We start from the raw sequence: 57,671 nt of genomic DNA, 5'->3' as shown, positions 1-57,671 counted from the left end.
CAAATCCTTTTGGTCGAAACTTAATATTTAAGAAAGCCCAAGAAAATGTAGAAAAGAAAACCGGCGGTCATTACCCTGCGCCTATCGCAATTATCAAAGCGGTGCGTGCAAGTGTAGAGATGGAAAAGTCAGCGGCATATTCTGTTGAAGCTGAAGGTTTTGCATCATTATGCATGAGCGAAGTATCTAAATCTTTACGTGGAATTTTCTTTGCTACGACAGAAATGAAAAAAGAATGGGCAGATGAGTCAGGCGAAAAAATTAATAGCATTGCTGTATTAGGCGGTGGATTAATGGGCGCAGGTATTGCGCATGTCAGTGCGTGTAAAGCGGGCAGTAAAGTTCGTATTAAAGATGTGGCAGAGCAAGGCATTTCAAATGCGTTAAATTACAGTTTTAAAATTTTAGATAAAAAGCAAAAACGTCGTTTTATATCCAAAACTGATTTACAGCAGCAAATGAACCGTATCACTGGCACAACTAATCACAGCGGTTTTAAAAATGTAGAGCTGGTAATTGAAGCTGTATTTGAAGATTTAAAGCTAAAACAAGATATGGTTGCAGCGATTGAAGAAAATTGTTCTGCAAAAACTATTTTTGCCAGTAATACGTCATCATTGCCTATTTCTCAAATAGCACAAACTGCACAAAGACCTGAAAATGTAGTGGGTTTACATTATTTTTCACCTGTTGAAAAAATGCCGTTAGTTGAAATTATTCCTCATGAAAACACCAGTGAAGAGACAATTTCAAAAGTAGTCAACTATTCACGTCGCCAAGGTAAAACGCCTATTGTAGTTAAAGACAAAGCAGGTTTTTATGTAAATCGTATTTTAGCACCTTATGTAAATGAGGCTGCAAATTTATTATTAGCAGGCGAACCAATTGATAAAATAGATGAAGCTTTAGTTGAGTTTGGTTTCCCTGTTGGACCTTTGGCTTTATTAGATGAAGTGGGTATCGATATAGGGTCTAAAATCGCGCCAATCTTAGAAAAAGAGCTAGGCGATCGATTTAAAGCACCTGATGCATTCTCTAAAATGATTGATTCAAAACGTTTAGGGCGTAAAACTGGCTCTGGCTTTTATACTTATGGCACAGGTAAGTCTAAAGGTAAAAAAGTTGATGAATCCGTTTATGAATTTTTAGGCATTACGCTTGAACCAAAATTAAATAAAGAAGAAATAGCACAACGCTGTGTGAGCCAAATGTTAAATGAAGCTGCACGCTGTTTAGATGAAGGCATTATCGCCAGTGCAAGAGATGGTGATATCGGTGCTATTTTTGGTATTGGTTTCCCGCCTTTCTTAGGTGGTCCATTTAGCTATATGGATAAGTTAGGTGCCAGTGAGCTTGCATCACGACTAACTTCTTTATCTCAGCTAAATCAAAACTTTGAACCTTGTCAGCCAATTGTAGATATGGCTGAAGGTAAACAAGCTTATTACTAACCTTTAGATAAGCTTTAAAAAGGCTTTAAAAAATAAACTTAAAGTTTATTTTTTAAAGCCTTTTTTTATACTTGTTTTTTGAGTATGATCCGCGCTCGTTTTTTGCTCTGTTTTAATTGAAGTAGCTGTAATTAGCAGTTTATGAGGCTTATTGTGATCGTTTTTCTAAGTATTTTTTTCGCCCTTTCATTATATATTCGAGCAATTAAAAAGGGCATGCCAACCAAGCGTTGGTTCATTATAGGGAGTTTATTAGGGCCGTTAGCTTTTATAATGTTTAATTTACATTACCGCAGAGCATTATTGCGCTGTATCCCTGAACATGCAATTTTATGGCGAACTTAGAACAACTATTCTTCAACAGGTAAATCAATAGTCGCTAAGCAACCGGTTTCATTGGGTTTATTTTTTAAACTGAGTTGACCACCATGTACTTCCAAAATCTGTCTACACAGTACTAACCCTATGCCAGAACCTTGTTTTTTTGTGGTGTAAAAGGGCACGAATAAGTTACTTTCATTAGTAATACCACACCCTTGGTCGCTTATAAAAAGTTGAAACTTTTTATGATCTAACTTCCAACTTACGTCTATTTTGCCATTGTTATTTGTGGCATTAACGGCTTCAACTGCATTTTTAATTAGGTTAATTATTACTTGTTCAATTTGTACCGGATCAATTAAGAGTGACACTTTTTCACTAGGACACACCGTTATCTTGTTATTTTGATACAGTGGAATAATTTTATTTATCAGCTCATGGATGTCGGTTTTTGTTTTTTTAGGTTCAGGCAAATGTGCTATTTGTTTATAACTGTTCACAAAGTTAGTTAAGTTATTAGCCCGTTGAGCAATAATCGAAAGCCCATCTACTAAATTCTCTTTATGTAGCTCAATGTTTTGTTGTTTAGACATCATACGCTTTAATGTTTCACTGATTGAAGCTATAGGCGCCAGAGAGTTATTTATTTCATGGCTGATCACTCTTACTAAACTTTGCCATGCATTACGTTCTTCAACTCTTAATAATTGGCTGACATCGGTTAGGAATAATAATTTATGTTGCTTACCTTCTTCTCTAAACTCTTCCATATACACATTAAACTTTCCTTGCTGTTTATCAAAAGAGAGGTTCATCACTTTAGTTTGTCCACGCTCAAAATCTTTTAATTGTTCAAGCTGGTTTAATGATGCTGTTTCTTTAGATTTGCTTGATAAGCCCAATAACTTCTCTGCTGCCGGATTAATGAAAGCAAGTTCGTTATTTTCATTCATTGCTATGGTAGCCACATCGATATGTTTAATTACTGTTTGCAACAAAAACTGACTTTCTACAGATTCAGTTCTTTGTTTTGTCAGCCTTTTTGCTAATAAGTTTACAGAATCGACTAATTCATTTAAAGCTGTATTCCCCTCACTTGTGCGAGCTCTTAAGCTGTAATTTCCTTGGATCATGGCATCGAGTAAGTTGCAAATGCTGCGAAATTGATAGGCTGAAATTTGATGGATTCTAGTATGACAAAAAATGATAATAATACTGAACAATAATATCGTTAATAATACCAGTGGCGTAGAGATATCAGCGTACACCATCATAACAATTAATAAAAAAAATACAGGTAAACATGCAATTAAAGATAATAGGGTTAATTGCTTTTCAAAAGAGGTTTTATTTTTCATTGTGATATTTGAAACCTACATTTTTTCTAATCGTCGGTAAAAAGCGCTTCTACTTAAACCAAGAGATTTAGCAGCTTTAATCACGTTACCATCAAAGAGTGATAGTCTTTTATCAATAATATTTAGCTCTAAAGTTTCAAGCGTTGCTAAATTATTAGGGTCTTCTTCAAATGAGTGAGTTGTATTAGGGGCTTTCTGTGAGCTTGGTAAACCTAAATCATCAACTGATATTTCATTTGTTTGGCAAAGAATATGCGCCCGTTCCATTACATGATTTAGCTCTCTAATATTACCAGGCCAATCATAATCCAATAAGGCCTGTTGTGCTGTTTTATGTATTATGAGTTTACGTGTATGATGCTTAAGCGCCATTTGAGATAAAAATGACTCAGCTAATAAAATGATGTCTTCTTTGCGTGCTCTTAAAGGGGGGATTTCTATGGCAATGGTATTTATTCTATAGAGTAAATCTTTTCTAAACGCGTTATTGTCTACAGCTTGGTTTAAATCCGCATTAGTGGCGCTGATAAGCCTAATATCTACAGATTGGGTTTTATTAGCGCCTACTTTTTCAAATTCACTATCTTCTAAAACTCTCAGTAATTTACCTTGCTGAGAATAGGGGGTATTAGCTATTTCATCTAAAAACAATGTGCCACTGTCTGCGAGTTCAAACCTGCCAATACGCGTTGTTTTGGCATCAGTGAAAGCGCCTTTGGTATGACCAAACATTTCACTTTCAAATAATGTTTCTGTCACTGCGCCCATATTAACGGAGATTTGGTTTGCATTTTTTCTATTTGAATGCGCATGAATATAACGTGCAAACATGCTTTTACCTGTGCCATTTTCACCCGTTAACAAAACACTAGCTTCACTTTTAGCAACTTGATTTATAATAGTGAGTGTTTTTTTCATTTCAGCTGATTGAGCGATAAGCTCACCACTAAATTCACTATCAACTTGTTGCTGTAATAACTGATTTTGTTGACTTAGTTTTTGAGAGGTCTTTTCACTGTTAGCGAGTTTAATTTGATTATTTATTATGGCAATCAGCCTATCAATATCCCAAGGTTTTTGAATAAAGTCATTTGCGCCATTTTGCATTGTGCTTACAGCGACTTCAATGGTTGCCCAACCAGTCATCACAACTATGGGCAGATGCTCGTCACACTTCCTAATAGAAGCAATGAGTTCTAAGCCTTCTTCACCTGAGGTTGTATCTAGAGAGTAATTTAAATCCATTAATACTAAATCAAAACTGTTAGTTTTAATTGCCTCTAATGCCGATTTTGGTGTTTCGGTAAGAATTACTTTAAAACCTTCAGACACTAACAGCATTTTTAAAGCGCTTAAAACATCTTTATCGTCATCTACCAGTAAAATATTTTGCATCATTTTTATGTTTATAATTCCTTTGATAAGCTTAGTATATACTGTCTTAATTCTAAGTAATTGAAAATAAATTAAAGTAACGTTATTTGATAAACGTTACTTTTAAGTTATTTATATGTCTATTGATTTACTCTTAATAAAGCATCATGCCCCCAACCAATTAACTGATTATTTTTAAAAATAAGCGGGGTAGTTTCATCTTTAGAAGTCACATCATCATGGTGCTGGCGCGATGTACGGTAGTAGTTTACACGGTACTCTTGATCATTTTTCATAAATGCTTCTGTGAAATTTGGTAGACCAAGTTGGTGCTCTATTTGTGTTCGTGTACTATTTAAACTCAGTTGGCTAATAACTTCTCTATTCTTCTTTTGAACATGTTGCCAATTTTTATTTGAATCTTCATTGCTGTGTATAAATACACAACCACTTAAAATACTAATAGAAAGTAAAGTGAGTGATAGTTTTATAAATGTATTCATTATTGTTTCCTATATTTAATTATTCGTGATGTAGTGCATCACTAGGTTCCATTTCTAACGCTTTTTGTGTTGGTAAATAAGTTGCTAACATAACAACACTGCCTATTATGCTAATAATCGTTACCGAGATAATGATTAAAGAGTCACTGCTATTACCAAATAGTTGTGACATGGCATATCCCATAGCACAGCCTGCAATAATGCCAGGTATCCCACCCCATAAAAGTTGCTTTGCACCTGCTTTTAAAAACTCCTTTGTTATGGTTTTTTCATCAGCGCCTAAGGCACGTTTTATACCTATTTCTTGGGTTCTTTGGTTAATGGTATTGGACATCACACCATAAATACCACTTGCAGCAAGTATCACAGCAGCAAGTGCAAACAATGCTGTTAATGAACTTATAAATTTAATCGGTGCTGTAAAACGTTCATTGCTCTGCTCATAAGTTTCTATTTTATATGAAGGTAATAGCGGATCTATTGATTGCAATGTTTTACGTAATGTTGAGGTTGCTACATTAATATTTGATTTCATACGCATTGCAATCGTAAGTTGTTGTCTAGGGGATTGTGTCAAAGGTCTAAACACAGATGGCTGCGCGCGACCTTCACGATTGCCTTGAATCGTGTTTTCGACGATACCGACTATTGTGATCCAAGTCATTTGTTCTGAATCAGTTTGTGCTACCCGAAAGCGTTGACCAATTGCATTCGAATCTTTGAAATGTTGATGCGCAAATTCTTGAGTCACTAATGCAGTATTTTTATCTAAACCATTGTCACTAGAATTAAAGTAACGACCGCTTTTTAAATCAACGCCAAGTTTTTGTAATGCATCTGGCATGATAGAAATATAGTTAGCTTTTGGATAACTGATATTGTTATCTTTACTGTATTCTTTGCTTTGTAAAATCAGCTTTTCTTCTGTGCTGAAGTCACCAGGTAAAGCTGTTGCAATCATAACCTCACCGATACCTGGACTGTTTTCTAAGCGAGATTCCAGTGTTTTAGCAAATTGTACTTGTTTGTTTTTATCATCATATTGTTTATCAGCTAACAGGACTCTTGCTGTAAGGATATTATCTGTATCAGCACCAATATCTAGGTTACTTTGCTGGTGGGCGGCATAAATCATCACACTTGCTGCAATTAAAATGGTCATTGATATAAAAATTTCACTGATCACTAAAAGTTTATTGAGTCTTCCTGCTTTTTTGCCAAGTGCACCTCGGGTGCCATCGCGTAATACACTGTTAAAGTCATTACCTGAGTTTTTCCATGCGGGTAATAAGCCAGTTACGACAATCGTGATGATTAAAATAATTAAAAATAGTTTGATTGTGTAGCCATCAATTGCAAATTTCCACCAAAAAGCTGTTGGGTTAATAAAAAATGTTTGTGTAATTGGGCCTGACACTTCTAGTCCCCAAGTAACGATTAATAATCCAATGACGCCACCTAAAGTACAAATAATGATGCTTTCCCATAACATTTGGCTGATCAGACGAAACCTTAGCGCACCTAAAGCAACACGAATGGCAGTTTCTTTTGAGCGTTCAACTGCACGTGACAGTAATAAGTTACCCACGTTTATCGAGGCTAATGCTAAAATTAAAACCGCAACAATATGCATGTTATAAATAACGGGTTGACCATCACCGGCGCCTGAGCCTGGTATTGTAGTAACATACGCTGAAGTTGCTGAGTTTGTTTGTGGGTACTTATTTTCAATACGTTTCATTATGACAGCTAATTGCTGATCAATTTCAGTTAGTGAGGTGTGAGTATCTATATGTGCTAAACCAAATAAACTAGGTGTATCTATTCGAGTTAATTTGGTTTTATCTTCAATCATAGGTAGCCACATTTGTGCTGTATTTGGGAATAAATAACCCTGTGGCATTACACCTATGATCTGATGATTATTGCCATTTATATTTAAAGATTGCTCAGTTACTTCAGGATCACCTGCAAACAGGTTTTGCCATAAATCGTAACCAATAACGACTACTTTATTGGCGCCAAACAGACTTTCATTGGCATTAAAACTTCGTCCTAAAACTGGTTGAGTACGTGTAATTTTAAAGAAATTAGGTAGTGTAAGAATTGCGCTATACCGTCTAGCACCATCACTTGCAGACACAGTGACGTTGGTATTGCTATAACCTGTAAACTCAGATAATCCTTTTATGCTTTTTTTAATTTCTTGATAATCTAAAAGGTTAAGTTTATCGGAGCTGATAGAACCATTATGTGATGCACTGAGCATTACCAGTGATTCACCATCTTTAAAGTCTAAATCTTTAAAAAGAATAGTATTAAAGAAAGAGAACATATAAAGGCTTAAACCGATACCTGCAGCCATCACTAAAGTTGTGAGCGCTGTAAATCCCGGTTTTTTTGCTAATAATCTTAATGCATATTTAAAATCTTGAAATATCATAATATATTCCTCTAAGCAGCTTTAGTGGTCTTAACTTGGTCTGATACCAAATGACCATCTAAAATTTCAATGTTTCTATTAGCCTGCTCTGCAGAACGGGGGTCATGGGTTACCATGCAAATTGTTGCGCCTTTAGCATGTAATTCATCTAATAATGCCATTACCGCTGCTGCATTTTTAGAGTCGAGGTTACCTGTTGGCTCATCTGCTAGAATAATAGAGGGATTTCCTGCGATAGCTCTTGCAACAGCAACCCTTTGTTGTTGACCACCAGATAATTGAGATGGGAAATGTTTTGCTCTATGCGCCATATCAACTTGAAGCAGAGCATTTTTGACCATCTCTTTACGCTGATTTTTATTTAAGTCATTACGATAAGTCAATGGTAACTCAACATTTTCTTCAACATCTAAATCACTGATCAGGTTAAATGATTGAAAGATAAATCCTACTTCAGTATTGCGAATTTTAGCTCTTTGTTGTTTTGAAATATTTGACACATCATGCTCTGCCAGTTGATATTTACCGCCTGTGTTGGTATCTAATAAGCCTAATAAAGATAATAAAGTTGACTTACCACACCCTGATGGGCCAGAGATAGAAACGTATTCTCCCTTATTGATTGTTAAGCTTATTTTACTTAATGCATGTGTTTCTACGTCTTCTGTATAAAATACTTTGTCAATATTTTCTAATTTGATTAATGGATTGCTCATAATAATGTCCCTTAATTTATTCTGATTTTTTTATGTGTGTCCCAATTACTTGGATCTGACACTATGATTCTTTCGCCTACTGCTAGGCCATTTAAAATTTCTATTTGATTAATAGAACCTTTACCTAACATCACAGTGATTTGCTCTGCGAATCTGCCATCACTGCTGACTTTGTATAGTGAAGAAGTACTTTGACTTTGAGCAAATAACGGCCTATCTATAAATAAAGTGTTGGCAATATAAGATATTTTAATTTCACCATCGACTGTAAGATCTGGTCTTGCATCACTTGGTAAATTATCAGTAAAAGAGACATCAACTTGTACGCTGCCGTTCACTACTGCGGGATCTACTCTTGAAACTGTGCCAAAGACCTTATTATTACGTGTATCTATAATAACTTTTTGACCTATTGCGACATCTCTAATTTGAATTTCAGGTATTTTCAGTTCGGCTATTAAATCATTTTTTCGGGCGAGTTTAGCTATATTACCGCCCATATTGACTCTTTGACCAGCTTCTACTGGCACTTCTTGAACGACACTATCTAATGTTGCCACTACCATTAAGCTATCAACTTGCTGTTGTGCACGTTCTAATGTTTTTTGCATTTTATTCAATCGTGCTTGTCGCGCATTACTTTGTACTATGATGTTCTGTTGAACTTTTTGTAGTCGAGCCGTTTGTAGATCTAACCTCTGACTTAATTGTATTGTTTCAAGTCGCGTTTTTTCGTAATCAATTTTAGAGATCACACCAGAACCACTTTGATATAATTGCTCTTGCGCATCTTGTTTTAATTTACTGCTTTCATAATTTAACTTGGCATCTAACATTAATGATTTTTGGTCTAATAATAAGGCTTCTTGTTCTACTTTAGCCGCTTTACTTTCAGCTATTTTAGCTTCAAGTTCCCATTTAGTTTCTTCAAGTAGCTGCTCAAGTTGTGGGTTACTCAGTTGAACTATTAATTCACCTTTTTTAACTGACTTACCTGCTTTGACTATCACTTTTTCAACTCTAGCTTCTACATTTGATGATAACCATTGAATATTTCTTGGCACTAAGATCCCTGAACCTCTCACTGATACTGAAAATTCACCACGCTTAACAGAACCTGTGACAATTTCATTGGCATCTACTGAAAAATCGGCCTGAGCTAAATACCATAAATAATACATTGCAGTAGCGACAACTGTACAAGCTAAGCCCCAAATTAATAATTGTGTGTATTTAGGTTTTTTTTGTTTTGCTATCGATATGTCCAAAATGCGGCTCCATTTTAAAATATATTCATTACTTTCATCTCATAGAGCAGGTAGCGTGCCACTTATTTAAGTTATTGTTACCTTTGTGTTTTATGGTGTTTATTGTTGGTTTTTATTTAGTTGTCCCATGTGTGGGATAGTGCTAATTTAGAATATCCCATGAATGGGATTTTTTATCTTTAAATAAACTAGATGATATTTAAATTACAATACACTGGTAATTTATACAGTTATAAGCCATTATCCCCAATATTATATGCATTAAAGATTTAGGATCCACTTGGCAATCATTTTAGCGATAGATCCAGGCTCCCGATTAACTGGATATGGTGTTATTGAACAAAAAGGTAGTCGGTTTACTTATTTAGGCAGTGGTTGTATTCGTCTAGGGGGAGGACCTATACCTGAACGTTTGAAAATGATCTACCAAGGTGTCACTCAACTGATAGAACAATTTAAACCTGATACCTTTGCAATAGAGCAAGTGTTTTTAGCGCATAACCCAGATTCAGCTTTAAAATTAGGCCAAGCAAGGGGGGCTGCGATTGTTGCTGCTACTATGGCTGACTTACCTGTGACTGATTATTCTGCTAGGCAGATAAAACAAGCTGTTGTGGGAACGGGTTCAGCAGATAAAAAACAAGTACAACATATGGTTAAAGCGATTTTAAAACTCCCTGCCATACCGCAAGCAGATGCAGCCGATGCATTAGCTATCGCTATGTGTCATGGTCATTCTCAGCAGAATTTAATTAAAATGTCAGGACAAGCAAAAAAAGTTGTTCGTGGACGACTTAGATAAAAAATATTAAAAAGGTAAAAAAATGATAGGACGATTGAGCGGAATATTAATAGAAAAACTACCGCCTGAAATTTTATTAGATGTAAATGGTATTGGTTATGAAATACAATTACCAATGACAAGTTTTTATAATTTACCGTCAGAAGGACAAAATGCAACTGTATATACGCATTTTGTGGTGAGAGAGGATGCTCAATTACTATATGGCTTTAATAATAAAATTGAGCGAGCATTATTTCGCGAGTTATTAAAAGCCAATGGCGTTGGTCCAAAACTGGGTTTAGCTATTTTATCTGGCATGTCAGCTGAGCAATTTGTAAGATGTGTACAAAATGAAGATGCGTCAACTTTAGTTAAAATTCCTGGTGTAGGTAAAAAAACAGCTGAGCGTTTAGTGCTTGAGATGAAAGATAGACTGAAAGATTGGGGCATGGATTTATTTACACCATTTACAGATGCAACAAACGAAGATGGCATTGTACTTGAAATGCAAGGTGCACCAATTGTTGACACTTCTGAAGATGATGCTATTGCTGCATTAATGACGTTAGGATACAAACAAACTCAAGCAGAAAAGTCAGTAAAAGCAGCCAAAGGCTCAAATTGTAAAGGTTTAAGTTCTGAAGAGCTGATAAAAGCCGCCTTAAAGTCAATGATTTAATACTTAATAAAATAGTTAACAGTAGAAGCAAATAAAATGATAGAAGCAGATAGGCTGATAGAACCTGAAATTCAAGGTAATGAGGATGTTGTTGATAGGGCGATTAGGCCTAAATTATTAACAGATTACACAGGTCAGCCTCATGTTAAAAAGCAGATGGAAATCTTTATTGCTGCGGCTAAAGCCAGATCTGAACCGCTTGATCACTTATTAATATTTGGTCCACCGGGGTTAGGTAAAACCACTTTAGCAAACATCGTTGCCAATGAGTTAAATGTAAATATAAAAACTACATCAGGCCCTGTGCTTGAAAAAGCAGGCGACTTAGCGGCACTTTTAACTAATTTAGAAGAAGATGATGTCCTTTTTATTGATGAAATTCACAGATTAAGCCCTCAAGTTGAAGAAATTCTATATCCTGCAATGGAAGATTACCAGCTAGATATTATGATAGGTGAAGGACCTGCTGCACGTTCAATTAAACTTGATTTACCGCCTTTTACATTAGTGGGTGCAACAACTCGTGCAGGTTCTCTTACATCACCTTTAAGAGATCGATTTGGCATAGTTCAAAGACTGGAATTTTATTCTGTTGAAGACTTATCAAAAATTGTTAATCGTTCCGCTGATTTTTTAGATTTACCTATGAATGAGCAAGGTGCGATGGAGATAGCGCAGAGATCTCGAGGCACGCCGCGTATTGCTAATCGTTTATTACGCCGAGTTAGAGACTATGCACAAGTAAAAGGTGATGGTGCAGTCACCTTAGAAATTGCGCAACAAGCTTTAGATATGGTAGATGTAGATAAATCAGGTTTTGATTTTATGGACCGAAAGTATTTATTAGCGATCATAGAAAAATTTATGGGTGGGCCTGTTGGTTTAGATAACTTAGCTGCGGCAATTAGTGAGGAAAAAGAAACCATTGAAGATGTCATCGAACCTTATTTAATTCAGCAAGGGTTTATTCAGCGTACGCCAAGAGGGCGTATAGTGAGCGACCGAGCTTATCTACATTTCGGTTTAACGGTAGCCAATAAAGAAAGTTAATGGCAAATTTTGCAACTCATCTAAAAGTGAGTATTTTTACAAGTGCAGCTTTAAGCTCAATTGTTCTTAATACTCATATCGCAACAGCATCTGAAAGTATTATATTATTTATGATAGGTGCACTTTCAGGTTTATTACCAGATTTAGATGCTGATAACTCAAATTCAATCGATTGGCTATTTAGCATATTAGGGGTCACTCTTACTGTTTGCTTTATCATATTGATACCACAATCATCGGTTGTTGTACTTTGGTTAATGGCGGGAGCTGTTTACCTGGCGACGCATTGGCTCATAAAACCTATATTTGAAAAGTTAACGGTTCACAGAGGGAGTTTACATTCTATTTTTGCTGTTTTAATGTTTAGCTTGATTGGGATCTGTGGCGCATTGTTATTATTACAATCTTTGAATATGGCATTATTGATTGGGTTATTTATTGCTTTAGGCTCTATTACACATTTAATATTGGATGAAGCTTATAGTGTAGATCTTGAAAATAACGAGATAAAAGCTTCTTTTGGTACTGCAATGAAGTTAATGGATTTTCGATTTCCTTTTACCAGCTTTTCTCAAGTTGTTTTGATAGGGTGTTCTCTTTTCTATTTATATCCCCACATGTCAGAAATTATTAAGCAAGTTTTAGTATGGCAAGAAAAGCTATTGCTTATAAACTTTATACCTCAATTCCTTCTAGATAGTTGATTATCTAAGGCTATAAGTAATTTAATTAATAGTATCACTTAAATTTTAGGCAAAAAAAAGCCCGCACAGTGTGCGGGCAAAACAACAAGTTGGAAGGGAATCCAGGGTTTATCTAAAGTTTCACTTTAAATGAGTTCATAATACGAATAAATCAATCATCATATTATTAAGTATCTGTGCTGTAGAGAAGTGCTCTACATGTCTTAGCAAGGTACGGGAAGAATAATATAGTTTAACTGGTCGGGCTTCAAACTAGAAAAATTAATTTTTCGGATTAGAAAAAATAATGTCGAATACTTATTTTGTGAGTATATACATGATTAATAATTTGTTAATTTATTGTATGTCACTGTTTTTTATGTTTTATTTAAATTTCGGTTTATTTTTAAACGATTAGTTTTCTTGTTTTTAACAACTTATTTATAAGTGGAATTACTTGTTATGCATTTTTTTTGCATAAAACCGATAACCGATTAATAAATAAATTTAATAAAATTTGTATTTAATTGAAATATGTTTGTTATTTAACTGAATATTTTGTAATTCACGGTAAATTGATTGTCACAGCTTTATTGACTGGTTACACTAGAGCGGTTGTTGTATAGGGCATGATAGAAATAATGAAAATAGAATGAACTATTTGAATTATATATCTCTAATAAGTAAATCTATCATTCGTAATCCCTATTTTTATAAAGTATTGAGGAAAATATATCGTGTCATCTGAATTGTCATTTTTCGATTTAATTCTTAAAGCAAGTCCATTAGTGCAACTAGTAATGCTTACATTAGTTGCAATGTCAGTTGTGTCTTGGACTATGATTTTCCAACGTCAAAAAGTACTTAAGCAAGCAAAAATCAGTTCTCAAAAATTTGAAGATAAATTTTGGTCAGGCAGTGATCTAAGTAAGTTATACAATGAACTGTCAGCACGTAGTAATTCTCTAGAAGGTCTTGAAAGCTTATTTTGTGCTGGTTTTAAAGAATTTGCTAGATTATCAAAAAATAACATGGCATCCGCAGGTACGATTATGGATGGTACACACAGATCTATGCGTGTCGCTTTATCGAGAGAAACTGAAAAGCTTGAAGCTAATTTATCATTCTTAGCAACGGTTGGTTCGATTAGTCCTTATATCGGTTTATTTGGTACTGTTTGGGGGATAATGAATGCATTTATCTCATTGGGTGCGGTTAAACAAGCCACTTTACAAATGGTCGCGCCTGGTATTGCAGAAGCTTTGATTGCAACTGCTATGGGTTTATTTGCAGCCATTCCTGCTGTTGTCTTTTATAATCGCTTTGCACATAAAGTAGAAATCCTTGATTCTAACTACGGTAACTTTATGGAAGAATTTTCTAATATTCTTCACCGTCAAGCTGTAGCAAAAAATGAGACTAATGCTTAATGTATCAAAGAAAAAAACGTCGTCCAGTTGCTGAGATAAACGTAGTACCTTACATAGATGTTATGTTGGTATTACTCATTATTTTTATGGCCACAGCTGCCACTATCACACAGGGTGTTGATGTAGATTTACCAAAAATGGAAGAGTCTGAATTAGTTGAAACAAAAGAAGCGCCCCCGATAATTGTTTCAATCAATGCTGATGGGAAATATTTCGCATCAATTGGCATAGATCCAGAAGCTGAAATGGAAGCCATAGATATCGCAGCGCAAGTTAAACTTGCTTTAGATAAAGATCCTAAAACGCCTGTAATGATAAAAGGTGACGGTAGAGTGTCATATCAAGAGGTCTTACTCTTAATGGATTTCTTAAAAAAAGCAGGCGTGCCATCTGTAGGATTAATGACTAAGACTTTTGAGAATTAATAGTGACATTTAACGAAATTTTACCTTCTTTATTAAAATCATCGGCATTACATTGTGTTTTGGCTATAGGCTTAGTTGTCAGCGTATCATTCCAAGATGATACGCCAGAAGTAATGCAAGTAAATTTAAATCAAGAGAATGCTATTGAAGCTATTTCAGTCGATCAAAGTGCTGTAGACAAACGCATAAAAGAATTAAAAAAAGATGATGCAAATAAAAAACGCCAAGAAGAGCAACGCATCAAGAATCTAGAAAAACGTGCCAATGAAGCAAAAAAACAACGTCAGTCAGAAGCCCGCAGAATCAAAAAATTAGAGCAACAAAGACAAGCAAAAGAAAGAGAAAAGAAAAAAGCAGAAGCCGCAGCTAAATCAGCAAAAGCAAAGCAAAAAGTTGAGCAAGATAAAGCAGCAAAAGCCAAAGCTAATAAAGAAAAAGCAGAAAAGGCAGCCAAAGCAGCGGCCAATAAACGCAAGAAAGAAGAAAAAGCACTTGCCGATGCGCAAAAGGCGCGAAAGCAAAAAGCAATTGAAGAAAAACGTAAAGCAGAAGCTGCTCGTCAAAAAGCACTTGCCGAACAAATGCTACAAGAGCAAATGGCACAAGAACAAGCTATTCGCGCAAAAGCGAAGCAGAAACAAGTATTAACAGAAGTAGAAAAGTATAAAGCCATGATTATGGGGCGTATACAGCAAAACTTCTTAAAAGATGAAAAAATGAAAGGAAAGCAGTGTCGATTGAACATTAGACTTGCTTTTAACGGTCTGGTAACCAAAGCAGTTTCACTTGGCGGTGATAAACTTGTATGTGAAGCTGCTTTACGTTCGATACGTATGGCTGATACATTACCGGTTTCAAAAGATAGAGCTGTATATGAACAGCTAAAAAATATTAATTTTACGTTTAAACCTGATTTTTAAGGGCTCCCATGTTAAATCGGCTTAAAAGCTTAGTTTTAGTTACATTTATGTTGTCAATTGGTGCAATAAGTACCAATAGTTATGCTGTACTTGAAATAGTGATCACCGATGGTATTAATGGTGCCCGGCCAATAGGCATAGTACCTTTTAAATATGAAGGTGTAGGTGAACTCCCCTCAAGAATATCGGATGTGATTGCCTCTGATTTACGTCGTAGCGGTAAATTCAACCCTATTGCAACGATTAATATGCCACAAAAACCTTCTCAAGATACTGAGGTTGATTACAGTGCTTGGGCTGCAGAAAAAGTTGAAGCGATTGTAGTTGGTAAAGTAACGCAACAAACCGGTGGTAGATATTTAATTAGCTATGAATTAATCGATATTTATCGTGGTCAAATAACTGGCGGTCAAACGCAAATGTTGGCAAATGGTAAGTTAATGAATAATCAGGATCATGTACTTGATGCCAGACAAACTGTGATAACTGAAGATAGATTTCGCCGTTACGGACATCGTATCAGTGACGTTGTTTATGAAGCGTTAACTGGTGAACGTGGTGCCTTTTTAACTAAAGTTGCATACGTTGTAGTACGTGATGAACAAGAGAGACCTTATCAATTAGTAGTTGCTGATTACGACGGTCAAAATGAGCAAGTTTTACTGCGCTCTAAAGAACCATTAATGTCGCCTACATGGTCACCAGATGCTACAAAACTTGCTTATGTGACATTTGAAAACCGTCAAAGCCAAATTTATATTCAAGATATCTATACTGGTAAGCGTGAACTTGTTACTTCTTACAAAGGCATAAATGGCGCACCAAGGTTTTCACCTGATGGCACTAAGCTTGCGATAGTATTATCAAAAGATAAAAAAGGTGCTACGGAAGTTTATGTTTTAGATTTAAAAACACGCACTGAACGTCGCATTACGCGCCATAGAAGTATTGATACAGAGCCAAGTTGGCATCCAAATGGTAATGAGATCATATTTACGTCTGAAAGGGGTGGTAATGCTCAGATTTATAGCGTAAATTTAACGACTGGAAAAACTCGTCGACTTACTTTTGACGGAAATATGAATCTGGCAGGCTCAATTTCACCAGATGGAAAAGAATTGGTTATGGTAAATCGTACCTTAGGTCGTTATCATATCGCAAAAAAAGAACTTAGTTCAGGCGACTTTCAAGTATTAACAAGAACGCGTTTGGATGAATCACCGAGCATAGCACCAAATGGCTCGATGATAATTTATAGTACGTTACATAATAATAAGCAGGTATTAGCTTTGGTATCGATGGACGGTCGCTTTAAAGCACGTCTTCCTGTCGCACAAGGACAGGTGAAAGCCCCAGCTTGGTCGCCATTTTTATAATTAACGAATTTTGATTTCACTTTTAGCAATAGGGATCTACTCGATGCAACTTAACAAAATATTTAAAGGCCTGCTTATTGCTGTGCCAGTAATGACATTAACAGCATGTAGCTCATCTTCAGATATAGATGAAGGTGCAGCAAATCAAAGCCAAACAAATCAACTTGAACAGCAAAAAAATGAAACTGTTCAAGTTGAGACTATTTCTCGTGAAAAGTCAGCTGAAGAAAAACTTCGTGAAAAGTATGATGCACTGCGTCAAGAGCAAGTTATTTATTTTGACTTCGATAAAGCGCGTGTAAGCGGTCAATATGCTGAGTTACTGCAAGCACATGCTGATTTCTTAGTTAATAATGGTTCAGTTAAAGTACTGATCGAAGGTCATGCTGATGAGCGTGGCACGCCAGAGTACAATATCGCGCTAGGTGAGCGTCGTGCTCAAGCTGTTTCTAAATACCTTCAAAGTTTAGGTGTTTCAGAAGGTCAAATCTCACTAGTAAGTTACGGTGAAGAAAAGCCGATGGTTAAAACTCGTGACGAAGCTGCTTTTGCTAAAAACCGTCGTGCAGTGCTTGTATACTAATTTAAAGTAGAAAAGAAATTATGAAGCCAAAATTAATTTTGGCAGCTATGATTCTGAGCGGGAGCACCCAGGTAATGGCTGCTCCCGCTCCTGTTTCAGATGTTGCTTTAAATAGTAGTTCTAGCAAAGTGGAGTCAAGACTATCTGCTTTAGAGAATATGATCAAAACGCGAAATTTGTTACAAGTAGAACTGCAACAACAAATCGAAGTTTTACAAGATGAAGTAAATCAACTTCGTGGTACGACTGAAGAGCAAGGTCATAAAATAGAAAAAATGCTACAGCGACAACGCGAGCTTTATCAAGAAATTGAAGACCGTGTCTCAGAAGCTTATGCACAACCTGCACCTGTAGTAGCTGAAAGTACAAATACTCCAGTTGTATCTATTAGTAATGATCTGTCTGAGAATGAAGCTTATGATCGTGCTGTTCAGCTTATTATGAAAGATAAACGTTATGATCAAGCTGTGCCAGAATTCCAAGCATTTTTAACGAGTTTTCCTGAGTCGGTTTATGTACCTAATGCACATTACTGGTTAGGGCAATTGTTGATGATGAAAAGTGAAACAACACAAGCGCAAACTCATTTTGAATCTGTTGTAACGGGTTATCCTGATTCAAATAAACGTGCTGATGCTATGCTTAAATTAGGTACGGTTTATCAAAAACAAAATTTAATTGTAAAAGCGAAACAAATTTTACAAGATTTAATATCTCAATATCCAGATTCGACAGCAGCTAAATTAGCAACAGATCGATTATCTAAATTTTAAATGTGAGAGAATGAATTGTTTTTAGACTGCTTTTTGCTAAAAGCGGTCTAAAATCAATCAAACAGATAAAAAACTTCATAAATATAGTTTTTTAAGTTGCACTCAGTGTGTAAATAAGTATTATAAGCGCCCGCAGCCAGAGAGGATTGTAAAAAACTTTCGAAATGCGAATTATAAAGTAGAGCGTAATCTTTATAATAGAACGGGTCATTAGCTCAGTTGGTAGAGCAGTGGACTTTTAATCCATTGGTCGATGGTTCAAGTCCATCATGACCCACCATTCTTATTTAATTTAAGAATGTAGGTGAGACTTCAGTCTTACAAACCGGCAGGTTAATGCAAATAGAGCGGGTCATTAGCTCAGTTGGTAGAGCAGTGGACTTTTAATCCATTGGTCGATGGTTCAAGTCCATCATGACCCACCATTCTTTTGAATGGCACACCGGCAGGTTAATGCAAATAGAGCGGGTCATTAGCTCAGTTGGTAGAGCAGTGGACTTTTAATCCATTGGTCGATGGTTCAAGTCCATCATGACCCACCATTCTTTTGAATGGCACACCGGCAGGTTAATGCAAAGAGAGCGGGTCATTAGCTCAGTTGGTAGAGCAGTGGACTTTTAATCCATTGGTCGATGGTTCAAGTCCATCATGACCCACCATTCTTATTTAATTTAAGAATGTAGGTGAGACTTCAGTCTTACAAACCGGCAGGTCAATGCAAATAGAGCGGGTCATTAGCTCAGTTGGTAGAGCAGTGGACTTTTAATCCATTGGTCGATGGTTCAAGTCCATCATGACCCACCATTCTTATTTAATTTAAGAATGTAGGTGAGACTTCAGTCTTACAAACCGGCAGGTCAATGCAAATAGAGCGGGTCATTAGCTCAGTTGGTAGAGCAGTGGACTTTTAATCCATTGGTCGATGGTTCAAGTCCATCATGACCCACCATTCTTATTTAATTTAAGAATGTAGGTGAGACTTCAGTCTTACAAACCGGCAGGTCAATGCAAATAGAGCGGGTCATTAGCTCAGTTGGTAGAGCAGTGGACTTTTAATCCATTGGTCGATGGTTCAAGTCCATCATGACCCACCATTCTTTTGAGTGGCACACCGGCAGGTTAATGCAAATAGAGCGGGTCATTAGCTCAGTTGGTAGAGCAGTGGACTTTTAATCCATTGGTCGATGGTTCAAGTCCATCATGACCCACCATTCTCTTGAATGGCACACCGGCAGGTCAATGCAAATATCTCCAGAATGGGTCATTAGCTCAGTTGGTAGAGCAGTGGACTTTTAATCCATTGGTCGATGGTTCAAGTCCATCATGACCCACCATTCTAAAACAACATCTTTAATATCAAATTCATATATCTTCTTATTTTATTTAATATCCTAGTACTGTCATTTCAGCTTAATATTTCGTATAATTCGGCACAATTTTAAATAGTATTATTTTCACTTTAATGTAGCCGTCATTACAACAATTTTAATAGTGAAGATAATTGGTCGAGAAAATGAATTTAGCTGAAAATTATATGCCTGAGGGATACATCTTTCCTCCAAAGCCAGCCCCTTTATCTGAAACAGAAAAGTCAGACTACAAAGCAAGAATTAAACAACTATTAATCGAAAAAAATGCGGTTTTAGTTGCGCATTATTATACCGACCCTGAAATTCAAGCATTAGCAGAAGAAACCGGTGGTTGTGTTGCTGACTCATTAGAGATGGCGCGTTTTGGTAAAACACATCCTGCTACAACAGTTGTTGTTGCCGGTGTACGTTTTATGGGTGAAACATCAAAGATTTTAACGCCACAAAAAACAGTTGTAATGCCAACATTAGCAGCAACCTGTTCTTTAGATGTCGGTTGTCCAATTGATGAGTTTTCAGCATTTTGTGATCAGCACCCTGATCGTAAAGTTGTTGTATACGCAAATACCTCTACAGCAGTTAAAGCGCGAGCTGATTGGATTGTTACCTCTTCTTGTGCACTTGAGATTGTTGAGCACCTTGATGAGCAAGGTGAAAAAATAATCTGGGGACCAGACAAACATTTAGGTTCATACATTCAAACAAAAACTGGCGCTGACATGATCATGTGGGATGGTGCTTGTATTGTTCATGATGAATTTAAAACAAAAGCACTAAAGGATATGAAAGCACTTTATCCTGAATCGGCTGTATTAGTTCACCCTGAGTCACCTGCTGAAATTGTTGAATTAGCCGATGCAGTTGGTTCAACTAGTCAATTAATTAAAGCAGCACAAACAATGGACAATAAAATGTTTATTGTAGCGACAGATCGCGGTATTTTTTATAAAATGCAGCAGCTATGTCCTGATAAGGAGTTCTTTGCAGCTCCTACAGCCGGTGAAGGCGCTACTTGTAAAAGTTGTGCTAATTGTCCTTGGATGGCAATGAATGGCTTAAAAGCGATTGAAGAAGCTTTAATCGAACCAGCTGATAAAGAAGTATTTGTAGATATGACATTAAGAGAAGGTGCACTTAAGTCACTTAATCGCATGTTAGATTTCTCTGCAAGCTTGAAAAAATAGCCTGTCAGATTTTTAAAAGTAGCTTTACTCAAATGGCTATGCTTTTTGAGTAAAGGTATTACCTACCGAAATAAACCCCTTTTTATCATAATCTCAATAACACTTAACGAAATATAATAAATTTCGCATACAAATACGCTTAATATATGTTCACTTAAACAAAACAGATCGTTTTTTTCTTGCGAAAGAACGTAATTTTCCCTACTATGCGTATCGATTAACCTGTTAAGCAAAAATAATGCGGTGAGATGTCCGAGTGGCCGAAGGAGCACGCCTGGAAAGCGTGTATACGGAAACGTATCGTGGGTTCGACTCCCACTCTCACCGCCACTTCTTTTAAAGATCCTGTCAAAAGTCCCAAATAAATCAGGCCACAAGGAGAGTTAGATTGTGTCCTGTTTACAAATGCCATCTAATGACTAAAGCTTACTTTTTATAAACGACAATATCTCGTCTTTTTCTTTGCTTTCTTCTTGCTTCAATAAATCAAAGATCTTACTTTCTTCTTGCTTTTTGATTGCATCAAAGTCAGGTTTAAAAGGTGTGCCATCATAGTATTTTGCACTCGTGCCTTCTCCTTCAGGTGAGCCATGATCTGCATTGATTGATTCGCGCCATACCCAAGCATGTCGTGCCCATTCATCTTGATCAACTAGTTGAGGGGCGGTAAACCATACATTCCACGAAAGGACATTTTCCTTTTGTAGCATATTGCCAGAGCCTAAATTAAAAACATCAATAATGAATTGGTTAAATCTATCAACTTCTGGGTAACCAGTTTTGATAATTGAGCCAATTTGAACTTTTAAGTGACCTACAGACCAAGCTTCGTCTTCATGCTTTGCAAAATCAGGAATATCAAAATCCTGGCTTTGTCCTTTGACCAGTGGAAATATAGGTTGCTCAGGTTCTTTAACTAAACTTGTTGTGATAGTAATAGCTTGCGATTTTTTAGATGGAAAGGGGCGACCGCTGCTTTCAAATATTCCCCATAGTTTTTTCACGATGAAGTTTTGTTTTACACTTGGGCTGAACCATACTTTACCAACTACACCCATTTCAGCTGTAATCTCGCGAGTGTCTTCGTTAACCTAGCCTCTCGTACCAGTAACGGTACTGAAAATTAGTAAAAATAATGACATTGGTGACAGTTAATCCACCAATGCCATTAAATATTTAAGGTAAAAAAGTTGTAATATCTGCATTTACCGCACTTTCATCTTCGAGTGCAATGATGTCAGCTGTGCTAAATACATTAGGTAAAATATTATTAATATAAAATTGTGCTGAAGTGATTTTACCTTGGTAGAACTCAGATTCACTTTGGCTAATATCAGCGAGCATGGCGTTGTGGGCAGTAATAGCGCCATCAAGTAATAACCAAGATACGGTGACTTCGGCCATCATTTGTAAAAAGCGGGTTGATACTGCAAAAATCAGTTCCATTTTTTGTACTTTGATCCAACTTCCCATTAATTTATGTGTATCAGTTAAACTGTACAGCGCTTTCTCTAACATGTTTATCGATTTTTCAAACTGTGGGATATATTTGTTTTGCTCGATAAATGCCATTACGTTTTGCTCAAATAAAGCTAATAGTTTTGAGTGACGACCCATAGCCAGTTTATCTCTAAATAAATCAGCTGATTGCACAAAATTAGTGCCCTCCCATAAAGAGAGCACTTTAATATCTCTGGCATATTGTTCAACAGGGTGATCTTTAATATAGCCATGACCGCCATAAACCTGAATAGCCAATTCGGTTATTCTAAATGCTTGATCTGAGGTATAGGCTTTAACTATAGGAGTCAGTAAGTTTACTAATGATTGGTGCTGATATAATTGGGTTTCACTTTGCTCAGTTGTTAACAAACCATTTTTCTGTTTAATTTCAATATTAGTTGTCATGCTTTGATGAAAGCATAGCTTAACGATTAAAGCGCGACAGCCTTCTACCTTACTTTTCATTTCAAGCAGCATACGTTTTACATCGACATGGGCGATAATTGGTACGCGTTTCGCTTTTGGATTAAATGACTGTTTAAAATCAGTCCCTTGAATACGTTCTTTTGCATATTCGGCTGCATTTAAATAAGCACTTGATGCCATTCCTAATGCATATATGCCCGTTGCGATGCGAGCGAGATTCATCATGGTCATTAACTGGCGTAGGCCAACGTTTTCTCTCTCTCCTAATAAATATCCATAACAGGGTGATTCGGCACCAAAAGTTAAGTGGCTGGTGGCACAGCCATTAAGGCCCATTTTATTTTCTAATCGTAAACATTTTACGCCATTACTTTGCTGTTCTAAATCTATTTTTGGTACAACAAAACAGGATAAACCAACAGTACCTGTTCGTGCGCCTTCAACTCGGGCAAGTACAATATATGCTATGTTTTTAGTTAATTGGTGCATGCCTGCAGAGATAAATATTTTTTCTCCGGTGATTTGGTAGCGACCGTCTGACTGTTTAATTGCTTTTGTTCTGCAATTACCAACATCGCTTCCAGCATCAGGTTCTGTCATGCATAAACAGGCTCCCCATTCATTAGCTGCAAGTTTGTCGCAAAATATGTCTTTAAGCTGTTGGTTGCCAAATTTATCAATTAAATATAATGCAGGACTACAAAACCCTGAATAAATCATAAACGCAGGGTTTGCACCCATAAATAGTTCATTTATTATTTGCGCTAGAATGTAAGGAGCACCTAAGCCGTTATATTCTTCAGGTGCGCCTAAACGGCCCCATTGCGCCGATATATAGTCATCCCATAGCGTTTCAAAACCTTTGGGGAGTTGTACTTTGCCATCTGACATTAATTTACAGCCATCTCTATCAGATGATTGATACAAAGGGCCCAACTTTTGATAACAAAATGTATGGGCGTGTTCTATTAAATAATTGCAGAAATCTTGATCGAATTCAGGGTATATATCTGAATCCAGAATGTGTTTTTGTACTTTAAATTGTTGCCACAGTAAAAACATGTGGTCGCGTAAATCAACGCGAAAAGCATTATTTGATGTCATGTTTAACTCTTATTATTGTTTTAAAATGCCCAGTTAAATACTAGTCGCATACTGTGCTGATTAGGGTTTAAACCATATTCACAATTCTTACAGCCATTGAATAATTCAAATTGCAATCGACTGGTAAGGTGATTGTTCCATGATTTGAGTAGCTCAAGGCGATGTAATTGGCTGTTATCATTAAGATTGAATTGCATACTTTGCCTATACTGCCAAAGCGCATTAGAAATTGGCGTAGCATACATTAAATACAGATAATTCTGCCTCAATTGCCCCTGACTTAAACTATTTAATGAGGTCGTTAAGTAATTATAATCTTGCGCACTCGCTTGGTTGTTAATCACATTTTGATAAGCCGTTGTACTTTTAGTTGATATTTCAGACCATTCGTCACGGGTAAATCCGTGTTTAGTATTTAAATATTCTAATCTGAAATTATGGCCTGAATCTAATGTATAGCCGGCACCTATCAAAAACTTTTGCCATTGTTTAGCATCATTTTGGACTAAGTTATTTTCACTCAGTAATATTTGTGTTTCTTGGTCTCTTTGATGCAACAAACTCCATTCAAATCGCATCGTCATATCGTCGGTTATTAATTTATTATAACTGGCAGCATAATTGAGATTTTGATTGGGTTGTTTATGTAATAATAACGAAAAGTCATGGCTACCTTGAAAGCCTAAACGGGCAATATATTGTTGCTTATGATTTTTAGCTTTAGTGATATAATCTGCGATGACTAATTGATAAAACCAGTTGTTTTGATTGAATTTTATAGTGGCCATATCCCAGCCTTTTTGCTGGTTTAGGTCATCTAAATCTATATAAGGGCGGTCTCTGTCAGGTTTTAATAAGTTGGTTAAATTCCAATTAAATCCTGTACTCCATTGGGTTTTTATTCGCCCTAATTGCCATTGCCATGCATAATCGTCGCTAGTCCAATTAATATAGGCTTCTAATACTGTGGTATCAGTTTCACTTTGATTATTAGTATGTTGATATTGCGCTATGGTACGGGCTCTGGCTTGAAAATTACTTTGCCATTGGGTTTTAACTTGCCAATCAATTACTGCAAGTTGTTTGTTTTGTTCAAAGTTAACTAAACCAGGGTTAAAACTTTGTTCTTCATTGATTTTGTTATTTTGAACATAAGTTTGTATTCGAGTCTTATGCTCATATTGCTTTGGTGTTACTTTCTTACTCTCTGTAAAAGGGTCATCAGGTATTGTATTTTTTGCCCATGATTGAAGGCTAAAAAAACTTAAGTAAACTAAGCTACAGCAAAGGTATAAATTATTCTTGCTCATAAGCTTACAATCGCTTCTTTATTAAATAGCGCATCAGGTAATTCACTGCTGCGGTAATTATCAAACAACATCCAAGTATAGCTACCGGCAATTAAAGGGTCTGATAACAACATTTTGTGTACTTTTAGCTCACCATTAAATTCTTTAAATGCTTTATATTGCGCAGTTTTAAGTAATTTACCTGAACGGGCATAATATTCACTTTTAATCGGTTTAAAAGGCGCTTGGTTTTGCAACCAGAATGTGACTTTTTGATAACTCATATTACTTTTTTTAGCTCTGAGCTCTAATTGTATTTGCTCGGGGTTATCTTGGGGTATGATTTCGCCAGTATAATCTCGGCTAAAATTACTGCCAGTGACATCGGCATTACTGGTTTCTCCTAGTAACCTTTGTGCTGGAGATATTCTAATAACCTTACGCGTACCTGGTATATATAACCACATGTCGCTGTGTTTTTTTAATAGTATACGACCTTGTTGTCTGGCAGGTGATTGAAACTTAACTAACGAACTATCCTGTTTCACATCTACTGATAGTTGATTAGTTCGGCTATCTCTATTTTCTTTATAGCTTACATTGGTGATGTCAAAGCTAAAACCTTCGCTATTTAGACCTCTATATGAGTCAATAATTTGTATTAATTGGCTTGCGCTATAATTTTTTTTGGGTGATAAATCATCATTTACTTGTTCGCTGTTAGCGTTATCAGCAGTTGCGGATAAAATAAAATATAGTGCAATTATGAGTAGGTGTTTATTCATGTTTATTCCTTTTAAGCTGAACGCATCGCTTGATTTATTTGTAAGCGAGATGCTTTAAAAGCGGGGTAAATACTGGCAAAAATAGCCACTAAAGTGCCTGTTATTGCTGTTTGCCAAAGTATTGGCCAAGAGATAAATATGCGAATAGGGTAGCTTTGACTACTACCCGGTGGTGTAGGCATAATAAATTGGGCTGATGTAATTCCATTAGCAAATAAAATAGCTAATAACAGGCCGATAACACTGCCTATTAACCCTAAATAACATGCCTCTGTAATAAATAGCATCATGACTTCATATTGTGTTGCTCCCAATGCACGAATAGAGCCTATTTCTGGTGTACGTTCCATTACTGCCATCATCATAGTATTTGCGATACTTAATGCGGCAATAAATAAAACGATCACTTTAATAAAGCCAAAAACACCATTAAATAAATTAATAACTTCATGGTAATAATCTGCAAGTTCAAACCAAGTCTTGGTTTCAACTATGAGCCCATTTTGTTCAAATAATTGTGTTAATTTATCTAGCATAAGTGGCGTTTGTTCAGTATCAGAAAGTAAAACGACTAATCGACTGACACCTTGGGTAAATTGAAGATCTTGTGCATGAGGTAAGTTGACACGGATTAATCGATTATCAACATCTCTTACGCCAGTATTAATCGCACCTATTACTTTTATATCTACGGCATTCACTGCGCCATCTGTTGTTGAGCCTAATAGGGTTAGATAATCACCTACTTGTGTATTAAGCGCATTAAATAATCCTTGGCCCAATAAAGCGCCATCAATATCTTGGCTAAATAAATCTTCACCTTGTGTGATGGTAATTGCTGAGCTTAACAAAGATTCTTTATCAGAATTGATGCCACTACCGACTACAGCGATAGACTGGTTTGAATTGGTTAATAAACCAGAAAAATTAAGCCTAGGGGTAATAAGCTCAACACCTGGTTGGGATTCAACTAATTTGCTGATCTTTTTCACATCATGTTGGGTTAATAAGTATTTTTCAGGCTCAATATGACCATATTGGTTAAAACCTTGTTTATATATTTGTATATGTCCAAGTTGCGAGCGGATCATATTTTCTCGCATACCGTCATACATAGAAGCAACAAAGCCACCAAACAGCACTAAACTTATTACCGCTACTTGGATTGACAATAAAGTAATAATACTTCTACGTCGGTTGCGTAACACATTAAGTAATGCAATTTTATATCTAAACCCCATTATTCAGCTTCCTCTAGACGCTCAGTTGCTTTAGATTGCCAATTAGGTGACGCATTACTTTTTAATGATTGCCAAAGTGCTTTAGCTTGTTGTGGTTGATCATTTTTAGCAAAAGCCATCGCTAAGTAATAATCAACAAAGGATAAAAACTCACTTGTTGGCTCTGACTGAGAATGCTGTTTAATAAGTGATAAATCGGCTACTGCAAATTTAGCCCGATTTAAAAAACTAGGCATATTGGCATAACTCACACCACGTAATAATCTGGCTCCTAAGTTATGGGGAGCTTGTTTAATTGCTCGGTCCATTAACCTCATGCCTTTACGTGAAACAAAGTTCATTTGTCCCAAGTTATGTTGAAGAAAAACAGCTTGATAACTTAGCGCGTTGCCATAGGCTGCCATAATTTCAAAATCGTTTGGCTGGGCTTTCGATAATGCTTCAAGTGAATGATTAATTGTTTCTAATTTAGCGAGTGATTGATTTTTATCACTCGAAAACAAGGCTAATTCAATTAACGTTTTTTGTCTCAGTTGCACATCTGATATCTGCGTTTGAGCTGTTAAATGAGCTAGCAATTCTTTTTGTTCATTTACATTACTACCAATAAATGTCGGTGGAATATATTGTGCTTGGCTATTGTTAACTTTTGCGAGATTTAAAATCGGTTGTTCTATGATTTCATTTACAGAATTTGATTCAGAGCAGCCCGTAATCATTAAGCTGAGTAAAATAATACCTAGTGTTGATTTCATGCTGCAGCCCTTTGTTTATCGTTAATAATTTCACCGTCTTTCAGTTCAATAATGCGAGATGCTTGAGAAAGGACGTAGTCATGGTGAGTAGCAAAAACAAAGGTGATCCCCTGTTTATTAAGTTGTTTCATTAGTTCCATAATGGAAGCTGCTGTATTTGAATCTAAATTTGCAGTTGGTTCATCGGCTAATATAATATCTGGCTCAGTGACTAAAGCGCGCGCAATCGCAACCCGTTGCATTTGACCACCAGATAGTTGATTAGGTTTGTGATGCATAAAATCAGCTAAACCAACTCGAGTTAATGCTGCAATAGCTTTATTTTTTGTATTTTTAACTCCTTGCAACGACAAAGGGTATTGCACATTTTCAAGTGCTGTTAATACAGGCAATAAATTAAATGACTGAAATATAAAACCAATATGTTGTTTTCTAATGTGAGACTTTTTATTATCAGATAGTTTATTTAAGCTTTTATTTGCGATGATCACGTCACCAGTATTGGCTTCATCCATTGCACCAATTATGTTTAATAATGTACTTTTACCGCTACCACTTGTGCCTTTTAATACTAAGAATTCGCCTTTGCTTATGGTTAAATTTATATTTTTTAATGCATGTACTTTGTTTTTTCCGAGCATAAAATGTCGACTAATATTTTCAAGCGCGACAACTACCATAACTCACCTCGATTTTGCTCTGTAAATTGTAATTCTAGGCTTTGATATTGGTTTAAATCGGATGGCATTTTAGTGTTTATTGCTTGATATAAATCTAGATAACTTTGTACTTTGTCAGCCGATAATGTATCGCCTTTGAAGAAATAAGCTTGTGCCATTGCGATGTAAAATTGCCCCTTTAGCTGCTCTGGGATTTCATTAGGTGTGCGTTTTAAAAGTGTTTTAAACCAGGTTTCGTCATTGAAGACTAAGTCAAAATTTGGATTTATTTGTCCAACATTAGCAAAAGTAGCTAAGCGGACTAATCTTATGGTTAGATCATTTGGTGCTAAATCAACGGCTTTACTTATGTTTCCTAATACTTTGTTCAAAGAATAAAGTTTATAAAAACCCATAGTGAAATCAAAAGATGCGCCTGATAACTTTGCAGCATTGGCATTATACCAAGCCATCACTAAAGCATTATTAGGCGACATATTATTTGCTTGCGATAAATATTCATCAGCTAATTCAATATCATTGTGCATAGAGTAAATAGCGCCTAATTCCACCAGTAATGAAATATCTCCAGCATTATCTACTAATTCTTGCTTTAGGGACTTGATACTTGAGCGTTGTTGCTCTGTATAAGCTTGATGTTTAAATTCAATCGGCCAAGACCCCATAGACCAAGAAATAATATTACCAATTACTAAGCTTGTGATTATAAAGCTGAAGATTTTTTTCATTTTAAATTCCTTTGGTAGTTATACGAAATTATCTGATGCTTCTAACAGCTGAGCATCCATATCACGTAAAGTGGTAAACTCATCAAAAATAAGTGCTTCAGGATCACTGACATCGGTATATATTTGCTCACAGATTAAAATAACTTCAACAACATTTAGTGAATCAACACCTAACTCACCTAAAGGGGTATCTGCATCAATTTGTTCTTTATTTAGCATTTGTGCTACTTCAGTTTGCAATGAAGTTAATTGTGATTTATCTGACATATTTACTCTCTATTATGTTGTTTTAAAATTAATCTACAGACCAATCAGCATGTCTTGCTAAGTGATCTAAGGTTAAGGATAAGCAGCAGAATTCTTCTACTTGAATTGGATTTTTCTTATGTTTTTTAAGTAATTTGGCGGAAATTGGCGGCACAACGTGAAATAGTTTGTTGGTAACCGGTTCAAAGCCGTGATGCATTAACCTTTGCATTGCATCAAAAATATTAATGATACTTTCATCATTAAAACTAAAAAACTGGCTTGTTTGAGGTTGAGTTGAGCTAATGTTTTCTGATAACAGCTGCTTTAATTTATTGCTATTACAATAATTAAATTGGATGTCTTTGTTATATGCTTTAGCAATTAACCTTTGTTGAGCCCATTTATTTGGTAACTCAAATGATAAATAGGTCCAAGTTGCAAAACTTGTTTTGTTCTCATCAGGTTCGCACGCTATTTCGGCTTTATATTGCGCCAAAAGTTGCTTTTTAAATTTGTTTAATGCGCTATTTTGCTCGTTTAAACGACTTCTGAATATATTGGTATTTAATGTATATTTTGACTTTTGTTCTACTTGATTAAGCCGCGGTTTGTGAGCACATACTAATTGTTTTTCGTGGCTGATTTGTACTAATAACAAAAATTCAATTTGCCATAATGCTGATACTGGATGCGTTATTATTTGGCTTAGGTGTGGTAATTGATTAAATATATTGAAAAAGCTCAGTTCGTCATTACTGATATTACCAGATGAATTTGCTTGAATTGCATTTGGTGCCGCATTTAACTTTTGAGATAAAGTTAACTGCTTTTGAGATATCTTCTCTGGCTCAGTTTCAAGTTGCCAAATAATACTTTGTCCATTATTTAGAGAATAAACATCTTTGAATAATGTGTTTGGTGAACTGATATAACGCCAATGTAATAGTTGAGTAACTGCAAACGGACATACTTTTGCTTGCTGACTAAAGTCAGATAATTGAATACTCATTTTTAGCGTTTTACTGTTAATTTTATAAAATAACTGGTGGCTCGAAAAAGCAGATAAACATATAAATACTTGTTTTTTTTCTTTTAGCGGTAACACAATGGCATAATCACCGGCCAAATATACATTGATTGATAATTGCCATTTTAAGTACGCAGCTGATATTAATTCAAAATCAGATGCATCTTCAGCTAAGTTTAATTGATTTATAACGTGATTTCGGTTTGTTATTTGACCATAAAAGTTAAATTCATGTAGATTTATCATGCAAGTTCCTCATCAGAAGTCGTAACAAGATCATTTGATTGCTCAAAAATGCTATTGAGCCAATCGGGTAAAATCATTGCTGATGCTGTGACCACTTGAATATGATTTACTTTTTTTAACTCAACTATCTTTTTATTCAATGTAGGTTTTAGGTGCCAGTGATAAATGGTTTCTAGCAGGTTAGGGTGGACAACTTCATCATGCTTACCACACAGTAATAGTACTGGCACAGAAATTTTGTTAAATGCACTAGGGTAGTTATTGATATCGCAAGAGAGCATTAAGTTATAACTATAATGCAATACTCTGCCTTCTAGCCTCGCCATACGTTCATTCGCAGGAAAACTTAAAATAGGTTTATGGCGCATAAATGGCAATAACTTAGCAACGATAAAAGGCAATGTTTTTAGGCTCGGCGCATAAGTTAAAGCATGTGCTGGTGGCGTTATTGCAGGTTTTGCAGCTCTAAAATAACTTATTTGATATTGCCATTTTGCAGACGTATGTTTATATCTAACTGTTTCAAGAGGGCCGTTTATTGCAGGTGCGATAAAGCTCACACCATCTATATTATTACAACCATATTTATCTATATATCTTAAGCAAATCACAGCCCCTGCTGAATGTCCCGCTAAAATCAGAGGTTGGTCACAGACTTGCTGATAATGGGTTATAAAATCAGCTAAATCATCCTCTAACTGTCCTATATAATCTACAGTTCCCAGACGTCCTTCAGAACCGCCATGACCACGCCAATTAATAAGACAAGCTGCATAATTTTGTTGATTTAATACCTTCGCAATGTTTGCATAACGACGGCTATTGTATGTACTGCCATGTAAAAAGATAACTGTTGCTTTTGCATTAGTGATTAAAAACTTATCATATGCCAGTAGAACACCATCACGTGCTAAATAAGTCATTTTATCCATTAGCATCTCTCAAGTGATAATATTGGTTTTGACATGATGTTTTCATCAGTCTTTCGGCAAAATTGTAAAAAGTAGGGCACCATAAATGGCATGGCTACGTAATCTTGTTCACTATTAAAAATAGTGTTTGCGAGCTGGTTCAACTTTTTCATTTCTGCATCAGGTAAAGTATCATCAACGACTTGTACATTTACTATTCCAGTTGTGAACGATGCTTCTTTTACTTCAGTCAGCACAGTATGTTCAGTTAATTTTTGTAACTCTTCGGTGAGCTTTTGATTTATATTGGCTAATAATTCAGGCAGATCATTTTGCGAAAAAGTATCTAGGGATAAAATTTTAGGTAGCGTTAAGCATTCTTGTACTAATCTTCTGCTGGCAAATTTTGGTAAATTTAAGCGGCACTGGGTGACTTTTAAATAGACATCGACCCATAATTTAGTATGTAAATCAATACGCCAACCGTCTTTACCTGCTTGACCCATATTAAATACAAAGTATTTATATAACTCAGCACCAGATTCAAAAAAACCTTCACTGTTACGATCAAAGTAACGGCTTTGTTGTTTCAAAGTATCTACAGTCGCGAGTATTTGTTTATTAAGTTCTTTTTCTAATGCTAAATAGCCACGACGTATGTAATCTTTCTTTTGCCAAAATTCTAAATCAATAAAGTTACCAGCCATATAGTCCCAAGCAGCTTCTAAAAAATAAATTGCTGTATTGTAAGCAACAACAGGGGAGCATAATTGCGCACAATCTAGAATTGGATTGGTATTGTTAACATAGGTATGTAAACCTTGATAAAACTCATGGGCTTGTTGATTTAATATAGGCACTTTTTTGATTAAGGATTGCTCTGCTTGTTCAATCGAATCATAAGCAAAGTCATCACATATTGTTTTAGTGATTGCATCATTTATGAGTGCAATCATATCGCCACCACCACTGAAAAGTGGATCTAAAAACATAGCTGCGAAGCCCGTTGTGGCCCAACGTTGCTCACTGATATATTTTTTACCGCGATAAGCCAATTGCCCCCAAGCTTCAAAATCTTCTAAATGTGCACTTTTGAGTATTTGCCATAAGCCTTTGTGCTGCTTTAAAAACGCAATAAATTGCGTTTGTGTTAATGGTGGGTTATCCATTACATTCTTATCACAATCTATACCTATACTAGTAAAACCACCGCTAAGCGGTATCACCCAAATCCAATAGCCAGGTCCGGTGAAATGTATGGTAGATAAAAACCGGCCATTGACCATCTTTTGCCATTTTTTACTGCCTAAAGTGTCAATGTCAGTCACATTACTAAAACGTGCCCACGCTGCGCAGTTCCTAGGAACATCATTCCTATGATGTAACTTTTTCTGTTTAGCCAATAAGCTGGCTCTGCCACTGGCATCAATTAACCACTTGGTGTTTACTTCATGATTTTGCCCTTGATAATTAAAAGCTACGGTATGATCGCCAGCTTCATTGACTGCCAGTTTTGTTACTTTTGCACCTAAAAATAAGTTGATACCTTGTGCTTTATTCATTTCAACTAAGTCTTTTTCAAATCTTGCTCGGTCTAACTGAAATGCAGGGTGGGGTGGGATACTGGTGGTTCCATGTTCACTCATTTGATCTAGTTCTAAATCATGATTTTCTGAATCAAATAAAAAACGTAGACCATTTTTAGGTAAATGGTTGCGATAGAGATAATTTACTAAGCCTAATCTATGTATGAAATAATGACCTGCTATTTCGACAGTGGCTTCACCTACTTTTGCTTTAAATTGGGTACTTGCCTCAAGCTGCAAAATGTTTAAATTAGGATTTTCTTGTTTAAGTTGTCTTGCTAAAGTGAGTCCGGCCCATCCGGCACCAATAATTAAAACATCATAATGCGTATTTATTTTTGTTAAGTAGTTCATGATTTAACTCCAGCTTGGATAATTAAATTGAGGGGCCAGCGAAAATAGTGATTCTTTATGCCACGATATTGATGTTGTGGATATTTTAAAGTAGCTTTAACAATCGCATGATAAGCCTCAATTGAATACGGTTTCACTTGAAGAGATTGTTGATAAATAGCGTGATCTGTTGTTAAACAAAACTCATTAAATGAAGCATCATCAATTTGGCTTTTATTGTGTGTATTTATAGATAACTTGAGACTACCAACACGACCACCACCCCCTAAAGTTAATAAGTTCAGCGGTTTTTTATTGAGTTGGTTGCGATAATTATTTAATTCTAAAATGGGTTTTAAACTTAAATAATGGCGCTGATCTGTTTCAATACTTGATAACCAGTAGGTTGGTTTTGCTAGTTTTTTTAATCGACTTTTTAACGCTGATTTTAGTTTTTTACCCCATACAGAATTAATGTCAAAAGATACAAATAACCCCTGAGATTGATCATTTTCAATATGCGTAATGAGCTGATTAAGTAATTTTGGCATACCAGATATGCCTGAAGGTTGTGAAAATATTTGGCATTGTTCAATAACAATATCTTGGTTGTGGGCAACTCTTTTTTCTAAAAAGCAAAAGCCAATGCAATCATTTACGATTAGACCATCTTGACCATTTGAATCACCTACGCCTAACGCATTCAAACACCCTTGCTGTAATGTTTGATCTAGCTCCAGTAAAATCACCAAACAATTATGTGATTTACTATTATTAAAATGAAAAATGCTGGCATGTAAGCTAGTACATGCAGCGCTGATAAAATCGGCTTTACATTCAAAGTTATGACTTATATCTTTACAAAAAGTTAAGATATAAGGGTTTAATAAAGGCTTGATTTCACCTGCACTAACAAAAATTACTTGGTTTGGTTTTTCTGTTAGTTCACTGAGTTTTGTGCGTAGCAGTGCTAATCCATGATTCACCGAATCAATCTTTTCGGCCCAATATTGAGATAAGATCATTTGATCATTGCTTTGCATTACTGAGTACCAATATTAAAGTGTCGAAGCTTTGCAATAAATTTAGAAAAATTGACTTGTTGATTATTACTTACGCTATGTAAATTGATTGCAATTTGATTGTGACCTTGCTCCAACTGATATCGAATAAAATTGTCATCGATAGTGAGAAGATGAGTCACTTTACCTGCTAATTTGTCAATTTCAGGTTTGATGTCTTGCATTAATAAAACATTATTAGCGAGCAAGGATGCGGGTAATCTCATACCGCCTGGCATAGAAATGCGTATTAAAATAGTAAGTTCTTTAGGCCATAGTTCATTAGCCAGTAAAACTAACTCATTTAAAATTTGATAATGTTCAATAAAATTGATTAGAACTGGTGCATCAGAGCAAGGTAAATCAGCAAATATTGCAAAGTCACTATCATTTGATAAGGGCATACATCTAGCTAAAGCCGCAGATGGTTTATTATTAAAAGGCACACTTAATAAATGACCAACATATTCATGTTTCGCTACATTACTCATAGCCTTTTACCTCTTGTAATATAAATTGAGTTTGCGGCGTCACTTTTATTTGCGCTATTGAAAAATATCCATTTAAGGCAAGTGAACAAGCAAGGAATTCTTGTTCTTTAAGTATTGGGCTTTCTTGGCAATGACTCAAAATTGATAGCCAAGGATCTGAGCCGAAACAGTGGCCCCATTGAGCATGTAAATCAGGCAAGCGAGTTTGGTTGACTAATAATTTATTAAACATTTGTTGGATATGTTCTGGAAAAAAAGGCATTGCTAGCGTGACACCTTTTTTATTAGCAGCATGGCGACGGATTACAGTCGCAAATTCAGCCATAGCATTATGCGTAGTGGCACATTGTGTGAGTAGTTCATCAGTCATTTGGCCATTAACTTCAAGTAATACAGTTGTGATGCCAAACCCTGATTCATGCCAGTTCTCGTTATAACGCCAAAATTCTAGATCAAAAACATTAGCATCTATAATACTGACTAATAAAAATTGAGGGGTGTTTTGTTGATCATGTTGTAAATAATGTCTTAAAGAAAATCCCCATGATGCGCATTCATAGGCATTGATGAAAGTATCTGCTTGATTTTTTTCATTCTGGTTTAGCATTGAAGCGACTTTTGACCAACTGATATCTCCAGTTGTAAAAGGGAGATCTATCATCGTTGAGCACAAAAAGTGTCGATTAATTTTTAATTGCTCTGAAGCAGACAGCATTGATGTAATGCTGTTTGTTTGCTGGACCAAAAGTGTGGCTAGCCATTCAAAGCTTGTATTACTACTTGGTGTTTGACTGAATAATCGTTGTTTTAAAGGTTGAAAAGCAATTGCTTTAACTGTTAGTACGCTCATTGTCTGAACCTTTTTTGCTTGGAATAGATTTCAAGAAAACAACGATAAGAGCTCCCTTCCATTTTGGTAAAGCCTAATAGGTCTCTTTGATCTTCAAAGCTGGCTACTTTCCCTTTTGATACGGTATCTAGGAGCAATTCATTTGAAGCAAACTTCAAGGCGAGTACTTGATCTACGGAATGAATAGAAAACTCATTTTGAGCTAAACATCTGTTAGCGACATTTTGAATGTAATTTATGTGTTCATTTAATTGAGGATCTAAAGTTAGTCGTTGATTATCAGCTAACCATAACAAGTGATTCATTAAAGCTTTTACAAAGCGTGGACGAACTAATGTTAAAAACCGGTTTACGCTACTCAGTCCACCAAGTTTCAGTTGCTGTGATGCATTAATATTTAACTCGCCTTTCACATTACCTAACTGCACTGAATTATCTAAATAGCTCGCGCCTACTTTAGATTGATTCAAAGTTCTTGCTTGCTCTGGTTCAATTAAAAAAGTTAAAGGAAATGGTTTACCTGGCTGGCGCACAACTAACATTAAAAATCCAAGATTATGCGCTTCAATCCCCCATTTTTTATTGATGGTAAGTTGCCATTGATCTTGTGTTGAATTTAAACTTGATTGCCATTGGTTTAATGATGGACCACCTAAGTCGGTCATTAAAAAATGACCAAAGTAGCCCTGTTCAAGCCAGTCATTTACTTGCTGTTGTTGGGCTTCATTTGCTGTCATTTGCAACATAATTGAGCCAAATAGCCCAATAATTTGATGAAAATGAGGGCCAAAACCTGTTGATTTAACTTGCTCAGTTAATTGGTCAATGACATATGTTTGCTCAAAGTTTGGTAATGCTTGATTGACTTTTGGTTTAGTTAAAGCTGGTTTAGCAGACAAATTATCTTCAATTAAAATCTCAGAATCTAATAAATTAAAAACAGCATTACTGATAATTTTTTCAAAACTTATTGGTAAAGCTTGATGATTATTTAAATGCTCAGTAATGAAGCTAGAAAAAATAGCTTTTAAATCACTCATAATTGGCCTTATTCAATAATGTAAGTTTTTGCACTTGGCAGTTTTAAGAAAGGGGATAGGGTATAGCTGGCGTTATAGGCTCCGCAATTTTCAAAGATACAGATGTCACCCACTTGCGGTGTAATATGATGCTCAGCTTGTTTACCAATAACATCATCTTTACTACAAGAGCTACCAACAAAAATGCAGCTGTTGTGTTTTGAATGTGGGGTAGGACTGAAAATTATTGGAGTTTTGAATTTTCTAAAACTGTTTTCTGTTTGAGCTAGTAAGAAATTTTGATTCATACCACCATCACAAATAGCATATTGTTGATGTTCTATATATTTTAAATACCGAACGCGTGTGGCAAAGTATCCTGCTGAGGCCATTAGTCCTCGGCCAGTTTCATGGGCTAATGCGATATGTTTTGGAAAGCTGGCTAATAGTTGTTTATAACTCACAAAATCAAAATCACTTTGTTGCCAATTTTCACTGAATCCGCCACCTAAATTTACAAAACTTAGTGCTTGTTGGTAACGCGATTCAATTGTTTTAATAATTTTTTTTGCTGCAACTGCAGTTTCAAGTGCATTGTGGGTAAATTGATATGAGCCATTAAATAAATGAAAGCCAGCTAGGGAGAGATTATTAGATTTACAGATATCAATCGCTTGGCTTGCGGTATCCCAATCCATACCAAATTGATCTGCTCTTATTTTTTTGATATCAGGATTAAATTGTTTTAAAACGCATGAATTTAAGCGTAATAAAATAGGCTTTAATGGGCGCTTACCTATAAATTCAATAAGTGATGTTAATTGCGCTAGATTATCTATGATAATGGTTGAACGAGAAGCAACAGCCGCCCGTAGAAACTTTTTATCGGCAGATGGGTTATTTATGTATTTTTCACTGTTGCCGCCAGCAACTAAATTTAGTTCGCCAATAGACGCTATTTCAATACCACCTGTTAAGTGATGTGCACAGCGCATTAACAAATCTACATTATTATTTGCTTTCATAGAGTAAATTATTTCGGTACCTAGCGCTGATTTAAGTTGTGCAAAATTACTTGCTACTTGGCTGACGCTGTATAAGTAACAAGGTGTTTCAATTTGACGATGGTTCTTATCTAGTAAATTAGTGATGGCTTTCATTTATAACTCCTAAAACAAATATGGTTAGCTTTAAATTTCTGATAAATACGAAATAAGGTGTTGCTTATCCACTTTGCTATTTGCAGTTAATGCCATGGCTTCAATAAAACGGATTTCACGAGGGCTGTAGGCAGGGTCTAAATTTGACCTTAACCACGTTTTGAACTGAGTTTGGTGATCTGGTGTGTTCTCGTTTAATTGTACATATAGGCAAGCTATTTCATCTCCTAGCTTATCCGTGTACGGAACAATTGCAGTTAAATGTGCATTAGGAAATTGTTCAATTTGTGCTTCTAACTCAGCAGGGTATAAACAATAACCTGCCTGTTTTATCAAATCTTTATTACGGCCTTTAAAGTAAAAGTAACCTTCATCATCTTGGCAAAAAAGATCACCCGTAGCTAGCCAATTATCATCCCTATATTTACCACTATGAATATTAGCGCCAGCATTTCCTGAGCCATAATAACCCTGCATTAATGTCGCGCTACGAATAAATAGCTCTCCAATCTCTCCTTGATTTACTTCCTTAAAATGTAATTTGTCATCACAATTGAATATTTTTGCTTCTAACCCTGGAATAGGAATGCCAACAGATCCAAGTTTACGCATACTATCTTGAGGAGGTAAATACAGCGCACGTTTACATTCCGTTAAACCGTACATCGCATAAATATTAGTATGAGGTATTAACTGAGATAAATTTTGAATTGTATCTTCGCCTAGGTGACCACCAGTATTGGTAATTTTATTCAAGTGCGGAAATTCACTTTTAAAAGCTTGGATCACTTTACATAACGAGCTTGCCATCGCCGGCACAACGGGCAGTAGGGAAATATTATGTTGATTTAGTGCTTTTATTACTTTTATAGGGTGAAAATCATCTTGAAAAATTGTTAATTGGCAATCAAATTTTAAGCTAAATAATACTTGATACAGGCCATAATCAAATGAAAGGGGTGATAAACATAAAATATGTTCTTTAACATTGAGGTCAAGATAAGTACCAATTGAATTGATTGCTGTGATCACATTTGTATGACTCAGCATGATACCTTTTGGTTTACCGGTACTTCCTGAAGTGTAAATGATTAGAGCAAGATCGGAGCCACAAACTATTCTTTTAGAATTAAACTCAAATGTTTTAAGGTTATTGTCGGGTTTTCTAGCTGTTTTTTTTACTTTAAGTGACTCTGGCTCGCCATTTCTAAAAAGTAAATGTGAATCACAATCTTCAGCAATATCTAAAATTGCGCTGTATTTCATGCTAAATCGGACTGGAACAATAACCACTCCTTTTGACCACAACCATAAAATACTTGCGATAGTTTCAGCAGTTGGGTTATCGGTTACTAAAACTCTGTCACCAAAATTTATATTTGTAGTTTTTTCTAGTGAAGCGCTAAGCTGCTGTAAAACATTTGAATCGAACTGTGAATCATTAGGATAAAACTTAATTTTTCCTAGCCAAAGATTGTTTAATGTTTTTTCAAATAAATCAGCTAATGAAAACAACATAGATAGCTCCCCTAATAATATTTAATTAAAATAAAGTATTATGTTTTTTATTTTTCTCTAAATTGATATTTAGAGTCTTTATTCCAAATAAACTACGTTCCTAAATAAGGGATGTCAATTGTATTTTTAATGACCGAGTAGATTTGTAAAAATAAATCATTTCATTAATTGGGATTGTTTTTAGTTACTTTACATTAACGAAAAATTAAAGTTATCGTTTTTAATTTGATCGTTTTATCGAGGCTCACTTGATAGAAAACATTAAAAAAAGGCTATAAATCAGAAGGCTGTAATTTTATAGGGAATGGATTTAGGTCTTATATATTTATTAAATTTTTATTTGCAAAAAAAATTAGGTTTAAATAATAAAAAGTTATTTTATATGTTTAAATAATATGTAAACAATTGTAAGTTAATTGGGTTTTATAGTGAGATATTTGTATTTTTACTTTTAATTATTTAAAAATTTAAATAAACCAAGCGATTTTTATCACTTTAATAAACCTAAAATCACCAATATTGACCATTTAGCATAAAGCTTAAATTAAACTTTTTTTCTCATTTATTATTTATTTCAACAGCTGATAAGCAGCAAATAAATTATCGAATGAATATAAAGGATTAGATTATGAATACTTCAAGCTTAAGTGAACTTTTTACAACATCTTTTTTAGGTGGTTTAGTTATGGGTGTATTAACTTTCAATGGAATGGCATCAGCAGTTGCGATTGGTTTAGTGATTGCAGTATCGGTTATGAGTGCATCATATGCACTTCCCAATAGATAATGTAAAACAGTTTAAAAAATTCAAATAATCAGTTGCTAGTAAAAGCACAGCAATATGCTGTGTTTTTTACTTTTATAATTTAACATTTGATTGTTCCATAAAAGAGGCCTGCATTAAATGAAACATCCTACAAAAACATTAGTGACGATATGTGTACTTTTAAGTACGCAAATTGTAAATGCAAACCAAGTTAATGAATTAGAGTTAATTAATAATAAAAAATGGCTTCATGGGGCAGTTAATTGTGAAAATGATAAATCGCAGCTTTTGATGTATTAAAAGTAAATGAAACCAGCTATGTACTTAGGCAAAATAAATGCCTGACTTTTGAAGCGCCATTTATTATGTATTAATCGGCGAAGAAAAAGTATTAGTACTTGATACTGGTGCGATTGAAGATGAAAAAGATATGCCTTTAGTTAAAGCAGTAAATGATATTATCGCTAAAAGTACTGATCCTTCGAAAAAACAAATCATTGTTGCGCATAGTCATACGCATTCAGATCATTATGCGGGTGATAAACTGTTTTGTGGGCAAGAAAATGTGACATTTGTTGGCACAACTCAAAAATAAGTAGATCACTTTTTTAAAATGAATAATTGGCCTAATGATATAAGTGAATTTGATTAGGGAAATCGTGAGTTATCTATCATTCCTATGCCAGGTCATCAAAATCAAGCAATAACAATTTATGATCCACAAACAAAATGGTTATTAACAGGAGATAGTTTTTATCTTAGGCTTATCTATATAAAAGACTGGGATGAATATAAGCCAAGCATCAATAGGTTAACTGAGTTTAGTAAAAGCAATAAAGTGAGTGCTTTGCTGGGGTAGCATAAAGTTTTAGATGGTAGTCTTTTTTTAGGTGATAAATGATTTTTCGAATGAAAGTTAGCTGATATGTTTTTTTATTGTGTTATGATTTTTCGATATTTAAATATTATGGTCAGGTATTTTTTTGCTCTCATTTCAAGCCGACGCCTTTAATGGCATTATTATTGATACAGATAAGTTACCTGCAACACAAACTTTATTCCAGGCTGCATTAGAGCTAACTATTGCTTATGCAGCTTCAGAGAATAAACGTCTAATTTGGTTAACCTTACCAATAGAGCGCAGTAATATTGTGCCAATCGCTACTGAATTAGGTTTCGTATTTCATAATTGTCTCGAAACAGAAATAACACTTATTTTACGACTCGTTGAAGGTGCTTATGCGCCATTTGTACCAACGCACTCTATAGGCGCAGGTGCTTTAGTTATTAATAAACATAACCAAGTATTGGTGATACGTGAAAAGATAGCAATAGGTACAGGTTATAAGCTGCCGGGCGGTCATATAGAGTTAGATGAAGATATTCATACAGCGATTGAGCGTGAAGTATTTGAAGAAACCGGTATTACAGCAAAGTTTCAGCAGCTTGTTGGTTTTGCCAATAAGCATCCTTACCGTTTTGGAAAATCGAATATCTATTTTATTTGTCGTTTAGAACCAATAACAACTCAAATTGAAATTCAAGACACTGATGAAATTGAAGATGCATGTTGGGTCGATTTAAATACTTATATTCAAGATGAAACTAATAGTTACTTTAACCGTGAAATGGTTAAATCTTTAAGTAAAGCAAGTGGACTGAAAGCTGTAGAGTTAGATTTTAATCAAGGTGTCAATGGTAAAAGAGAAGTCTTATTTTCTGATAGTTAATTAAAGTAAGTACTATTTCACAGTAATTTCACTATGTACCACTTAAGCTGAGTCATCATTTTATTAGGAAATAAACTATGACTCTTTTCAAATTATTAATTAGCTTAATCGTGTGCTTAATTGCAAATCAGGCTCACAGTGAAACAATTAAAACAGATCTGTTAGAATATCAAAAAAGTGTAAAAGCGAGCTTTGAACTCTTTAGTCAAACTAAACGTAAGAATTTTTCTTATACTATTGCCAAATATGAAAATGAAGAAGGTGATGAAACATCGAGTTTAGAAAAATACTCTCCTGCTGAAAATATTTCAGAGTCTTGGTCTTTAATAGAATTAAATGGCAAAACACCGACAAAAGCACAAGTAAATAAATATCTTAAAAATAAATCGAAAAAAAAGAATAAAAGTAAAAATAATCAATCGATTAGTATTTCCCAATTAGTCGATATTGATACTTTACAAATCCTTACTGAAGATAATGAATTTATTAAATCATCATTCAAAGTCGGTTATAGTCGATTTGGAGAAGATGCTAAAAGTAAACTAGACGGTATTTTAATTTTCGATAAAAATAATCATTTTGTTAAAAGTTTAGAAATTATCAATAATGATAATTTCTCACCTATGTTTTCGGCAGATATCAATATATTAAAGTTAACATTTAATTTTATAAAAATTAAAGGTGCCATATTACCCTTAAATCACACTATGCGATTAATTGGCTCTATGGCGATGTTTATTGAAATAGATGAAATATCAAAAGTTTATTATTCAGATTACGTTTTATAAGAGTTTTGCATTAACTAAAAAATTCAGGCTTCTCTTAACGGCTGTGACATCTGGGATCATTTTTAAATTGTTGTTTTCGAAAGTTGTTTGGTCTTGTTTGTTTTTAGTATATACAGAGAATTCATAAAGCTTAGATGCATAAATCTTTTGGGTTTGTTCATTTAAAAGGTGATTCATAAATTTTATAGCATTACTTTTGTTTGGCGAATATTTAGTAATAGCAGCTGTTGCAGTAGAAATTAATGTAGTACTTTTATGTGTTTTTAACCAATGGCGTTGCAATTTTGTAGCAATGAGCTGATCTTTCTTATTTTCAGAATTAGCTAACATTTCTAAATAATAGTGGTTAGCTATTGCAAATTGGCATTGTCCATTTGCTAATGCTCTAAGTTGATCTCTATCATTGCCCGTTGGGCGTTTTACTAATAGTTTTTCTGGTTTTTGTAACCAATGGGTATTTTCTTTTTCTCCTATAGATAATAAAGAGGCAAATAACTCTTTATTATAACTGTGGGATAAATCTCTAATACAAAATTGTCCATGATATTGTGGTTTATTAAAGTCACTATAATATTTTGGTATCGGTAATTTTGTATGTTCAGCACTAAAAATAGTACGAGCTCGCATTGAAGTACTTACCCAATATTTTTCATCATCTATGAGACTTTGATTTACGTGTGCTAAATTAGTAAATTCAGTAAAAGGTTGCAATAAATGTTTTTTATTAGCTAACTGACTTAAATCTGATGTTAGCAATAAATCAGCTTGACTTTTTTGACCATCAGTAGCTAATCGTTTTAATAAATATTTTGATTTTCCATGTACTAAATTAACTTTTATTCCTGATTTATTTTCAAAGGATGAAATAATAGGTGCTATCAATTCTAGTTTTCGAAATGAATAAATGTTTAATTGTTCAATAGGTTTGGCCAAAACTTCGGCGCTCGATGCAATTAATGCAATAAATATAAATAAATTACTTTTCATGGGCTCAAATACAAACTATTATCATTTACATCTATAGTACTGGTAAATTTTAAGAAGTCTAGGTCATGAAGGAATTTAACTTAAAATTGAAAGGATTTAAATTTCACTTATTGATTTATTTAATTTTTGTTACAGTGATGTCTTTTGTTGGGTTCCGTTTAGAAAAGCATTATGAAACTCAGTCAGAGCAAGATTTGAATATTCAAATATCCTCCTATAATCAAGTTTTTCAAAATAAATTAAGACAGCTCGAAAATTTACTTTATTCATTTGATGCATATTTTCAATCTAGCCCAAATATTAGTACTAAGAGTTTTTATAAAGTAGCCCAATCTCAATTACAAGGAATAGAAATCGAAGTCGGCTTAGAACAATATGTTTTATTTAAATCAGAGCAAATTGAAGAAATACAAACACAGCAAATAGAGCAGGGCCAGTTCGATTTTAGGTTGTACTTACCAGTAAAGCTTGAGGATAATTTATTAGGTGTTATAAAGGCCGCTCCTGTTTCTGATTATGGTCATAATATTGGGCAAGTAATTGCGCTTAATGAAAGTGAATTAAGAAAACTATCTTTAGAGCATGGTGTTGTAGCGCTAAATTGGCCGAAAAATAATGAGCAATGGAGTTTAGTATTAATTCAAAAGGTTGCGGGTAAAGTTCATTCAGCACTCGGTTTAAGGTTAGCCTTATCGAGTTTATTAGAAAATCTCTACCATAATTTATATGCTGAAACAGGTGAACATATTCTGCTTAAAAATAAAGATCAAATTATTTTTACGACAGATTGGAAAGATACTTATAAATTAGACGCGATAGAAGCAAGTGTGAGTACTCCTAGTCATTTCTTTAGTCACGAGTTGACATTCGAATTATATAATCCTAACGATTTAAGTCCTCCAATTATTCCAATACGCGTTTGTGTAATTATTTCTCTTGTTGTGTTGTCATGGATCTGTGGCGCTTTAATATTATTCCAAATATTCACTTTGAAAGGACGTAATAAAGAAATAAATCGTATAGTAGTACAACGAACTACAAGCTTAGTTGATTCTAATCGAGAGCTTAAAAAAGAATCTCTTCTCAAAACCCAGGCGTTGAAGCTACAAATAAAGTCTGAAAATAAATATAAAAAATTATTTATAAACTCCCATGAGGGGTTATTTATTTTGAATTCTAATGCAGAAATTAAAACTAGTAACCCGGCTTTTAGCACTTTATTGTTAGATAACAATTCTGATTGTAAAAGCTTCTCTTTTAGTGATTTTATTTACAGTGAAGAACAAGTAATCAAGTGGTTAAATGATGTCAAAAATAAAGTGAATCATCAAGAATTTGAATGGCTTGCCAAAAAACAAAATGGAAATAGTATCTGGGTAAGACAAAGCGGTAATTGGGTAGAAAATGAAGGAATATGGACTTATGAGGGGAGGTTGGTCGACATAACCCAAGTAAAGTTATTTAATGAACAATTAAAGTATAGAGCTCAACATGATAGCTTAACTAATTTGCTCAATAGACAAGCATTTTTAGAGTTAGTAGATAAATTAAGATTTAGCTCTCAAAATAACTTTACTCTCCTTTATATAGATTTAGATAGGTTTAAATTAATTAATGATACTTTAGGTCATGTCGCAGGCGATAAAGTATTGATTGAGTTTGCTGCAAGAATGCAAACTTTATTAGGTTCATATTCAGATATTGCGAGGTTAGGTGGTGATGAATTTGCAGTTTTAATACGACAAAATCATTTAAGTGAAAATTTAATCGGTTTATTGATTGAAATACTTAAAGAAATTCGTAAACCCTTTAATTATAACGAGCATAGCTTATCAGTTAGTGGCAGTATAGGTGTACGAAAATTCACCTCACCTTGTATTGAATATGATGCTAAAAAGCTTATTCATGATGCGGATATCGCTATGTATGAAGCTAAGCAACAAGGAAAGAATGATTATTATATTTTCTCTTCAAAGTTATCCCAACAAATTAATCGCAGACTACACATTGAAACCTTATTACATGATTTAATTCCAGATCTAGAGCTATCAATAAACTTACAACCTTTATATTGTAAATTAGGTGCACGTTTAATTGGTTTTGAAGCATTACTTAGATGGGATAGCTCAGAGTTAGGGCGTATAAGTCCCGAAGAATTTATTCCTATTGCTGAGGAATGTGGAAAAATGTCTCTACTAGGTCGGTGGGTTTTTGAGCGAGCACTTAAATTCATGGAACAATTAGGAGATAAGTCAGGGGATCTATTTATCAATATTAATGTTTCTCCACTTCAATTACAGCAAAATAATTTTATGGATTGGCTGACAAACCGTGTTAATCAATCAAAGTTAAGCAGGCGACAAATACGTATTGAGTTAACCGAATCAGCCATGATAGCCAAGGAAGAAGCCTTAATAGGCCAGCTTAATGAAATTCATAAATTGGGGATAGGTATATATATAGATGACTTTGGGACAGGTTATAGTTCTCTCGGTCGAATAAAAAATTTACCGATAGATGGTATAAAAATAGATCGTTCATTTATTGAGAATATAGAGACTGACAATGGTGTTTTACAATTAGTTAAAGCAATTTGTGCGATAGCCGAATCATTTCACTTATCTGTTACTGTTGAAGGTGTAGAAACACAAGCACAACTTGCAGTTTTGAAAAATTTATATTGCCACCAATTTCAAGGATATTTTTTTAGTAAGCCTTTAACCGAAAAACAAATGATAAAACACATAGATGAAGAAATAAAAAATATCGTAAAAATTGCATAATTAGTTATATTTGGAATAGTTTGTCTATTAAAATTGGTTTATCTCAGTTTTTCAGATAAAAGTTATGATCACATTTAAAACAAATATGGGCGATATTAAAATTGAGTTGGATTTTGAAAGTACCCCCATTTCCGCAAAAAACTTCTTAAAATATTGCCAACAAGGTTTCTACGAAGGCACGATTTTTCACCGTGTAATTAAAGGCTTTATGATCCAAGGCATTGATATTGTCAAAAGTATTGAAAAAGTTAAAACAGGTAGTAAAGGGGATCATGATGATGTACCAAAAGAGCCTATTATTGTTGAAAAAGTGATAGTCTCAGAATAATCACTTTTAAAATTTCTTTTAGTAAGCTGAGGTTGTTCACTTAGCTTACTTAACCTTAATTCAATTTACTCTCCTTAATTATATTTTACAAAATCTTGTTGAAACGCGATCTGTCTATTAGTCTTTGAATAAAAAAAGTTTATTTTATTTATAAACTCATTATTTTTATTTTTCAGCTTGAATGCTTTTAATGATTCTAAATTCTCAATTTAAGTAGTTAGGTTTTTGGGATTAATATATGTCAGAGCAAGATAATAATTTTACTTTACCACCTAATGTGACCTGCTTTTCACGTTCTAAAAATGCTCAAATAAGTGAGCGGCATTTATTTTTAACAAGATTAAGAAATAGAGAGTTACCCTATCAAGCGTATAGAAAAATAGCTGATCAACTTTTTGACTTAATTGCTGAGGCTATGATCCCACATCTAGAAAATCATGAAGTAATTTTAACGCCAATTTTTAGAGCTGGTTTAAGTTTACTTCCTGTGTTTATGTCTAAAATAGAGAACTCTAGATTATGCTCCATAGGCGTAAAACGAAATGAAGATACAGCACAACCAGAGCCTTATTTATTTAAAGTTCCTCCTGAAATAGCAGCTGATGCAAAATTTGTAATTTTAGAACCTATGATCGCCACTGCAGGCACTATATGCTCCAGCTTAGGCATGCTAAAAAAACAGGGATATGATTTAAAGAATATTGAAATAATCTCGATTTTTTGCGCGTTAGAAACTGTAGAAAAACTACAAAATGAATTTCCACAAATCCATATTCACACCGAAGTTGTTGATCCTATTTTAGATGAACATCAATATATTGTTCCCGGATGTGGCGACTTTGGTGATAGGTATTTTGGTACTTAAACTAAGATATCTTTTTAAAGCACAAGCCTTATAGTCCTTAGGTTTAAAAGAATATTAAGGAGCATTTATGAAGGAATATTCAAAATCAAACCATGTCATTTTAACTTCTCATTCCAATCAGGCGTTTAAAGAATCTGCACCTGTGAAGTGGTGGGCAAAACAGCCCAAAGAAAGAGGCCCTGTAATTGCGACTATTTCTACAAAAGAAAATCGCAATGCCATAGGCTCTCATAGCGGAAGCTATACAGTCTATAGAGCTCTCTCAATTGCAGCAGGAGCTTTCCCTCAAGATCATATTCCCGATCTTACAAATACCAGCCCAACTGTAAATGTGACACCTAAACCAGCTTGGTTTGATGCTAAAAAAATTATATCGCTAGATCCTTGGGGTGCCAGTATTGATGAGGTATTTTGCGAGGATTTAAAGCAAGGCGTAAATATTCAGCCATCTATTGCGATCACACAAGCCCATTTAACATTACCTGAAATATATGAAGCTGTAGATAAGGGGAGATTAAAACCTGATGGCGAAATATTAAAAGAAAATAAAGATGTATTTGTAACTAAAGTCGCAATTGAACCAGTATGGTATCTCCCCGGTATTGCTAAACGATTTGGCATTGAAGAAGGAGAATTGAGAAAAATTTTATTCCAAGAAACAGGGGGAATGTTTCCTGAGTTAGTAACTAGGCCTGATCTTAAAATTTTATTACCGCCAATTGGCAGCACAACAGCTTATATTTTTGGTGACATAAATGCTTTAGCCGATGAAAGTAAACACCTCACATGTCGGGTACATGATGAATGTAATGGCTCTGATGTATTTGGCTCAGATATATGTACATGTAGACCTTATTTAATGCATGGCATTGAAGAGGCTGTAAAAACAGCACAAAAAGGTGGTGTAGGCTTAATTGTCTACTTTAGAAAGGAGGGTAGAGCATTAGGGGAAGTCACAAAATTACTGGTTTACAATGCAAGAAAAAGACAAAAAGGCGGTGATAGCGCAGCAACGTATTTTGAGCGGACAGAGTGTGTCGCTGGTATTCAAGACGCGCGTTTTCAAGAATTTATGCCAGATGTATTGCATTGGTTTGGTATAAAAAAGATAGATCATTTAGTGTCGATGAGCGATATGAAATATAACGCGATTGTAAAGTCTGGCATTCAAGTTTTAAACCGTGTATCTATACCAAAAAACCTGGTACCAGATGATGCCCAAGTAGAAATAGAAGCTAAAAAAGCGGCTGGTTATTATACCGGTGATGAAGATGCGCTATCAGATGAAGAGCTTGATAATGTAAAAGGGCGGGAGTTGGAATGATTTTCACAGATATTAATGACAATGATGTGAGCTATTTATTATCGCCTAAAGAAATTAGAGAGCGAAGTCAGGAAATATATGAATTGAGCTTAGCTGGTAAAGGTGCGTTTAAAATAAATATATCACGGCTAGATGAAGTAGCTGACTATGTATTGGCTGTTATTAAGGATAATTATCCTAGTCTTAATATTCCATTTCACTCTCGCTGGAGCCATTTTCAAGTTGGTAATATAGATAGGTTACAAATTCTCGATGAAAAATTAAATCATTTATCTCTATATGATAAAGCAAGAGCTAAGTTAGATTTGGTTTTAGTTTTTGTACTGTTAGATGCGGGTGCGGGGAGTAAATGGCGTTATTTTGATAAAAATAGTGGCCAAAGTTTTTCCCGTTCAGAGGGCCTGGCTATTGCCAGTTTTGATATGTTTATGGCAGGTGCTTTTTCAAGTGATAAGTCTCATCCCCTGCAAGTTGATGCAGCATCTTTAATGTCATTTAATCAACAAAAATTAGAGGTGGGTTTTCAGGTATCAGATAATAACCCTTTAGAAGGGTTAGATGGTCGCACTAATTTAATATGTGAATTAGGAAATATACTCAATAACAATGATGCTTTTACACATAATAGACCGGGTAATATTCTTGACTTCTTAACTCATAATTATGGAGAAAAGCTCAAGGCTGAGGCTATTTTAGAGAGTGTTTTAATAAATTTTGGCGATATTTGGCCAGGAAGAATATGCATAAATAATATCAATATGGGTGATTTATGGGCGTATTCAAAATTAAAATCTGACGACCCGTTATCTTGTTTAGTACCTTTTCATAAATTATCTCAGTGGTTAACTTATTCTCTGATAGAGCCTATTTTGGAAGCGGGCATAACAGTAACAGGTATTGAAAAGCTAACTGGTTTGGCCGAATACCGTAATGGGGGCCTGCTATTAGATAAGCAATTGATAGTGTTAAAAGATGAAAGTAATCTACTAAAACCACACCTTGCAAATAGTGACTTAATAATTGAATGGCGAGCTTTAACAATTGTATTACTTGATAAAATAGCAGATAGCATTCGAGATAAATTAAATATGTCAGATACTCAATTACCTTTAGCTAAAGTGTTAGAGGGCGGGACTTGGTGGGCAGGTCGAAAAGTAGCACAAACGCTAAGAAATACTGGAGAACCGCCCTTAAAGTTAGATAGCGATGGCACTGTATTTTAAAAGTAAGCCATATACGATTACCAAATACTGGAATAGGACAAGACAATGGAAAAATTAACAATAATTAGTCATCCCGTTTTACAGCATAAGCTTACTTTATTAAGAAGCAAAGAAACTAAATCATGTGAATTTAGGCGTTTATTGAATGAAGTGAGTGGCTTATTAGCTTATGAATCAACAAAACAGCTAGCACTTAAATGTGTTGATATTGAGACTCCTCTAGAGAAAATGAAAGGAGAAGAAGTAGCACAAGCCCCTATCATTGTATCTATTATGAGAGCAGGCAATGGCATGCTTGATGGCTTATTAAATATGTTACCCTTTGCCAGTGCGGGGCATATTGGTATTTATCGGGATAAGTTTATTCAAAATACCGTTGAGTATTATTTTAGGTTACCAAAAGAATCAACAGGCAAAGAAGTGATATTAGCAGATCCTTTACTGGCGACAGGTGATACAGCAATCGCTTGTATAGATAGACTAAAGCAATATGGGGTAGGGAAAATTACCATGATTTGTATTCTAGTCTCCCAAGCGGGTGTAGAAAAATTACATCAATTTCACCCTGATGTGAATATTATTGCAATTAGCAAGGAGAGAGGTTTGAATGAAAAAGGGCATTTATTACCTGGTTTAGGAGATGCTGGAGACCGTTTATACAAAACAACTGATTAGATATAACTAATAGTGTTAAATAAATTATCTGTTTTACTCGGTATTTGAGTTTTTTAATTTGTTATTTTTGTTTTAAATTAAGTTTTTGCATATTAATGCTAAATAATAAAAAAAAACCTGTGCTTACTTTATTTCTTATTGTATTGTTTAGCCATTAGAAAGAGCTAATTTAATTAGCTCTTTCAAAACGGTCCCTGGGCCCTTCTGGGCTTTTTTATTTAGTATAGTCGCCTTACCACTTTGCATTTTTTAATTACAAAGTAAGGCGATATAACTAAATTATTAGAGGTTTAAAAGTAAAAATTTAAGATAAATTTTTAGTCCAAACATCCGCCCAAGTTGCTAAGTATTTATTTTGCTCTATGCCATAGGGTGTTGCACCTATATCTAAGCTGATCATGTAATAAAATACACTACCAAATACAATTTGTATCATTTCATCAGGGCAGTTGCTGCTAAACGATGTATTTTTAATATTAGATGCAATCCAAGGAAACAAATGTTCATCAGCTAGGCGTGAATTGAAAACTTTCATTTTTTCTCTAAGCTCTGGTAAAGTGCCTACTTCGGTTCTGAGTAATATACGTAATGGGCGATATTTTTCACCTATATGTAAAATCATGCGTCCAATTGTCAGCAATTCTTGTTTCACATTACCTAAAGGTAAAGAGAGGTTATGTTGAAAGTCTTCGAGTATCTCAACTTCTGCCTCATCAACAATCGCCTCTAAAACCGACATTTTTGATGGGAAATGACGATAAAATCCACCAGAACGTGCTGTTAAACCGGCTGCTTTTTCTATTGCACCTACTGTGGTTGATGAAAAACCTTGGGTTGCAAAAAGCTCCATAGCCTGAAATTTTAGCTTTTCTCTAGTAGACACCTTCACCTGTCATTCCTTATTTGTAATTATTGCTTTATTTTTATTAATTGAGTTTAACAAAAAATAAAACCATTTTGTTTGAAAAATACTAATGCTTAATTTCAATTTTGTAACAAAACACTTGTTGTTAATACGAATGAGATCGATTATCATTCGCTTGTGGTTTTGAATTTAACTTTAGGAGATATAAATGAGTTTTATTGTGGGAATACGCAACTTTTTACTAAGTTTGTTATATCGGATAATGCGTCCGCTTATTTTTCTTATGGAGCCTGAAAATGCCCATTATAGCTTGAAGAAAATAGGTGTTTTTCTTGGAAGTAATCCATTTACAAGATGGCTAACATCACTACTATTTAATTATAAAAATAAAAAGTTGAATACTAGGGTTGATGGCATTAGTTATAGAAATCCCGTTGGTCTTTCTGCAGGTTTTGATAAAGATGGCGAGTTAACAAAAATATATCCATCTTTAGGGTTTGGTTTAGCTGAATTAGGTTCATTTACTGGGGAAGTGTGTCCAGGAAATCCAGGTAGACGTTTATTTAGAATGGTGAAATCTAAAGCGATAGTTGTATGGTATGGCCTAAATAACCAAGGAGCTGAAAAAATATCATCACGATTAAAAGATGTTAATTTTGGTAAATTACGGGTAGGTATAAATGCAGCTAAATCAAATGTAACACCTGAGTTTGTTTTAAGTGAATCTATCCGAGATTACATTAAAACCTTAACTTTATTTAAAGATATAGGTGATTACTTCACTATAAATATCAGTTGCCCAAACACTCAAGATGGCGAACCTTTCGTAGATAAAAATAATTTAGATGCATTATTACTTGCTGTTAATGAAAAAATTAGAACAATTTCGGATAAACCTATTTATGTAAAGCTGGCTGCAGATATGACATTAGATGAAATTAATGTGATAGTTGATGGTTGTATTGAGCATAAAATGGATGGCGTTGTTTTAACTAACTTAGCAAAACCAGGCTGTAATCAAGAGCATATTCCAGAAGAGTATCCTTCTAATCAAGGTTTATTGCCAAAAGGCAAAGGCGCTATGAGTGGATTACCATTACAGCGTATTTCTACTAATGTGATCCGCCATGTTTATCGTCGTACTAGAGGTAAAATAACTATCATAGGAGTCGGTGGTGTATTTACTGCAAAAGATGCTTATGAAAAAATTACTTCAGGTGCCAGTTTATTACATATGATCACAACTATGATTTTTGATGGCCCACAAAATATTAGTGAAATTAACAGAGGTTTAGTTAAATTATTAAAACAAGATGGCTTTAATTCAATTGAAGAGGCTGTTGGTTCCCGCAATCCATTGCCTAATATAGAAGCCGATATAACAGAAATAACCGATGAATCTAAGGTAGCTTAATCTATGTTTGAACAAGTGGCTTTGAATTTACCTCAGTCAATTTGTAATGAATTTAGGTTGGCGATTAACAGAGGCAGCTGGGAAAATGGCGTGACGCTCACTGAATATCATCGGAAAATATGTGAACAAGTACTTTTTTATCGTGAAGATATCAATTATTTAACTTGTAGGCTGCAATGATATAACAAGCTTATAGTTGAGTTTAGCTATTTTTAATTTGACCTAATCAATAATTGGTTAGGTCAAAGTATCTTTTGTATTATTGGAATAAGTGCTTTAGCTAATTTGTGATGTTGTGCAACTTGCCAATGAATACCTTCTTTCTCACAGGTTCTCACTAGGGTACCTACATCAAAAAAATCACATTTAAGTTGTTTACTTATCGCCAAATAGTGTTTTGTTAATAATTTGGATTTTTCATGGCCATTTTTATAAATACTTGTATAGCAGCCAACTTCATAAATAGGTGGAGGGCATAATAAAAGCACTTTGCTGGAATGCAGGCTTTCTTTATTAAAAAATTGAATTTGTTTAATTAAATCAAAGGTACCAAGAGCTATTTGTTGTGGCGACAATGCAAATTTATTTTTGAGATCATTGGTACCTAACATAATGATTATTAAGTCAGGTGAATGAAGTTCTAATAAAGGCTTTAAATATTGAATGCCAGATTTTGAGCCAAAAAAAGGTGGGTTTTTAATTAAAGTGCGGTTTGGCTGGCCTGATTCGAACACCTGATGCACATTTATTAAGGCCGTTTTTAACAGTGCGGTCCATCGCTCATTATCATCATATCTTGACTGCGTATTTGGGGTGGTACCCCACGTATTAGAATCACCAAAACATAATATTTTTGCCATTAAGAGATCCTAAAATATACCTTTGTCTTTACTTGATTATGAATATACTTTTTCTAATTTAGCAGCTTTTTAATTGAAATTCTAAGTACTCGCTATTTTTTATAGTGAATTACTTTCCACAACACTTTTTGTATTTTTTATTGCTACCACATGAACATGGTTCATTTCTGTTTGGTGTCTTTTCAAAAGTTTGTGTTTTAGGAACGTTTAAAACGGCATCAAGTTCTTTAATGTTTTCTTCAATACCAGCATTAACTGTGATATTTGCGAAGAAGTTATGCTCATTTACAGTGACTTCAACTTCTTCTTTACGTTCATCTGATTGCACGTTTAGTGTCAATGGGTTTGATTCCGTACCTAGCTTAACAGTAGGCTTAGGTTTGTAAGTCCCCATGTTATTTTTACCCATAATATCAGGCTTACCACGGAAGAAAAATTTAGACATGATGTTATCCATATTTGGTGATGTTTTTACACCACAATTTTAAGTGGCGCGCATTCTAACAGTTTATAAAGGTATTAGCTAAAGCAGTTACAATAAAAATCAAATAGTGACTTGTTGCTACGATTTTTAATGGATATAGTGAAGATAGCTATCTCATTGTTATTTTTTGAAAAAGGAACTTGTTATGTTTCCCATGGAAGTTTGGTTAGCTTACACATTAGCGTGTTTATTATTGGTTATATCTCCAGGGCCGGATAATATTTTGGCGATAGGTCGCGGATTGAGTCAAGGTAAACTCGCAGCTTGTATTTCAGGGGCTGCATCTGGAACTGGAATTTCATATTGTAACCGCTACTTTTGATTTAACTTTATTAATAAAAACGTCTGAAATGGCTTTTATGGGGGTCAAATTTTTGGGCGTTGCTTATTTAATTTATTTAGGTATAAAAGTACTTAAATCTCTCAGTTTAATCAACCTTGAGCATGCTGCTAAACAACCTATAAAATCTATTTCCATTACTGGATTTTTATCTGCGGCACTCAACCCAAAGCTTGGGTTATTTGTTTTAGCATTTATCCCACAATTTGTTAATCCAGAGCTAGGCTTTGTTACCATTCAAATGCTAGCTTATGGAATGTGGTTTGCATTTTTAACTGCTGCGGGTTTTTCGCTTATGGGCGTGTTTTCATCAAAGCTTTCTAGTTGGTTAAAACAAAAACCTAAAGTTATTAATGCACTTAATATGGGAGCTGGTTTTACCTCCATAACATCGGGATTAGCTGTTGCAGCTTTAAAGCAAAAGTAAACTAGTGAATTCAATCAAATTAAACCGGTAATGATGCTTTTATTATTACCGGTTTTTTAGCCGTTAAAGTCTAGGAGGCTTGCGATGTAATGTGGCTTGCTCAAATCCAAAAGCTGCTTCTATTAAAGTTCCTTCAGATAATTTTGCACCAAACATTGAAATGCCAACCGGTAAGTGATGTACATAACCCATAGGTACAGTAATGTGCGGATAACCCGATACTGCAGCGGCAGATGATGCTGAACCTAAAAAGTGATCGCCCGTTATCCAATCAGTTTTCCAGGCAGGCTGTGAAGTTGGTGCGATAATTAAATCAAGATTATGCTTTTTTAAAACTAAGTCGATGCCTTTGTCTTGTGTTAATAATTTACTTTTCTCTAAGGCATCTAAATACTGCTGATCTGTTAATTTCCCTTTAGATTGTGCCATTTCAAATAACTCTTGTTCAAAATAAGGCATTTCTTTTGACTTATGTTTTAAATTGAATGTAATTAAAGCCTCAAGGGACTTTGGAGAACGACCTTTAACGTGTTTTAAATAGTTATTTAAACCATGTTTGAATTCATATAAAAGTACTTCAAATTCAGGGCTATTCCATTGACCATAGGTTTCAATATTAGCGTTATCAATAATGATGGCGCCTTGGGCTTTTAAGTCTTTAACAGCTTGCTCAAAAACATCATCTAACTTTTTATGATAACCCATTAAATTACGGGCAATGCCGATACGTTTTCCTTTTAAACCATCGGTTTTAAGGTGCGATAAGTAGTCAACTTTTGAATCTATGCTAGCTGAATCTGACTTATCTTTAGCGACTAATGAATTGAGCATGATAGCCGCATCCGTTACGTTACGTGTCATGGTGCCTGCGGTATCTTGACTACGAGAAATAGGAATAATACCGCTGCGGCTTATAGTGCCTAAAGTAGGCTTAAGACCAACAATACCATTAACAGCTGAAGGGCAGGTAACTGAGCCATCAGTCTCAGTGCCAACGGCTAAAGTTGCAAAGTTAGCTGCAATAGCGATACCTGAACCCGAACTTGAACCACATGGACTAGCTGTTGGATCGTAGGGGTTTTTACTTTGTCCGTATAATCCGCTCCAACCACTAGAAGCATTGGTAGAGCGAAAGTTTGCCCATTCACTTAAATTTGTTTTTCCTAAAATAATAGCGCCATCTTCAATGAGTTTTTCAACCAAAAAAGCATTTTTATTAGGATAGTTATCCGCTAATGCATAAGAGCCTGCAGTATTTGCCATGCCATCATTTGTATCAATATTATCTTTTAATAAAACAGGTATGCCATGTAATGGGCCTTTTTTACCATATTGTAGATAATATTTATCTAGTTGTTTTGCTTGTAAAAGGGCATTTGAATTGAGTTGAACAACGGCATTAAGTTTATTGCCGTTATCATCATATTTTTTAATGCGGTCTAAATAAAATTGAACAAGTTCCTGGCTAGTCAGTTCATCGCTTTGCATTTTTTGATGAATTTGTCTGACTGTTAAATTCTCATTAATATGAGCATGTGACGAAAAAGCATGTATTAACAGTATGGGTATTATTATTTTTTTTAGATACATTTTAAGTCCTAAGGTGTTTTAATAATCTCCGTTATAACTGAATACCTTACAATGTACGAGCTTAATTAAATCAACTAGTAGTTTGTTTTATATGAAAATATATTAAATTGATATAAGTTAAGGCTGTAAAGTTACACTTGCATTTAAACTAAATAAATTAGTGGATGCACATAACTTAGTTACAGCCCTTATTAGGTGGGAGGGAGTTAAAATATCGTGTTTATAAGTATTTACATTGATGTAAAGTTTAGTTTGAATTCTCGATTGCTTCGCGCTGTGCTTTTATCTTTTTAGCAAGTTCATCGGCCGCTCTTTTTGCCTCTTCTGTTGCATCGCTTGCCATTTCTTTACCTTGCTCAACTAAGTCTTTGCCTAATGCTTTGCCTTCTGTTGCTAAGGTATGTCCTAAAGCTTTAGTTTCATCTAATAACTCAGTTAAAGACTCATCTTTAAACTCTTTGCCAGATTCTTTAGCACCTTGCCAAGCTTCACTTAATGCTTGCTTAACATCTTGTTTTACTTCAGTAGCCTCTTGTTTAATCTCTTCTTTTTCTTCGCAACCCACTAAT

Annotated in this window: 56 protein-coding genes and 10 tRNA genes (2 of these 66 cut by a window edge); 36 read left to right on the top strand and 30 right to left on the bottom strand. The window is 34.8% G+C overall.

What is annotated here, in order from left to right:
• On the top strand, positions 1-1,451 hold the 3' portion of the coding sequence (gene fadJ, locus PSA_RS14810; protein WP_042142587.1) for a fatty acid oxidation complex subunit alpha FadJ. Its footprint begins 661 nt before the window's first position; the window shows 1,451 of its 2,112 coding nt (coding positions 662-2,112); its start codon lies beyond the left edge, outside the window; the stop codon is at positions 1,449-1,451.
• 350 nt (positions 1,452-1,801) lie between these two features.
• On the opposite strand, the gene PSA_RS14805 is transcribed toward fadJ, so the two are convergent.
• The 6 genes from PSA_RS14805 to PSA_RS14780 form a co-directional block, all read right to left on the bottom strand.
• A complete protein-coding gene (locus PSA_RS14805; RefSeq protein WP_042142448.1) occupies positions 1,802-3,130 on the bottom strand; it encodes a PAS domain-containing sensor histidine kinase in 1,329 nt (442 codons plus the stop codon).
• A 15-nt stretch (positions 3,131-3,145) separates the two neighbouring features.
• A complete protein-coding gene (locus PSA_RS14800; RefSeq protein WP_042142446.1) occupies positions 3,146-4,528 on the bottom strand; it encodes a sigma-54 dependent transcriptional regulator in 1,383 nt (460 codons plus the stop codon).
• 116 nt (positions 4,529-4,644) lie between these two features.
• A complete protein-coding gene (locus tag PSA_RS14795) occupies positions 4,645-5,007 on the bottom strand; it encodes a DUF3192 domain-containing protein (protein WP_042142444.1) in 363 nt (120 codons plus the stop codon).
• A gap of 19 nt (positions 5,008-5,026) precedes the next feature.
• Entirely contained in the window at positions 5,027-7,450 is a 2,424-nt protein-coding gene (locus tag PSA_RS14790) for an ADOP family duplicated permease (protein WP_052379799.1), read from the bottom strand.
• A gap of 11 nt (positions 7,451-7,461) precedes the next feature.
• On the bottom strand, positions 7,462-8,166 hold the full coding sequence (locus PSA_RS14785; protein ID WP_042142440.1) for an ABC transporter ATP-binding protein: 705 nt from the start codon (positions 8,164-8,166) through the stop codon (positions 7,462-7,464).
• An 11-nt stretch (positions 8,167-8,177) separates the two neighbouring features.
• Positions 8,178-9,434 carry an efflux RND transporter periplasmic adaptor subunit gene (locus tag PSA_RS14780; RefSeq protein ID WP_042142438.1) on the bottom strand — a complete coding sequence of 419 codons (1,257 nt, stop codon included), beginning with the start codon at positions 9,432-9,434 and terminating at the stop codon, positions 8,178-8,180.
• Between the two features lie 280 nt (positions 9,435-9,714).
• Between PSA_RS14780 and ruvC the strand changes: the two genes are divergently transcribed.
• The 21 genes from ruvC (at position 9,715) to PSA_RS14675 (ending at position 21,021) form a co-directional block, all read left to right on the top strand.
• Complete coding sequence (ruvC, locus tag PSA_RS14775; protein ID WP_042142436.1) at positions 9,715-10,236, top strand: crossover junction endodeoxyribonuclease RuvC; 522 nt, start codon at positions 9,715-9,717, stop codon at positions 10,234-10,236.
• Between the two features lie 22 nt (positions 10,237-10,258).
• Complete coding sequence (gene ruvA / locus PSA_RS14770; protein WP_042142434.1) at positions 10,259-10,897, top strand: Holliday junction branch migration protein RuvA; 639 nt, start codon at positions 10,259-10,261, stop codon at positions 10,895-10,897.
• A gap of 36 nt (positions 10,898-10,933) precedes the next feature.
• Complete coding sequence (ruvB, locus tag PSA_RS14765) at positions 10,934-11,947, top strand: Holliday junction branch migration DNA helicase RuvB (RefSeq protein WP_042142432.1); 1,014 nt, start codon at positions 10,934-10,936, stop codon at positions 11,945-11,947.
• On the top strand, positions 11,947-12,651 hold the full coding sequence (locus PSA_RS14760) for a metal-dependent hydrolase (RefSeq protein WP_042142430.1): 705 nt from the start codon (positions 11,947-11,949) through the stop codon (positions 12,649-12,651). Before ruvB ends, PSA_RS14760 begins: the two co-directional genes overlap by 1 nt.
• A 716-nt stretch (positions 12,652-13,367) precedes the next feature.
• Positions 13,368-14,060: a protein TolQ gene (tolQ, locus tag PSA_RS14755; protein WP_042142428.1), complete on the top strand. Its 693-nt coding sequence runs from the start codon at positions 13,368-13,370 to the stop codon at positions 14,058-14,060.
• On the top strand, positions 14,060-14,485 hold the full coding sequence (gene tolR / locus PSA_RS14750) for a protein TolR (RefSeq protein WP_042142426.1): 426 nt from the start codon (positions 14,060-14,062) through the stop codon (positions 14,483-14,485). Before tolQ ends, tolR begins: the two co-directional genes overlap by 1 nt.
• Positions 14,486-14,502: 17 nt before the next feature.
• A complete protein-coding gene (gene tolA / locus PSA_RS14745) occupies positions 14,503-15,405 on the top strand; it encodes a cell envelope integrity protein TolA (RefSeq protein WP_127924054.1) in 903 nt (300 codons plus the stop codon).
• 47 nt (positions 15,406-15,452) lie between these two features.
• Positions 15,453-16,781, top strand: a complete 1,329-nt coding sequence (tolB, locus tag PSA_RS14740; protein WP_371257862.1) for a Tol-Pal system beta propeller repeat protein TolB — start codon at positions 15,453-15,455, stop codon at positions 16,779-16,781.
• A 43-nt stretch (positions 16,782-16,824) separates the two neighbouring features.
• The gene (gene pal, locus PSA_RS14735) at positions 16,825-17,364 is read left to right on the top strand and encodes a peptidoglycan-associated lipoprotein Pal (protein WP_042142420.1); all 540 of its coding nucleotides are present in this window, start codon (positions 16,825-16,827) and stop codon (positions 17,362-17,364) included.
• 20 nt (positions 17,365-17,384) lie between these two features.
• The gene (gene ybgF / locus PSA_RS14730; RefSeq protein WP_042142418.1) at positions 17,385-18,137 is read left to right on the top strand and encodes a tol-pal system protein YbgF; all 753 of its coding nucleotides are present in this window, start codon (positions 17,385-17,387) and stop codon (positions 18,135-18,137) included.
• A 204-nt stretch (positions 18,138-18,341) separates the two neighbouring features.
• Positions 18,342-18,417: transfer RNA gene (locus tag PSA_RS14725), tRNA-Lys, on the top strand.
• Between the two features lie 69 nt (positions 18,418-18,486).
• A tRNA-Lys gene (locus PSA_RS14720) sits at positions 18,487-18,562 on the top strand.
• Between the two features lie 41 nt (positions 18,563-18,603).
• Positions 18,604-18,679 (top strand) — tRNA-Lys (locus tag PSA_RS14715).
• A 41-nt stretch (positions 18,680-18,720) separates the two neighbouring features.
• A tRNA-Lys gene (locus PSA_RS14710) sits at positions 18,721-18,796 on the top strand.
• 69 nt (positions 18,797-18,865) lie between these two features.
• Positions 18,866-18,941, top strand: a tRNA-Lys gene (locus tag PSA_RS14705).
• A 69-nt stretch (positions 18,942-19,010) separates the two neighbouring features.
• Positions 19,011-19,086 (top strand) — tRNA-Lys (locus tag PSA_RS14700).
• Between the two features lie 69 nt (positions 19,087-19,155).
• A tRNA-Lys gene (locus tag PSA_RS14695) sits at positions 19,156-19,231 on the top strand.
• Positions 19,232-19,272: 41 nt separating this feature from the next.
• Positions 19,273-19,348, top strand: a tRNA-Lys gene (locus PSA_RS14690).
• 47 nt (positions 19,349-19,395) lie between these two features.
• A tRNA-Lys gene (locus tag PSA_RS14685) sits at positions 19,396-19,471 on the top strand.
• A gap of 179 nt (positions 19,472-19,650) precedes the next feature.
• The gene (nadA, locus tag PSA_RS14680; protein WP_042142400.1) at positions 19,651-20,691 is read left to right on the top strand and encodes a quinolinate synthase NadA; all 1,041 of its coding nucleotides are present in this window, start codon (positions 19,651-19,653) and stop codon (positions 20,689-20,691) included.
• A gap of 242 nt (positions 20,692-20,933) precedes the next feature.
• Positions 20,934-21,021, top strand: a tRNA-Ser gene (locus PSA_RS14675).
• An 89-nt stretch (positions 21,022-21,110) separates the two neighbouring features.
• Here PSA_RS14675 and PSA_RS14670 read toward each other — a convergent pair.
• The 18 genes from PSA_RS14670 to PSA_RS14585 form a co-directional block, all read right to left on the bottom strand.
• Complete coding sequence (locus PSA_RS14670; protein ID WP_052379798.1) at positions 21,111-21,749, bottom strand: hypothetical protein; 639 nt, start codon at positions 21,747-21,749, stop codon at positions 21,111-21,113.
• A 118-nt stretch (positions 21,750-21,867) separates the two neighbouring features.
• Positions 21,868-23,724: an acyl-CoA dehydrogenase gene (locus PSA_RS14665; RefSeq protein WP_042142398.1), complete on the bottom strand. Its 1,857-nt coding sequence runs from the start codon at positions 23,722-23,724 to the stop codon at positions 21,868-21,870.
• Positions 23,725-23,744: 20 nt separating this feature from the next.
• Positions 23,745-25,034, bottom strand: a complete 1,290-nt coding sequence (locus PSA_RS14660; protein WP_042142396.1) for a hypothetical protein — start codon at positions 25,032-25,034, stop codon at positions 23,745-23,747.
• Positions 25,031-25,798 carry an outer membrane lipoprotein-sorting protein gene (locus PSA_RS14655; protein ID WP_082305738.1) on the bottom strand — a complete coding sequence of 256 codons (768 nt, stop codon included), beginning with the start codon at positions 25,796-25,798 and terminating at the stop codon, positions 25,031-25,033. The genes PSA_RS14660 and PSA_RS14655 overlap by 4 nt, the downstream gene beginning before the upstream one ends.
• Before the next feature lie 11 nt (positions 25,799-25,809).
• Entirely contained in the window at positions 25,810-27,039 is a 1,230-nt protein-coding gene (locus PSA_RS14650) for an FtsX-like permease family protein (protein WP_042142394.1), read from the bottom strand.
• The gene (locus PSA_RS14645) at positions 27,039-27,794 is read right to left on the bottom strand and encodes a hypothetical protein (RefSeq protein ID WP_042142392.1); all 756 of its coding nucleotides are present in this window, start codon (positions 27,792-27,794) and stop codon (positions 27,039-27,041) included. The genes PSA_RS14650 and PSA_RS14645 overlap by 1 nt, the downstream gene beginning before the upstream one ends.
• Positions 27,791-28,474 carry an ABC transporter ATP-binding protein gene (locus PSA_RS14640; RefSeq protein WP_042142390.1) on the bottom strand — a complete coding sequence of 228 codons (684 nt, stop codon included), beginning with the start codon at positions 28,472-28,474 and terminating at the stop codon, positions 27,791-27,793. The genes PSA_RS14645 and PSA_RS14640 overlap by 4 nt, the downstream gene beginning before the upstream one ends.
• The gene (locus PSA_RS14635; RefSeq protein ID WP_042142388.1) at positions 28,468-29,202 is read right to left on the bottom strand and encodes a hypothetical protein; all 735 of its coding nucleotides are present in this window, start codon (positions 29,200-29,202) and stop codon (positions 28,468-28,470) included. The genes PSA_RS14640 and PSA_RS14635 overlap by 7 nt, the downstream gene beginning before the upstream one ends.
• Before the next feature lie 18 nt (positions 29,203-29,220).
• Positions 29,221-29,469: an acyl carrier protein gene (locus PSA_RS14630; RefSeq protein ID WP_042142386.1), complete on the bottom strand. Its 249-nt coding sequence runs from the start codon at positions 29,467-29,469 to the stop codon at positions 29,221-29,223.
• A 28-nt stretch (positions 29,470-29,497) separates the two neighbouring features.
• Positions 29,498-30,724, bottom strand: a complete 1,227-nt coding sequence (locus PSA_RS14625; RefSeq protein WP_042142385.1) for a hypothetical protein — start codon at positions 30,722-30,724, stop codon at positions 29,498-29,500.
• Positions 30,721-31,656, bottom strand: coding sequence for an alpha/beta fold hydrolase (locus PSA_RS14620; RefSeq protein ID WP_042142383.1), 936 nt, complete (start codon positions 31,654-31,656; stop codon positions 30,721-30,723). The genes PSA_RS14625 and PSA_RS14620 overlap by 4 nt, the downstream gene beginning before the upstream one ends.
• Positions 31,656-33,575 carry an NAD(P)/FAD-dependent oxidoreductase gene (locus PSA_RS14615; protein ID WP_042142381.1) on the bottom strand — a complete coding sequence of 640 codons (1,920 nt, stop codon included), beginning with the start codon at positions 33,573-33,575 and terminating at the stop codon, positions 31,656-31,658. The genes PSA_RS14620 and PSA_RS14615 overlap by 1 nt, the downstream gene beginning before the upstream one ends.
• Positions 33,572-34,597, bottom strand: a complete 1,026-nt coding sequence (locus PSA_RS14610; protein ID WP_042142379.1) for a hypothetical protein — start codon at positions 34,595-34,597, stop codon at positions 33,572-33,574. Before PSA_RS14610 ends, PSA_RS14615 begins: the two co-directional genes overlap by 4 nt.
• Positions 34,597-35,106, bottom strand: coding sequence for a hypothetical protein (locus PSA_RS14605; protein ID WP_042142377.1), 510 nt, complete (start codon positions 35,104-35,106; stop codon positions 34,597-34,599). The genes PSA_RS14610 and PSA_RS14605 overlap by 1 nt, the downstream gene beginning before the upstream one ends.
• Positions 35,099-35,956, bottom strand: coding sequence for a hypothetical protein (locus PSA_RS14600; protein WP_042142375.1), 858 nt, complete (start codon positions 35,954-35,956; stop codon positions 35,099-35,101). Before PSA_RS14600 ends, PSA_RS14605 begins: the two co-directional genes overlap by 8 nt.
• Positions 35,953-36,996, bottom strand: a complete 1,044-nt coding sequence (locus PSA_RS14595; protein ID WP_042142373.1) for a hypothetical protein — start codon at positions 36,994-36,996, stop codon at positions 35,953-35,955. Before PSA_RS14595 ends, PSA_RS14600 begins: the two co-directional genes overlap by 4 nt.
• Positions 36,997-37,004: 8 nt before the next feature.
• Positions 37,005-38,135, bottom strand: a complete 1,131-nt coding sequence (locus PSA_RS14590; RefSeq protein WP_042142371.1) for an amino acid decarboxylase — start codon at positions 38,133-38,135, stop codon at positions 37,005-37,007.
• Positions 38,136-38,165: 30 nt separating this feature from the next.
• On the bottom strand, positions 38,166-39,653 hold the full coding sequence (locus PSA_RS14585; RefSeq protein WP_052379797.1) for a class I adenylate-forming enzyme family protein: 1,488 nt from the start codon (positions 39,651-39,653) through the stop codon (positions 38,166-38,168).
• 628 nt (positions 39,654-40,281) lie between these two features.
• Here PSA_RS14585 and PSA_RS25320 point away from each other — a divergent pair.
• The 5 genes from PSA_RS25320 to PSA_RS14570 all read left to right on the top strand — a co-directional run bounded on the left by PSA_RS25320 (position 40,282) and on the right by PSA_RS14570 (position 42,937).
• Complete coding sequence (locus tag PSA_RS25320) at positions 40,282-40,440, top strand: hypothetical protein (RefSeq protein ID WP_157575785.1); 159 nt, start codon at positions 40,282-40,284, stop codon at positions 40,438-40,440.
• Positions 40,441-40,557: 117 nt separating this feature from the next.
• Positions 40,558-40,719 carry a hypothetical protein gene (locus PSA_RS25315; protein ID WP_157575784.1) on the top strand — a complete coding sequence of 54 codons (162 nt, stop codon included), beginning with the start codon at positions 40,558-40,560 and terminating at the stop codon, positions 40,717-40,719.
• A gap of 58 nt (positions 40,720-40,777) precedes the next feature.
• Positions 40,778-41,014 carry an MBL fold metallo-hydrolase gene (locus PSA_RS25310; RefSeq protein ID WP_127924044.1) on the top strand — a complete coding sequence of 79 codons (237 nt, stop codon included), beginning with the start codon at positions 40,778-40,780 and terminating at the stop codon, positions 41,012-41,014.
• Between the two features lie 388 nt (positions 41,015-41,402).
• Positions 41,403-42,149 carry an NUDIX domain-containing protein gene (locus tag PSA_RS14575; protein WP_042142369.1) on the top strand — a complete coding sequence of 249 codons (747 nt, stop codon included), beginning with the start codon at positions 41,403-41,405 and terminating at the stop codon, positions 42,147-42,149.
• Positions 42,150-42,226: 77 nt separating this feature from the next.
• A complete protein-coding gene (locus PSA_RS14570) occupies positions 42,227-42,937 on the top strand; it encodes a hypothetical protein (protein ID WP_042142366.1) in 711 nt (236 codons plus the stop codon).
• Here the strand turns inward: PSA_RS14570 and PSA_RS14565 are convergent.
• A complete protein-coding gene (locus PSA_RS14565; RefSeq protein ID WP_042142364.1) occupies positions 42,932-43,924 on the bottom strand; it encodes an extracellular solute-binding protein in 993 nt (330 codons plus the stop codon). The two genes, PSA_RS14570 and PSA_RS14565, sit on opposite strands and share 6 nt — an antisense overlap.
• 86 nt (positions 43,925-44,010) lie before the next feature.
• Between PSA_RS14565 and PSA_RS14560 the strand changes: the two genes are divergently transcribed.
• The 6 genes from PSA_RS14560 (at position 44,011) to upp (PSA_RS14535) (ending at position 51,122) form a co-directional block, all read left to right on the top strand.
• Positions 44,011-46,707 carry an EAL domain-containing protein gene (locus PSA_RS14560; protein WP_197276826.1) on the top strand — a complete coding sequence of 899 codons (2,697 nt, stop codon included), beginning with the start codon at positions 44,011-44,013 and terminating at the stop codon, positions 46,705-46,707.
• A gap of 64 nt (positions 46,708-46,771) precedes the next feature.
• On the top strand, positions 46,772-47,035 hold the full coding sequence (locus tag PSA_RS14555) for a peptidylprolyl isomerase (protein ID WP_042142361.1): 264 nt from the start codon (positions 46,772-46,774) through the stop codon (positions 47,033-47,035).
• 238 nt (positions 47,036-47,273) lie between these two features.
• The gene (gene upp, locus PSA_RS14550) at positions 47,274-47,900 is read left to right on the top strand and encodes a uracil phosphoribosyltransferase (protein ID WP_052379795.1); all 627 of its coding nucleotides are present in this window, start codon (positions 47,274-47,276) and stop codon (positions 47,898-47,900) included.
• 67 nt (positions 47,901-47,967) lie between these two features.
• Positions 47,968-49,224, top strand: coding sequence for a GTP cyclohydrolase II (locus PSA_RS14545; RefSeq protein ID WP_042142359.1), 1,257 nt, complete (start codon positions 47,968-47,970; stop codon positions 49,222-49,224).
• On the top strand, positions 49,221-50,447 hold the full coding sequence (locus PSA_RS14540; RefSeq protein ID WP_042142357.1) for a DUF1688 family protein: 1,227 nt from the start codon (positions 49,221-49,223) through the stop codon (positions 50,445-50,447). The genes PSA_RS14545 and PSA_RS14540 overlap by 4 nt, the downstream gene beginning before the upstream one ends.
• Before the next feature lie 45 nt (positions 50,448-50,492).
• A complete protein-coding gene (gene upp / locus PSA_RS14535; protein ID WP_042142355.1) occupies positions 50,493-51,122 on the top strand; it encodes a uracil phosphoribosyltransferase in 630 nt (209 codons plus the stop codon).
• A 304-nt stretch (positions 51,123-51,426) separates the two neighbouring features.
• Here upp (PSA_RS14535) and PSA_RS14530 read toward each other — a convergent pair whose 3' ends face one another.
• Entirely contained in the window at positions 51,427-52,011 is a 585-nt protein-coding gene (locus PSA_RS14530; RefSeq protein ID WP_127924042.1) for a TetR/AcrR family transcriptional regulator, read from the bottom strand.
• Between the two features lie 184 nt (positions 52,012-52,195).
• Between PSA_RS14530 and PSA_RS14525 the strand changes: the two genes are divergently transcribed.
• Positions 52,196-53,401, top strand: a complete 1,206-nt coding sequence (locus PSA_RS14525) for a quinone-dependent dihydroorotate dehydrogenase (RefSeq protein ID WP_042142353.1) — start codon at positions 52,196-52,198, stop codon at positions 53,399-53,401.
• A gap of 242 nt (positions 53,402-53,643) precedes the next feature.
• Here the strand turns inward: PSA_RS14525 and PSA_RS14520 are convergent, their stop codons facing one another.
• Positions 53,644-54,261 carry an SGNH/GDSL hydrolase family protein gene (locus PSA_RS14520; protein WP_042142351.1) on the bottom strand — a complete coding sequence of 206 codons (618 nt, stop codon included), beginning with the start codon at positions 54,259-54,261 and terminating at the stop codon, positions 53,644-53,646.
• A 109-nt stretch (positions 54,262-54,370) separates the two neighbouring features.
• Positions 54,371-54,706: a PBPRA1643 family SWIM/SEC-C metal-binding motif protein gene (locus PSA_RS14515; RefSeq protein WP_042142349.1), complete on the bottom strand. Its 336-nt coding sequence runs from the start codon at positions 54,704-54,706 to the stop codon at positions 54,371-54,373.
• A 184-nt stretch (positions 54,707-54,890) separates the two neighbouring features.
• On the opposite strand from PSA_RS14515, the gene PSA_RS26390 reads away from it, so the two are divergent.
• Both PSA_RS26390 and PSA_RS14510 read left to right on the top strand, forming a co-directional pair.
• Positions 54,891-55,067 (top strand): hypothetical protein, encoded by a 177-nt coding sequence (locus tag PSA_RS26390; RefSeq protein ID WP_231665266.1) that lies wholly within the window; start codon positions 54,891-54,893, stop codon positions 55,065-55,067.
• On the top strand, positions 55,024-55,512 hold the full coding sequence (locus PSA_RS14510; RefSeq protein WP_337589988.1) for a LysE family translocator: 489 nt from the start codon (positions 55,024-55,026) through the stop codon (positions 55,510-55,512). The genes PSA_RS26390 and PSA_RS14510 overlap by 44 nt, the downstream gene beginning before the upstream one ends.
• Before the next feature lie 63 nt (positions 55,513-55,575).
• On the opposite strand, the gene PSA_RS14505 is transcribed toward PSA_RS14510, so the two are convergent.
• Positions 55,576-57,102: an amidase gene (locus PSA_RS14505; protein ID WP_042142347.1), complete on the bottom strand. Its 1,527-nt coding sequence runs from the start codon at positions 57,100-57,102 to the stop codon at positions 55,576-55,578.
• A gap of 247 nt (positions 57,103-57,349) precedes the next feature.
• Positions 57,350-57,671, bottom strand: the 3' portion of a protein-coding gene (locus PSA_RS14500; RefSeq protein ID WP_042142345.1) for a hypothetical protein. Its footprint extends 56 nt past the window's final position; the window shows 322 of its 378 coding nt (coding positions 57-378); the start codon falls outside the window, past its right edge; it ends in the stop codon at positions 57,350-57,352.

The organism is Pseudoalteromonas sp. '520P1 No. 423' (assembly GCF_001269985.1).
GTDB lineage: Bacteria > Pseudomonadota > Gammaproteobacteria > Enterobacterales > Alteromonadaceae > Pseudoalteromonas.
The sequence above is the reverse complement of the archived record's forward strand: the minus strand, read 5'-3'. Positions and strand labels throughout refer to the sequence as shown.

What these genes read in the sequence shown, in the direction of transcription:
- PSA_RS14620 (WP_042142383.1), bottom strand. Translation starts at nt 31,656, where the DNA reads ATGGATAAAATGACTTATTTAGCACGTGATGGTGTTCTACTGGCATAT.
- PSA_RS14795 (WP_042142444.1), bottom strand. Translation starts at nt 5,007, where the DNA reads ATGAATACATTTATAAAACTATCACTCACTTTACTTTCTATTAGTATT.
- tolB (WP_371257862.1), top strand. Translation starts at nt 15,453, where the DNA reads ATGTTGTCAATTGGTGCAATAAGTACCAATAGTTATGCTGTACTTGAA.
- PSA_RS14565 (WP_042142364.1), bottom strand. Translation starts at nt 43,924, where the DNA reads ATGAAAAGTAATTTATTTATATTTATTGCATTAATTGCATCGAGCGCC.
- PSA_RS14625 (WP_042142385.1), bottom strand. Translation starts at nt 30,724, where the DNA reads ATGATAAATCTACATGAATTTAACTTTTATGGTCAAATAACAAACCGA.
- PSA_RS14660 (WP_042142396.1), bottom strand. Translation starts at nt 25,034, where the DNA reads ATGAGCAAGAATAATTTATACCTTTGCTGTAGCTTAGTTTACTTAAGT.
- PSA_RS14645 (WP_042142392.1), bottom strand. Translation starts at nt 27,794, where the DNA reads ATGAAATCAACACTAGGTATTATTTTACTCAGCTTAATGATTACGGGC.
- PSA_RS14635 (WP_042142388.1), bottom strand. Translation starts at nt 29,202, where the DNA reads ATGAAAAAAATCTTCAGCTTTATAATCACAAGCTTAGTAATTGGTAAT.
- pal (WP_042142420.1), top strand. Translation starts at nt 16,825, where the DNA reads ATGCAACTTAACAAAATATTTAAAGGCCTGCTTATTGCTGTGCCAGTA.
- PSA_RS14545 (WP_042142359.1), top strand. Translation starts at nt 47,968, where the DNA reads ATGAAGGAATATTCAAAATCAAACCATGTCATTTTAACTTCTCATTCC.
- PSA_RS14505 (WP_042142347.1), bottom strand. Translation starts at nt 57,102, where the DNA reads ATGTATCTAAAAAAAATAATAATACCCATACTGTTAATACATGCTTTT.
- PSA_RS14555 (WP_042142361.1), top strand. Translation starts at nt 46,772, where the DNA reads ATGATCACATTTAAAACAAATATGGGCGATATTAAAATTGAGTTGGAT.
- PSA_RS26390 (WP_231665266.1), top strand. Translation starts at nt 54,891, where the DNA reads ATGTTTCCCATGGAAGTTTGGTTAGCTTACACATTAGCGTGTTTATTA.
- PSA_RS14520 (WP_042142351.1), bottom strand. Translation starts at nt 54,261, where the DNA reads ATGGCAAAAATATTATGTTTTGGTGATTCTAATACGTGGGGTACCACC.
- PSA_RS14610 (WP_042142379.1), bottom strand. Translation starts at nt 34,597, where the DNA reads ATGCAAAGCAATGATCAAATGATCTTATCTCAATATTGGGCCGAAAAG.
- PSA_RS14590 (WP_042142371.1), bottom strand. Translation starts at nt 38,135, where the DNA reads ATGAAAGCCATCACTAATTTACTAGATAAGAACCATCGTCAAATTGAA.
- PSA_RS14585 (WP_052379797.1), bottom strand. Translation starts at nt 39,653, where the DNA reads ATGTTGTTTTCATTAGCTGATTTATTTGAAAAAACATTAAACAATCTT.
- PSA_RS14655 (WP_082305738.1), bottom strand. Translation starts at nt 25,798, where the DNA reads ATGAATAAACACCTACTCATAATTGCACTATATTTTATTTTATCCGCA.
- PSA_RS14800 (WP_042142446.1), bottom strand. Translation starts at nt 4,528, where the DNA reads ATGATGCAAAATATTTTACTGGTAGATGACGATAAAGATGTTTTAAGC.
- PSA_RS14640 (WP_042142390.1), bottom strand. Translation starts at nt 28,474, where the DNA reads ATGGTAGTTGTCGCGCTTGAAAATATTAGTCGACATTTTATGCTCGGA.
- PSA_RS14650 (WP_042142394.1), bottom strand. Translation starts at nt 27,039, where the DNA reads ATGGGGTTTAGATATAAAATTGCATTACTTAATGTGTTACGCAACCGA.
- PSA_RS14595 (WP_042142373.1), bottom strand. Translation starts at nt 36,996, where the DNA reads ATGAGTGATTTAAAAGCTATTTTTTCTAGCTTCATTACTGAGCATTTA.
- tolR (WP_042142426.1), top strand. Translation starts at nt 14,060, where the DNA reads ATGTATCAAAGAAAAAAACGTCGTCCAGTTGCTGAGATAAACGTAGTA.
- PSA_RS14525 (WP_042142353.1), top strand. Translation starts at nt 52,196, where the DNA reads ATGAGTTTTATTGTGGGAATACGCAACTTTTTACTAAGTTTGTTATAT.
- ybgF (WP_042142418.1), top strand. Translation starts at nt 17,385, where the DNA reads ATGAAGCCAAAATTAATTTTGGCAGCTATGATTCTGAGCGGGAGCACC.
- nadA (WP_042142400.1), top strand. Translation starts at nt 19,651, where the DNA reads ATGAATTTAGCTGAAAATTATATGCCTGAGGGATACATCTTTCCTCCA.
- PSA_RS25315 (WP_157575784.1), top strand. Translation starts at nt 40,558, where the DNA reads ATGAAACATCCTACAAAAACATTAGTGACGATATGTGTACTTTTAAGT.
- PSA_RS14785 (WP_042142440.1), bottom strand. Translation starts at nt 8,166, where the DNA reads ATGAGCAATCCATTAATCAAATTAGAAAATATTGACAAAGTATTTTAT.
- PSA_RS14760 (WP_042142430.1), top strand. Translation starts at nt 11,947, where the DNA reads ATGGCAAATTTTGCAACTCATCTAAAAGTGAGTATTTTTACAAGTGCA.
- PSA_RS14805 (WP_042142448.1), bottom strand. Translation starts at nt 3,130, where the DNA reads ATGAAAAATAAAACCTCTTTTGAAAAGCAATTAACCCTATTATCTTTA.
- PSA_RS14665 (WP_042142398.1), bottom strand. Translation starts at nt 23,724, where the DNA reads ATGACATCAAATAATGCTTTTCGCGTTGATTTACGCGACCACATGTTT.
- upp (WP_052379795.1), top strand. Translation starts at nt 47,274, where the DNA reads ATGTCAGAGCAAGATAATAATTTTACTTTACCACCTAATGTGACCTGC.
- PSA_RS14540 (WP_042142357.1), top strand. Translation starts at nt 49,221, where the DNA reads ATGATTTTCACAGATATTAATGACAATGATGTGAGCTATTTATTATCG.
- PSA_RS14515 (WP_042142349.1), bottom strand. Translation starts at nt 54,706, where the DNA reads ATGTCTAAATTTTTCTTCCGTGGTAAGCCTGATATTATGGGTAAAAAT.
- ruvB (WP_042142432.1), top strand. Translation starts at nt 10,934, where the DNA reads ATGATAGAAGCAGATAGGCTGATAGAACCTGAAATTCAAGGTAATGAG.
- PSA_RS14630 (WP_042142386.1), bottom strand. Translation starts at nt 29,469, where the DNA reads ATGTCAGATAAATCACAATTAACTTCATTGCAAACTGAAGTAGCACAA.
- PSA_RS14615 (WP_042142381.1), bottom strand. Translation starts at nt 33,575, where the DNA reads ATGAACTACTTAACAAAAATAAATACGCATTATGATGTTTTAATTATT.
- PSA_RS25320 (WP_157575785.1), top strand. Translation starts at nt 40,282, where the DNA reads ATGAATACTTCAAGCTTAAGTGAACTTTTTACAACATCTTTTTTAGGT.
- PSA_RS14600 (WP_042142375.1), bottom strand. Translation starts at nt 35,956, where the DNA reads ATGAGCGTACTAACAGTTAAAGCAATTGCTTTTCAACCTTTAAAACAA.
- ruvA (WP_042142434.1), top strand. Translation starts at nt 10,259, where the DNA reads ATGATAGGACGATTGAGCGGAATATTAATAGAAAAACTACCGCCTGAA.
- upp (WP_042142355.1), top strand. Translation starts at nt 50,493, where the DNA reads ATGGAAAAATTAACAATAATTAGTCATCCCGTTTTACAGCATAAGCTT.
- PSA_RS14570 (WP_042142366.1), top strand. Translation starts at nt 42,227, where the DNA reads ATGACTCTTTTCAAATTATTAATTAGCTTAATCGTGTGCTTAATTGCA.
- PSA_RS14670 (WP_052379798.1), bottom strand. Translation starts at nt 21,749, where the DNA reads ATGGGTGTAGTTGGTAAAGTATGGTTCAGCCCAAGTGTAAAACAAAAC.
- PSA_RS14790 (WP_052379799.1), bottom strand. Translation starts at nt 7,450, where the DNA reads ATGATATTTCAAGATTTTAAATATGCATTAAGATTATTAGCAAAAAAA.
- PSA_RS14605 (WP_042142377.1), bottom strand. Translation starts at nt 35,106, where the DNA reads ATGAGTAATGTAGCGAAACATGAATATGTTGGTCATTTATTAAGTGTG.